Origin of the sequence: Cohnella silvisoli (genome assembly GCF_021190915.1) — a bacterium.
GTDB classification, from domain to species: domain Bacteria; phylum Bacillota; class Bacilli; order Paenibacillales; family Paenibacillaceae; genus Cohnella; species Cohnella silvisoli.
The window spans coordinates 1-57,671 of record NZ_JAIOAP010000027.1; the positions used below are offsets into that span (position 1 = coordinate 1).

The following is a 57,671-nucleotide window of genomic DNA, read 5'->3' on the forward strand; positions in this document are numbered from 1 at the left end:
CCCAATTCGTAAGACCCCTGGAAGAACACCAGGTTGATAGGCTCGGGGTGGAAGCGCGGTAACGTGTGCAGCTGACGAGTACTAATCGGTCGAGGGCTTATCCTAACGAATAGACACGTATGACAATTGATACTCACCTTCTTCCGAAGCAGACCCACACGTAAGTGCGGTGTCGACAAACGCTTTGTTTCGCATCCAGTTTTCAAGGCGCAAGCCCTTTTGCGCGTCTAAACGAAGTATTCTCTGATGAGAGTAGCTTCGTTTTTTTGCGTTCTTGGATTCTTTCGGAGAGAAGTCTCCAATCAACCTGCAAAATATACAGGCGTTTTATCGAAAAAACCGCTAACCGGGGCCCAAAGTGACAAACAAACTGTACATTTTACACTTTGGGTCCTCAAAAGTAACGAAACTGGCCAAAACAACTGTACTATACGCAGGTTAAGTGAAACGTGTGGAGCTGAGCCAGGCATACTATGTACAATTTGGTGTAACATCTAAGGTATAGTTAGAAAAGGTATATTGGATACCAAAAGCTTTTGCTGCCTTCGTGGAATTGATTAAAGTAAACAGACTGTAGTAAGTAATCAGGAGGTTGTTTGTATATACTTTATGTTGTAGTTAACTGAGGAGTTGTCAAAGACACTTTGCATTTTTTTAAAAGCTGCGTATAATAAGATTATAGTCAAAGAAAGTCAAAGTCAGATCCACCCCTTGGAATGCATCGATGAAAGGAGGTTGGACGTTGCCTAACATTACGGATCTTATCGAACATTATTTGAAGCAAATTTTGCAAAGCAGCTCGGAAGGCTCCGTTGAAATTCAGAGAAGCGACTTGGCCGACAAATTTTCCTGTGTCCCATCGCAAATCAATTATGTCATCAGTACGCGGTTTACATTGGAAAAAGGGTATTATGTCGAAAGCAAACGCGGCGGAGGCGGATACATTCGAATCCAGCGTGTCGATCTTCCTTCTCTGGCAACGATTCAGCAGTACATTCAGCAAACGGTCGGATATGAGATCGATCAGACGACCGCTGAAGGAATCATTTATCAATTAGAGGAAGCGCGTTTCATAACGAAACGGGAAGCTCATCTGTTGAGGACAGCCATCTCCCGTGAGTCATTGACTCTTCCGCTCCCGCTAAGAGATCAAATACGCGCAAAGCTGCTTAAAGCGACGCTAATCGCCTTATTGGTTAAATAAGTGGTGGATACTCTAAGGAAGGGGGACTTGTCCGATGCAATGTCAAGAGTGCGGCAAGCGGCCGGCTACGTTGCATTTTACGAAGATCGTCAATAATGAGAAGGCCGAGCTGCACATTTGCGAAACATGCGCTCGAGAGAAGGGAGAGCTCATTCCTGGAACCCCAAGCGGATTTTCCATACACAATCTGCTGTCGGGGCTTCTTGATTTCGATCCTCCCAATGCAAATTCGATGGCAAAGCCGCCCGCCGTCAAATGCGATACCTGCGGAATGACCTATACTCAATTCAGCAAAATCGGTCGTTTCGGCTGCAGCCATTGTTATAAGCAATTCGCGGAGCGGCTTGATCCGCTTCTAAAACGGGTACATGGTAATACGGTCCATGTTGGCAAAGTACCGAAGCGAGCGGGCGGAAGGCTCAAGACGAAACGGGAAATCGACCGGCTCAAGAAGGAAATGCAAGGCCGAATCGAACGCGAGGATTTCGAGACGGCTGCCGAGTTGCGTGACCGTATTCGCGAGCTTGAGAAAGAAATGAGCGGTTGAAGGGTAGGGAGAGAGGCAATGGTCAAACGGAAATTTGTCAAACAAGCGCTAAGTCAATGGATGAACGGCGAAGGTGCGGACTCTGACGTTGTGCTCAGCAGCCGCGTGCGCATTGCCCGCAATGTTCGCAACCTGCCTTTCCCGATGATGGCCGACCCGACACAATCCCTGACGATCATGGAACAATTGCTCGGGGTAGCCGAGAGCGGCAGGTTAAACGGTTTAGGCAAGATTGAGTTGATCCGCTTGTCGGATTTGACCGAGCTTGAGAAGCTCGTGCTGGTGGAGAAGCACCTCATTAGCCCTAGCCTTGCGAACGAATCGCGCAACGGTGCGCTCATTCTTAGCCCGAACGAAGATATCAGCATCATGATTAACGAAGAAGATCATCTGCGTATTCAATGTTTATGCTCAGGTTTCCAGGTTCGCGAAGCATGGGATTTAGCAAGCAAAATCGACGATATTTTCGAAGAACAGGTCGATTACGCTTTTGATGAGAAACATGGTTTTCTAACGAGCTGTCCAACGAACGTTGGAACGGGAATCCGGGCTTCCGTCATGATGCATTTGCCGGCGCTTGTGATGACCGGTCAAATTAACCGGATTTTGTCCGCCGTAACCCAAGTTGGGTTGGCAGTGCGGGGTTTATACGGGGAAGGAAGCGAAGCGACGGGAAACCTGTTTCAAGTGTCCAATCAAATTACGCTGGGACAATCCGAACAAGAGATTATCGAAAATTTATTTCAAGTCGCGCGCCAAATGATCGAACATGAGAAGTCTGCCCGGAGTAAGCTGATAACCGAATCAAGGCCTCGCGTCGAAGATCGGATTCGCAGATCCTACGGTATTCTCACGCAAGCGATCATCATGGACACGAAGGAAGCATCCCAGCGATTATCGGATATACGGTTAGGTGCCCATTTAGGGCTGCTGCCAGAGTTGAACGATCAAATCTTGAATGAATTGCTCGTATCTACGCAACCCGGGTTTCTGCAACAAACTTTCGGGGAAGCGTTAAGCCCGGAGCAGCGGGATATGACAAGAGCGGAATTAATTCGCTCCCGACTGGCAACTACTTCTTAAATGTTTTATTCTTAACCTTATACGGGAGGTGCGTCTCATGATGTTTGGAAGATTTACGGAACGTGCGCAGAAAGTATTGGCTTTGGCTCAGGAAGAAGCTGTACGTTTGGGACACAACAATATCGGTACGGAGCATATTTTGCTCGGATTGATTCGGGAAGGCGAGAGCATCGCCGCCAAAGCCCTTATTGCCCTGGGGCTTGGTTTGGAGAAAATCCAAGACGAAGTGGAATCGCTAATCGGCCGCGGGCAAGAACAGCCTACGAATATTGCGTATACTCCGCGCGCAAAAAAAGTTATTGAACTATCGATGGATGAAGCGCGTAAGCTTGGCCATACCTATGTAGGCACGGAGCACATTCTGCTTGGTCTTATTCGCGAAGGCGAAGGAGTAGCCGCCCGTGTTCTCAACAATCTTGGAATTAGCCTGAATAAAGCGCGCCAGCAAGTGCTTCAGCTGCTCGGCAGCAACGAGAGCGTATCGACGAACCACGGTCCTTCCGCTAACGTAAGCACGCCGACACTGGACGGCCTGGCTCGTGATTTAACGGCTAGCGCGCGGGATGGCAATATCGATCCCGTCATCGGCCGCTCGAAGGAAATCGAACGAGTCATTCAAGTGCTTTCCCGTCGGACGAAGAACAATCCCGTGCTGATCGGGGAACCCGGAGTTGGGAAAACGGCGATTGCCGAAGGACTTGCCCAGAAGATCGTCAACAACGAGATTCCCGAAACTCTTCGCGACAAACGCGTAATGACCTTGGATATGGGGTCCGTGGTCGCCGGCACGAAATACCGCGGTGAATTCGAGGATCGCCTGAAAAAAATCATGGACGAAATTCGCCAAGCGGGCAATGTTATCCTGTTCATCGATGAGCTTCATACGCTAATTGGTGCAGGCGGTGCGGAAGGTGCGATCGACGCTTCCAACATTCTGAAGCCGGCGCTGGCTCGCGGCGAGCTCCAATGCATCGGGGCTACGACGCTTGACGAATATCGCAAATATATCGAGAAGGACGCTGCCTTGGAGCGCCGGTTTCAGCCGATTACGGTTGATCAGCCAACGCCTGAAGAAGCCATTCAAATCTTGCATGGCTTGCGTGATCGTTACGAAGCGCATCACCGGGTGAAAATAACCGATGAAGCGATCGAAGCGGCCGTGAAGTTATCCGACCGTTATATTCCGGACCGTTTCCTGCCGGACAAAGCGATCGATCTTATCGATGAAGCCGGCTCCAAAGTCCGGTTAAACTCCTACACGGTTCCGCCGAATTTGAAGCAGTTGGAAACGCGTCTGGAAGACATTCGCAAAGAGAAGGACGCAGCCGTTCAAAGCCAAGAATTCGAGAAAGCGGCAGCGCTTCGCGATACGGAACAGAAAATCCGCGAAGAGCTTGACCACACTAAAAACCTGTGGAAAGAAAAGCAAGGCCGCACCGACTCCGAGGTTACGCCGGAAGATATCGCCCAGGTTGTCGCTAGCTGGACCGGCATTCCGGTCAGCAAGCTGGCAGAGGAAGAGACGGAGCGTTTGCTCAAGATGGAGAGTATCCTCCACAATCGCGTTATCGGCCAGGAAGAGGCTGTCAGGTCCGTTTCCAGAGCCATTCGCCGCGCTCGCGCAGGATTGAAGGATCCTAAGCGCCCGATGGGTTCCTTTATCTTCCTTGGACCTACAGGCGTCGGTAAGACAGAGCTCGCCCGCGCGATTGCCGAAGCGATGTTCGGCGACGAGAATGCGGTAATCCGGATCGATATGTCGGAGTATATGGAGAAACATTCGACTTCTCGACTTGTCGGTGCGCCTCCGGGATACGTCGGCTACGAAGAGGGCGGCCAGCTGACTGAGAAGGTCCGCCGCAAGCCGTACTCGGTCGTGCTGCTCGATGAAATCGAGAAAGCCCATCCCGAAGTATTTAACGTCTTGCTGCAAGTGCTTGAAGACGGCCGTCTAACCGATTCCAAAGGCCGTTCCGTCGATTTCCGCAATACGCTGATCATCATGACTTCGAACGTCGGAGCGGAGCAAATTAAGAAAAATTCGACGCTCGGCTTCACGGCAGCTCAAGACGCGGGTCGCGATTATCAGAACATGAAGGAAAAAGTGCTTGCCGAGCTCAAGAAATCATTCCGTCCGGAATTCTTGAATCGGATCGATGAGTCGATCGTGTTCCATCCGCTTAATGAGGAGCACATTGCGCAAATCGTAACGCTTATGGCCGATGATTTGCGGAAACGTCTAATCGAGCATAACGTAACCTTCGAACTGACGGATTCGGCGAAGGCATTCCTTGCCAAAGAAGGCTATGACCCGCAATACGGTGCGCGTCCGCTTCGCAGAGCTATTCAGAAGCATATCGAGGACCGTTTGTCCGAAGATCTGCTGATGGGCAAAATTTCCAAAGGCCACAAGCTCCTCATCGATGAGAATGAAGGCGGCCTTGTGGTAACACAGAAGGATGAACTCGAAGAAGTCGAAGTCACTACGAAAGCATAATCCCTTGCGTCACCTCCAGACACTGCTAGCCATACTTTATAGCAGCGTCTTACGGCAAGAAAGACTCTCCGTGCCGCCATTTCGGCGTCAGATGCGGAGAGTCTTTTCTTGTTTATCCAGCAACTTGGGGTGGGATAGGGATGTTTGGAAGAAGAGGCAGGCACGGGTGGAAGGAGCTTTTAACCAATTTGGTGATAGGTATCGGAATTGTTATTTTGCTCATTATATTTTTCAAATTACTGCTTGTTTTGCTGTGGATGTCAGGCGGATTAATCTTGTTTGTTATCATCATTTGGCTAATTTGGAGGTGGCTGAACTAACCATTCCTAACGATATCGAATGGACGAATTCAGATATCGATTTCTCTCAAACCCGAGATCATGGTAAAATTCTAAGCAAGGATCATTTTGATTTTAGAAGGAGCCGTTATCTGGCATGGCCAAGGTAAAAAGTAAATTCGTTTGTACGGAATGCGGCACGGAATCTCCGAAATGGATGGGGAAATGTCCAGGCTGTCAGGAATGGAACACAATGGTCGAAGAAATCGAGACGGAAATTAAAGCGCCCGTTGGCCTTAGCGAATTAACCCGGACGAAAGAAAAAGCGCGCGCCATCATAGATATAGAAAGCGGGCGCGAACCGAGAATTTCGACCGGCCTTTCGGAGCTGAATCGCGTATTAGGAGGGGGACTTGTCCCGGGATCATTGCTGCTGGTCGGCGGCGATCCGGGAATCGGAAAATCGACCTTGCTGCTTCAAGCATCGTATTCCTTGTCTACGCAAGGATTAAAAGTTCTATATGTTTCCGGGGAAGAATCCGTCCGCCAAACGAAGCTTCGAGCGGACCGGCTTGGCGCACTGAACGATAAATTGTACGTTCTGTGCGAAACCAACCTGGAAGTCATTGAAGAAGCGATAACCGAAGTGCAACCTGATTTTCTTGTCATCGACTCGATTCAAACCGTCTATCGTCCCGAGGTGGCATCGGCTCCGGGAAGCGTGGCCCAAGTCAGGGAGTGCACTGCCCATTTTATGAGAATATCCAAAATTAACGGAGTGGCGACCGTACTTGTCGGGCACGTTACCAAAGAAGGGGCTATTGCCGGACCTAGGTTGCTTGAGCATATGGTCGATTGCGTACTGTATTTCGAAGGGGAACGCCATCATACTTACCGAATATTACGGGCAGTGAAAAATCGCTTTGGGTCTACGAATGAAATCGGGATTTTCGATATGACGGAGGATGGGCTGCGGGAAGTGACTAACCCTTCAGAACTGTTCTTATCGGAAAGGCCTCTAGGTGTTTCCGGCTCTACCGTTGTCGCGAGCATGGAAGGGACGAGGCCGGTGCTCGTGGAGTTGCAAGCGCTCGTTTCTCCGACGCATTTCCCGGCGCCGCGCAGGATGGCATCGGGTTTCGACCATCATCGAATGTCGCTCGTTATCGCGGTGCTTGAGAAACGAATGGGAATGTTCCTGCAAAATCAAGATGCATATCTTAACGTGGCGGGCGGCGTCAAGCTTGACGAACCGGCAGCGGATTTGGCTGCAGCCGTTAGCCTTGCTTCCAGCTTTAAGGATTTATCGACGCGGCCCTTCGATGTCATCTTCGGAGAAGTCGGGTTAACGGGTGAAGTCCGCGCTGTTTCCCGGGCCGAGCAACGGGTGAAGGAAGCGCACAAGCTCGGCTTCAAACGCGTGATTATGCCTGAGCAAAGCATGAAAGGCTGGCAGCCTCCGAAAGATATCCAGCTCATTGGCGTGAAGTCGGTCGCAGAAGCTCTAAAAGCCGCATTGGAATAGGGGGTATCGATAACATAATGAAAGAACATAAAGAAAAAGATCATAAGGAAAAAGAACATAAAGAAAAAGAATCTAAGGAAAAAGAGCATAAGGAAAAAGAGCATAAGGAAAAGGAATACACGCAGCAGGAAAAAACGATGAATTTGCTGCTTCAAATGGTGGCCCCCGGTACCCCGTTCCGGGATGGGCTGGAAAATGTGCTGCGTGCCAAAACCGGGGCGCTTATCGTCGTCGGATACAGTCCCGAAGTGATGGAAGTCGTTGACGGCGGATTTTCCATCAATTGCGATTTCAGCCCGAATTATTTGTACGAATTAGCCAAAATGGATGGCGCGATCATTCTGAACGAGGATGTAAAGCGCATATTATATGCGAATACGCAGCTTATTCCCGATTCCTCGATATCTTCGTCGGAAACCGGAATTCGTCATAGAACGGCTGAACGGGTAGCCAAACAGACGGGAAAGCTTGTCGTGTCCATTTCTCAGCGTCGCAATGTCATAACGTTGTATCAAGGGCAACTGCGATACGCGCTTAAAGAAATGGGAGTTATCCTCACGAAGGCGAATCAGGCCATTCAGACGTTGGAAAAATACCGGGCGGTGTTTACTCAGGCGCTTACTAATTTGTCGGCATTGGAATACGAAGAGTTGGTTACGATGCACGAGGTAGCTTACGTTATTCAACGCGCGGAAATGGTGCTGCGTATTAAGAACGAAATCAATCGATACGTGCTTGAACTGGGTAACGAAGGAAGACTCATCAGCATGCAGAAGGAAGAATTAGTCGGCACGGCAGAGGAAGAGGCATGGCTGCTGCTCAGGGATTATGCCAAAGAAGAAGGGGAAAATAAAGTTCGCGAAATTCAATCCGCTATTCGCAAGTTGTCCTCCGAGGAGTTGCTGGATTCCGCTTCGTTGATTCGCCTGCTCGGGTACCCATCCTTAAGCACCGTAGTCGAAGAAGGCTTGCTGCCGCGAGGTTATCGGATGTTAAGTAAAATTCCTCGTCTGCCAAGCGTCATTATTCATAACCTGGTCGACCGGTTTAGCGCTTTGCCACATATTGTAATGGCTTCCATCGAAGAATTAGACGAGGTGGACGGAATCGGAGAGGTCCGGGCGCGAGCGATCAAAGAAGGTTTGAAGCGCATTCAGGAGCAGGTGTTTATTGACAGACAGATATAAGGGGACTACAATTGGAAATGTTCTTCAAATCGTAATCGCTTAGAATTCAGATCGGATCTAGAATGAACGCGCGCGCAGGCGACGCTTAACATTCGGATTAACAGGGTATAGTAAAGTCGAGGTGGCAAACATGATTGCAAAATCCATACCGAATCTTTTTACCATTGGCAACCTTTCCTTGGGCGTGATCTCCATCATTTTGGCGTTCAATGATCAAGCGAACAGCGCGGCGCTCTTGGTTATTATCGCGATGCTTCTCGATGGTTTAGACGGACGAGTAGCGCGAGCCTTGAACGTGCAAAGCGAATTCGGTAAAGAATTAGATTCCCTATCCGACGTCATCTCCTTTGGGGTTGCACCGGCTTTTATTATGTATCAAGCCGCTTTCCAAACGATCAACCCGGCAATGGCTTGGATCGTAACGGCGATTTTCCCGATCTGCGGGGCGCTAAGGCTTGCCCGGTTTAACGTTATTGACGGCATTCCCGGTTATTTTATAGGTTTGCCGATTCCGGCAGCGGGCGGGGTATTGGCCACATTGGCATTATTCCATCACGAATTGCATTATTCGTTATTGCTTATAAGCACAGTGGCATTGTCATTTCTAATGATTAGCAACATGAAGTATCCGAATTTCAAGAAGCTTGGATTGCCGAGGGCGGCGATATGGGCCATTCCGGTTGTCGTCGTGGCAGCCGCCATTCTCGCTTATATGTTCCAAGAAGCCATTCCTAAGGTCATACTGGCGTTACTTCTTATCTATGCGTTATGGGGCCTAAAAAAAAACGTTAAACGACTGTTGCCAAAAAGCGGACGCGCTAAGCGAAGGCAGGCTGCAGAAGAGAAAGAGCAAACCAAACATAGCGCTTAAGATTCGAATGGATATCCGAAAGCATCGGCTGTCTCTCTAATTACCAGAGAGCTTTCGGTGCTTTTTTTGCATATAAATGGTAGAATTTTGTCATATAAAATGAACGGAGGGATTCGCATGTCCGAGGAAAAGCCTAACGACAAGAAGAAGCAGCCGGAAATTATTCGAGAATCGTATGTTACGTATGACGACTACGCAAACATGCCTGACGATGGGAATCGCTATGAGATTGCAGACGGCCGATTGGAGCTGATGTCGGGACCGGGCGGTCTCCACCAGGTCATTAGCAAAACATTGAGTGATACGATTACACAAACATGCTCACAAGACTATATTATTCTCACGGCACCGTTCGACGTTATTTTGTCGCAGATTGAAGTTCGCCAACCGGATCTCATTATCGTGCATAGAAGCCGAAAATCGATAATAACAAGAAGAGGAATCGAGGGTTCTCCGGACGTTGTCGTGGAGATTCTGTCCCCGTCCACCCGCAGGCGGGACAAGCTGGATAAGATTAAATCCTATGCCAAGTACGAGGTTCCCGAATATTGGATCGTCGACCCGGATTCCTATTCGTTGGAATTATATCTGCTGCGGGAGAACGGGGTATACGAGCTGGCTGATCTCTTTAATGCGGACGAACCGGTTATTTCTCCTAGACTTACTTGTCTGTCTTTTACTATGAACGATATTATAGCGGTAGTTAAGGATACTTTGGACTGGGCATGATCTAGACGATAAACAAAAAAGCAGTCTCCCAGTAGATGGGGGACTGCTTTTTTTCGTGAATGATGCCTTGTAAGCCTATTAAGTTAAGTTAAACCAGCCCAACGTGGAGCATTTGTCAGCTTCTTTCGAGACGACGTTCTCAAGGCTGATATCCAGCAGGTTGCACATGGCTGACATGTAAAACAGATTTTTGCCCATCTCGCTAGCGATGATTTCGCGGCAGGGCTCGCACAAGCTGCCTTCCATGTGGGATTTCGATTGTCGATTCGCTTGATCCAGCGGCATCTCCTCAGAAAACCCTTGGTGTCTGGCGGTTAACTCGATACAGCCGCACTCGGTGATCGATTTGGATACGGCCCGATTTACGGATGCGCCAGCTTGACTGAACTTCGTGACAACATCGAGCAGACTGCGATGACGGAGCAACAATTCCGACACCTGACTCTGGAATTCCTGGAGCGTAGGTGCGCTCATCCGTTCCACCTCGGTTACCTTCAATTTAGGACGGCAAAGCCGTTCTCCTTACTATTCCTTTTTATTATAGAGCAAGACTTTCCAGATTTCAAAAGAAGTTGCTTTTTTTGAATAAACTTTAATAAGCTTGCGGACGGAAGATTAGCATTTCGAAAATTGGAACATACTAGTAACGATATTTCTGACTTTGTAAAAGCAAGGGAGTGATTATTTATGATGATGAAAAGAGTAATTCAGACCGTCGGCCTTCTTCTAGGAGCGTTGTTAGGTCAAGAAATGTCTACATGGCAGATGTCGTCCAATGCCTCGTGGATGGGCTCGTTGTTAGGGACATCAACCGGTACGGGAGGGTCATTTACCGCGGTAGTGGGGGCTTGCGCCGGGTTTTTACTGGCGACTGCAATCGCAACCCCGCTTTCTCGTTCCGTGCAGTTCGGAATCGATAGGCTGTCCGGATTTCCTATGTCGGATTTATTGTCCGGCTTAGTCGGTCTGACCTTTGGTCTTGCACTTTCTTCTTTCCTGTATCCTTTTGTGACGGACATTCCGTATGTAGGACAAGTATTGGCAGCCGTTACGGCGCTAACGCTCGGTTATGCGGGACTTAGGATCGGCATGCGCAAGAAGGACGAGATAGGAGATTGGCTGAGGACGCGCAGAACGGTTGAAATTCCGAAAAGCGATGGGCCTCGGTACGAGGAACACAAAATTTTGGACACAAGCGTTATTATTGACGGCCGGATCGCGGACATTTGCAAGACGGGTTTTATCGAAGGAACGCTGGTCATACCCGAATTCGTATTGGAAGAGCTTCAGCACATCGCCGATTCATCGGATTTGCTTAAGCGCAACAGGGGGCGGAGGGGACTGGATATCCTTAATAAAATCCAGAAGGAACTGGACGTTAGGGTACTTATTTACGAGGATGCGAACGAGGAGCCTGGAGAAGTGGACAGCAAGCTCGTCAAGCTCGCTAAGGCTATGCAGGGCAAAGTGGTCACGAACGATTTTAACTTAAACAAAGTGTGCGAGCTGCAGGGGGTTTCCGTGCTTAATATTAACGATTTGGCCAACGCGGTCAAACCTGTGGTGCTTCCGGGCGAAGAAATCGTCGTACAGGTCATCAAGGACGGCAAGGAGCATGGACAAGGCGTCGCCTATTTGGATGACGGCACGATGATCGTGGTGGAAGGCGGCAGGGACTTCATCGGGACGACGATGGAGGTTCTTGTTACTAGCGTATTGCAGACATCCGCAGGCCGAATGATCTTCGCTAAACCGAAGCTATTGGAAAAAGCGCTCTGACAAGGTATGATAATAGAAATACGGGCGGGACGCGCTCTAGTGTCCCGTCTTTCTTTTGTTTTTATACGAAAGCAGATGCTGTATGCCAGAGGGGATCATGTCATGAATTGGGGAGCTGTCGTGGTCGCGGCCGGGCGGGGCACCCGGATGGGAGCCGGGGAGAACAAGCCTTACTTAATGCTTGCTGGGCGAACGGTGCTCGCGCATACGCTTGAGGCTTTCGAGAGATGCGCTGCCGTTACTTCGATCATCCTGGTGGTAACGCCCGGCGAACAGAAGAAAGCAGCTGAGATAATCGGTCATGAAGGATTCGGCAAAGTATCCTTAATTATTCCAGGCGGTGCCGAACGTCAGGATAGCGTCTATGCAGGATTGGCTGCTTTAGACACCGAAGGCGCGCTTGTCCACGATGCGGCGCGGCCGTTAGTAACCTCTAAGCAGATAACGGCTTGTTGCCGGGCTGCCGAAGAGCATGGCGCTTCCGCGCTGGCCGTTCCCGTTAAAGATACGATCAAAGTTTCGGACGGCAACGGGTTCATCGTTGCGACTCCGGAACGCAGGACGCTGTGGAGCGTGCAAACTCCGCAGGCTTTTTTGCGTCTAGAGCTTATGCAGGCGCATCGGCAAGCGCAGGAAGAGGGCGCGTCCGCAACGGACGATGCCATGCTTCTGGAGCGACTGGGACGTAAAGTCGCCATTGTCGAAGGAGACTACGCTAATCTGAAAATAACGACGCCGGAAGATTTGCCGATCGCTGAACTGCTATTGGCACGGCGACTAGGGGAGGAACAGCCGAAATGATCCGGGTTGGACAAGGATTCGACGTACATCAGCTGGTAGAGGGTCGCCCATGCATAATAGGCGGGGTCAACATCCCTTACGAGAAAGGCTTGCTGGGCCACTCCGATGCGGACGTGCTTTTGCATACGATCAGCGACGCAATTCTCGGCGCTCTCGCCTTAGGAGATATCGGCAAACACTTTCCCGATACGGATCCAAGATTTAAGGATGCCGACAGCGTGAAATTGCTGGAGCACGTTTGGGGCTTAGCCAAGGAACGCGGCTACAAGCTAGGCAATGCGGATGCGACCATTATCGCCCAAGCGCCTAAAATGGCACCTTACATCCCGGCGATGGTCGCCGTCATCGCCCGTGCGCTTGAATGCGAGGAATCCCAAGTCAACGTGAAAGCGACAACGACCGAACGCTTAGGATTCCCGGGCCGCGGCGAAGGCATTGCCTCCCAGGCGGTCGTGCTGTTGGTTAAAATTTAGGAGGAGGAACAATAATGTCTACGAAAGTCCGAGTACGTTACGCGCCAAGCCCAACCGGCCATCTCCATATCGGTAACGCGCGCACAGCCATTTTCAACTACTTATTCGCTCGCCACCACGGCGGTGACTTTATCATTCGCATCGAAGATACGGACGTCAAGCGCAACGTAGCCGGCGGCGAAGAAAGCCAACTCACCTACCTCAAATGGTTAGGCGTCGATTGGGACGAAAGCGTTGACCGCCAAGGCGAATACGGTCCTTACCGTCAGACTGAGCGCCTTGATATTTATCGTACCCACACGCGGCAATTGCTCGATAACAAGCTGGCTTACCGTTGTTACTGCAACGAGGAGGAGCTGGAGCGGGAGCGCGAAGAGCAGTCCGAACGCGGGGAAACGCCGAAGTACTCAGGCAAGTGCCGTAACCTTAACGCAGAGGAACAAGCTAAGCTTGAAGCCGAAGGCCGTATTCCAAGCGTTCGTTTTACCGTCCCTCAAGACCGGGTTTATACGTTCCATGATACCGTCAAGGGTGATATTTCCTTTAGCTCCGACGATTTCGGCGATTTCGTTATCGTCAAGAAAGACGGCATTCCGACGTATAACTACGCGGTCGCCGTTGACGATCACCTGATGGTGATTACCCATGTGCTGCGCGGAGAAGACCATATCACGAACACCCCCCGCCAACTTATGATTTATGAAGCTTTCGGCTGGGCGCCGCCTGAGTTCGGACATATGACGCTGATCGTAAACGACCAACGCAAGAAGCTTTCCAAGCGCGACGAGTCCATCGTTCAATTCATTGCGCAATATGATGATCTCGGCTACTTGCCCGAAGCGTTATTTAACTTCATCACCTTGCTCGGCTGGTCGCCTGAAGGGGAAGAGGAGATTTTCACTCGCGAGCAGCTTATCGAGATTTTCAACGCTCACCGCCTATCGAAAAGCCCTGCCGTATTCGATACGGCCAAGTTAAGCTGGCTCAATCAGCATTACATGAAGCAGGCGCCGCTTGAGCGGGTAATCGCGTTATGTATTCCTCATCTGAAGTCGGCGGGTCGACTGCCTGAGCAGCCGAACGAGAATGAGATTGAATGGGCGACCGCATTGGTGACCTTATTCCGCGATCATCTCCGGTTTGGCGCGGAGATCGTGACGTTATCGGATCTTTTCTTCCAAGAGGTGCCGGTACTGAACGACGAGGTCTCGATCGTAATGGCGGAAGAGACGGTGCCAACCGTCCTTAGCGCTTTCCGCAGCCAGATTGAAGCTGCTCCAGAGCAAGAATTCACGATCGACAATATTAAAGGCTGGATTAAAGCGGTGCAAGTCGCGACTGGCATTAAAGGCAAAGGCTTGTTCATGCCGATACGCGTTGCGCTTACCGGACAAACTCACGGACCGGATCTGAACGGTACGATTTGGCTCCTCGGCCGCGAGCGGGTATTGAAGCGGCTTAAGCAGTAATGCAGTAACTTGTTACAAACCGGGCTCGGCGAGCCATCGTCGCCACGCGCCGCTATTTCGCCCAACTATCCTGTGTCTCTTGTCACCCGCTTAGGGTTGGGATATACTTGTGCTATATCGAAAATGTGCGACGAACAGGAAAGTACGTTTCGCTTAAAGAATGTTCAGAGAAGGCGGTCTAGGCTGTGAGCCGCCACATTCCAGCGAAACCGAATTGCGCCTGGGAGCTGCGCCGCCGATTGGACAACCAAAGGTGCCTTGATATTCGTATTGCGAATGAGGCAGGTTGGATCAGGTAGGCAGTGCCGGGAGGACCCCGTTAACAGTCCTAATGAGGAGTTTGCGTCTTACGGGATGCGAGCTCAAGCAGAGTGGGACCACGTCATGACGTCTCTGCAGCGAAAGCTGCAGGGGCTTTTTTATTTTTTCCAGATAATTGTTGCTTAGAAGGTAAGCGTTTGAATTGCAGGGAGTTGCTCGAAATAATCGACTAATTCCTCTGGAAATGGCCCAATTGCAGGGAGTTACTCGAAATAATCGATTAATTCCTCTGGAAAAGGCCCAACTGCAGGAAGTTACTCGAAATAATCGATTAATTTCTCTGGGAAAGACCAAATTGCAGGGAGTTGCTCGAAATAATCGATTAATTCCTCTGCCATACCCACCTAAGCAATAATTGCACGGAACACAGCCTATTTTTATTTATAACATTTTGGGAATAAGAGTTCCTTTTCAGCAACGAAGATCGCCGAAGTATCTAATAAACTATAGTCGGAAAAAGCGACTATGAGCAAGGAAGATGGCCGAAGCACCTCACTATAGTCGGGAAAAGCGACTATGAGCAAGGAAGATGGTCGAACACCTCACTATGATCGGAAAAAGCGACCATGAGCAAGGAAGATGGTCGAAGTACCCCACTATAGTCGGAAAAAGCGACTATGAGCAGCAAAGACGGCGAAGACGATTTACTTGTCATTTTAATTTATAAGTTTCAGTCATTCATATAGACAGACGCAAGGGGGGAACGGGAAATGGGAATGTGGCGAACGGTCAAATCCGATATCGATGCGGTGTTCGAGAACGACCCTGCAGCCCGAAGTTGGTTTGAGGTTGTTTTTACGTATGCCGGCTTACATGCCATCTGGTCTCATCGCATCGCTCATTTCTTTTACCGCCATCGATTGTTTTCCATCGCTCGCCTTATTTCCCAAATTAGCCGGTTTTTCACGGGAATAGAAATTCACCCCGGTGCCCGGATTGGGAGTAAGCTTTTTATAGACCATGGCATGGGAGTCGTCATAGGCGAGACGTGCGAAATCGGCGACGAAGTCGTTATCTATCAAGGGGTAACGCTTGGCGGAACCGGCAAGGAAAAGGGCAAACGCCATCCCACGATCGGCAATCGGGTCGTTATCGCTTCCGGCGCTAAAGTGCTTGGATCGTTCACGGTTGGGGATAACTCTAATATCGGGGCGAATTCCGTCGTGCTTCGCGAGATTCCTCCTTATAGCACCGTAGTCGGCATTCCCGGCCGTGTCGTGAAGCGCAATGGCAAGAAAATCGGCGACCGCCTTGATCACACGAATTTGCCGGATCCGCTCATCGAAACCTTTCGTTTCATGCAGAAGGAAATCAATGAATTAAAAGCGGAAATCGAAAATCTCAAAAAGGAGCTAACGACGCGTGAAACTTAAGATTTACGATAGTATGGCCAGGGAGCCGAAGCTGTTCGTGCCGCGTGAACCGGGAAAAGTGAATATGTACGTGTGCGGACCTACCGTATATGACTACATCCATATCGGCAATGCTCGTCCGGTCATCTTCTTCGACGTAGTCCGTCGGTATTTGGAAGCCGTCGGGCTGCAGGTCAACTACATCGTCAACTATACGGATGTAGATGACAAAATGATCCGCAAAGCCGCGGAGCTGGACATTACGGTGCCGGAGCTGGCCGAGCGTTTCATCGCCGCATTCAAGGAAGATCGGGAGGCGCTTGGTGCGCATGCTCCTTCGATTTCGCCGAGGGTGACGGAAAACATAACGGAAATCGTGGAGTTCATCCAAGGTTTGGTTGATCAAGGCTCTGCTTATGAAAGCGGCGGGGACGTTTATTTCCTTACGGGTTCGTTTCCGGAATACGGTAAATTGTCTCACAAGAACCTGGATGAACTGCAATACGGCATACGGATAGACGTCGATGAGCGCAAACGGAATCCGCAGGATTTCGTGCTGTGGAAGTCCGCGAAGCCGGGAGAAATCCATTGGCCAAGTCCTTGGGGGAATGGCCGTCCGGGCTGGCATATCGAATGCTCCGCGATGGTGCGCAAGTATGCCGGAGACACTTTAGACATTCATGGGGGCGGCCACGATTTGCAATTTCCCCATCACGAGTGCGAGGTTGCCCAGTCCGAATCGTTGACGGGTCAGCCTCTGTCCCGTTATTGGATGCACAACGGGTTCGTGAACATTAACAATGAGAAAATGTCGAAGTCCCTCGGCAACGGCATTAACGTTCGTCAACTGCTCAAGAACACGAGCAAGCACGCCATTCGTTATTTAATGCTGGCTACCCATTACCGCAGTCCGCTTAATTTCAGCGACGAAACGATTCGCCAAGCGTTGAACAGCGTCGAACGGCTGACGATTTGCCGCGACAACGTGAAGCATCGGCTTTCATCGGTGGCAACAGGTTCGCTCGCTCTCGCCGGCGATGAAGCGCTAAAGGAAAGGCTAGAGGAACTCCGCGCGGAATTTCATTCGCGCATGGAGGATGACTTCAGTACTCCGGACGCGATCACGGCATGGTTCGGCCTTGTGTCCGAAGTGAACACCTACTTGCAGAAAGAAGCGGTCAGCGAATCTGATTTATTGTTGATCCTTGCTCAAATCGAGGAAATGGATGCGATTATGGGACTGCTTCCGCAACCGGTCGAAGCGGATTTGTTAGATGAAGAAGTAGACGCGCTGATCGCAGAGCGGACGGAAGCTCGCGCTGGCCGCAACTTTGCCCGGGCGGATGAAATTCGCGATTTATTGGCCGAGCTGGGAATTCTATTGGAAGACACGCCGCAAGGCATTCGTTGGAGGCGTAAATGACGGAAAGGGTAAGCAAGTTTATGGACCCCGTTATTTCTCCCGTCGTACCTTTGGATGTGCCTGTGAACCAATTGTCACCGGTCGTTCTGGCTTATATTGGGGATGCCGTATTCGAAATTTACGTAAGGCAAAGGCTCGTTGCCGGGAATAGCCGCAAGCCCCATGAGCTGCATCGTGCGGCGACAAGTTATGTTTGCGCCGCGGCGCAAGCCAAGCTGCTGCAGAGCTGGATGCCGCTGCTGACGGATGAAGAAGCCGATATCGTGCGCCGCGGACGAAATACCAAATCCGGTCAGCCTCCGAAAAACGCGGATCCCGCCGACTACCGCCATGCGACCGCTTTGGAATGTTTGGTTGGTTACTTGTATTACCACGGACAGAAGGAGCGGTTGGAGCAATTGGTGGAGATCGCTTTCGCCGAGTGATTCAGAAAGCCTAAGTTAGGTTATCCTTATTTGAATCGCCTGATCGCATTAAATGACAAAGGAAGATGGATATGAGCAACCGCACTTCTAAACCGCCGGGCAGCCGTCCCGTGATGCAAAGGCAAACCGCTGCGGGAGACAACAAGTTATGGGAAGAAGAAAGCTCGCTCAAGGGCGAGGAAGAGTACTTAGCGGGTAAACATCCCGTCCTGGAAGCTATGAAGGCAGGGCGTTCGATCAATAAAATATTTATGTCCAATCAGGCTCAGCGCCACCTTGTTCAGCCGATCATGGAGGAAGCCAAAGCCCGCGGCATCGTCGTCCAACAAGTGGACAAGAGCAAGCTGGATCGGCTTGTTCCCGACATCCAGCATCAGGGCGTAGTCGCCCAGGCAGCCGCTGTTGCTTATGCGGAAGTGGACGATTTGCTCGCCCGCGCCGCCGAACGAGGCGAAGCTCCGCTTATTGTCCTCCTCGACGAATTGGAGGATCCGCACAATCTCGGCTCCGTTCTTCGTACCGCTGATTGCACCGGAGTGCACGGCGTTATCGTTCCAAAGCGCAGAAGCGCGGGACTGACCGCCATCGTCGCCAAAACTTCCGCGGGGGCCGTGGAATACGTTCCCGTGGCGCGCGTGGCTAACTTGGTGCAGACGATGGAGAAGCTTAAAGCGGCCGGCTTATGGATTGCCGGTGCTGACGCGGGGGCCAAGGAAGGCTTTTACGATACGAATCTCACCGGTCCGCTTGCGATCGTCATTGGCAACGAAGGCCAGGGGCTATCGAGGCTGGTGCGCGAAAGATGCGATTTCATCCTCTCGCTGCCGATGGCCGGTCAAATCAATTCCTTGAACGCTTCCGTAGCGGCAGGGGTAATCTTGTACGAGGTCGTGCGTCAACGACAGCAAGCTCTAAAGAAAAGCGGTACGTCTAAGGCAGTCCCGATTTCGGCGGATCATGCGGGAGACGTAAATGTTTCAACGTGAAGACGTCTTGTTAGTGGACGGCTACAATATGATCGGGGCTTGGCCGGAGCTCGCTCTTCTTAAGCAAGAGAAACTTGAAAATGCGCGCGATCGTCTATTGGACATGCTCTCCGATTATCAGAGTTACGCGGGCTTGACCGTTATTGTCGTATTCGATGCTTTTCGCGTGCCGGGAGCGGGAGCGGAATATCGGCACCAACGCCTGCAAGTCGTATACACGCGCGAGCGGGAGACTGCCGATGAGTGCATCGAGCGCTTAGTCGGAGATTGGATTTCGGTGCGTCGGAATATTTATGTCGCAACGTCGGACCAGGTCGAGCAGCATGTAGCTTTCGGACGCGGCGCGTTGCGTGTTACGGCGCGTGAACTGAGGCTGGAAGTGCGGCAGAGCCGCACCGATATTCAGAAGGCGATTAGGAAGGACGTTCCTTTAAAAAAGAACCCGCTCGACGGAGTTCTAACGGATGAAGTACACCGCCGATTGGAACAAATGAGAAGAGGGCGCGGAGAGAAATGAACGAATTGTGGTTTTTATTTACAATTTTACCACGGGGGATGAGTGGCTAATAACGGTAAATACATTGACGCTATGGGCTAGATCAAGTATATTGGTTATAGTTTGGTAGACTAAGAGATTCCAGTATACCATGCAGACCGGAGGGATGTTCGTGAGCGTCGACTTGGAGAGGCTGGCAACACGTGAGTACGACTTCAAGGCCGACGAGGACATCGTGGAATTCGTTCGATTGGGCGATAGCGAAGCGTTGGAGTACCTCATTCATAAGTATCGCAATTTCGTGCGGGCGAAAGCACGCTCTTACTTTTTGATAGGTGCAGAACGAGAAGATATCGTGCAAGAAGGAATGATCGGCTTATATAAGGCGATTCGCGACTTCAAGGGCGACAAGTTGGCCTCGTTTAAGGCATTTGCTGAATTGTGCATTACCCGTCAGATCATCACCGCGATTAAGACCGCCACCCGCCAGAAGCATATTCCCCTTAATTCTTATGTCTCGTTGGACAAGCCCATATACGATGAAGATTCAGATCGAACGTTGCTAGATGTCATTTGCGGTTCGAGAGTATGCGATCCCGAGGAAATGATTATTAACCAAGAGGAATTTTACGGCCTCGAGGATAAGATGTCGGAAATCCTTAGTGATTTGGAGCGCAAGGTGCTTATGCTCTATTTGGACGGACGCTCTTATCAGGAAATTGCCGTTGACCTTGATAGGCACGTGAAATCTATCGACAACGCCTTGCAGCGAGTCAAGCGCAAGCTGGAGAGATACCTCGAAGTTCGCGATCTTGGCAATTTGTGAGTTTAGCTATAATAACCATTATGCGAATATATGTTCTATTTTATAACATAGAGAGCAACTTTTCAAGCAAAAGTAAGGAGGGAAGGCGCATTCCTCTCCGTCTGTAGAGATCGGAGTCTCCTGCGCCAACTATGATGAAACAACCCTCGGACGTTATCGTCCGAGGGTTGTTCTGTTTTAAAGCGTCCTCCTTCATCATTGTTCATCTATCTTTATTTTTATTTCAGATGTTGTCGCTATAATTCTACAAAGATGATGGATTTACAATCAATTTGGAGAAAAGGTGAGTGGGCGAAAAAATGAGGATTAGACGATGTATTTCGATTTTTACGATATTGTTTTTGTTGGCGGGAATTATCCCATCTTACACGTTTGCCGGATCTCTCGACCAGTGGCAGATGCGCAGTCCATATCCTACAAGCAGCAATCTTAATAGCATTGCTTATGGCAATGACACCTTCGTTGCCGTTGGAGACAATGGTACGATACTGACTTCGGCGGACGGAGCGTCATGGACCGACCGGACCTCCGGAACCGATAAACGGATCAGCGGTGTAATTTACGCCAACAACATCTTTGTGGCGGTTGGACAAACCGGTACGATTCTCACCTCGCCGGATGGCGTGATGTGGACCCTTCGGACCTCCGGCACCGGAAATTCTCTTAATGCAGTGAGATATGGCAACAACACCTTTATTTCGGTAGGGGACGGCGGAACTGTATTGACCTCACCGGACAGCGAGACGTGGACGGTTCAAGGCTCCGTCACGAGTGTGACGACGAATAGCCTCCATTCAGTAAGTTACGGAAACGGCACTTTTGTAGCCGTGGGATTTTTAGGTGTTTTAATTACCTCGACTGACGGCGTGAATTGGACCCAAAGAACTTCCAATACAGTTTATCAACTCTTCGGAGTCATATATAGCAACGGCACCTTTGTGGCGGTCGGGGATTTTAGCACCATTTTGACCTCAGGTAACGGTACGGATTGGACTGTGCGAAACTCCGGAGGCAATTATTTCACTGAAGTGAACTATATTAACAACAATTTTGTAGCGGTAAACGGGTCCGGTGACATAGTGACCTCGATAGACGGCTCGTTCTGGACCGGCCAAAATACCGGCACTGATAAAACACTTTACGGAATCAGCTATGGAAACGGCACTTATGTGGCGGTGGGAATTAGCGGTGTGATATTGACCTCGACGAACGGTGCGGCTTGGAGCATACGCTCTTCCGGCACTGATAATTCCCTTGCTGGAGTCGGATATGGCAACGATACCTTCGTTGCTGTGGGTTTGAAAGACGTCCTAACATCCGCAGACGGTATGACGTGGAAAAACCTAATACCATCGTTAGAAACAGTGGATGGTCTCAGTAAAGTAAGCTATGTTAACAACTTGTTTATAGCGACTGGCGGTTATGGAGCTTTGCTGACCTCGGCGGACGGAACGAACTGGACAGTTCGAGACACCGGCACCAATAAAAGCCTTCAGGGGGTAAGCTACGGCGAAAGCGTCTTTGTTGTGGTAGGTGAAGAGGGCACCGTATTGACCTCGACTAATGGAGAAACATGGACCGTACAAAGCTCCGTCGCAAATGTAACGACGGACTATCTCGCAGGGGTAAGCTACGGCAACGGCATCTTTGTGGCGGTGGGAGATTTCGGCACCGTGCTTTCTTCGGTTGACGGCGAAACATGGACCGCACAGGAAAGCGGCACCGACCAAATGCTCACCGATGTGAGTTACGCCAACAATACGTTCGTGGCGGTGGGAGGAGCGGGTACGATATTGACCTCTGCGGACGGGGCAACCTGGACCAACCGGAATTCCGGCACCGGAAATTGGCTTAATGGAGTCAGTTATGGCAGCAACACGTTTGTGGCGGTGGGAGAAGCGGGTACAGTAGTCTCCTCCGTTGACGGTACGAAGTGGAGCAGCCGCTCTTATATCACTGAGAATTCACTTTACGGAGTTGTTTATGGCAAAGGCCTCTTCGTGATTGCGGAAGAGAGCGGGAAAATCATAACCGCGAAGGCGGAGCCGACGGTTTCCTCCTATTCGCCAGTTGATGAAGCTTCAGGTATCGCGACAGGAGCCAATCTCCAGCTTATTTTCCGTGAGAACATCTTAGCCGCAGCGGGTAAAAGCATCGTCATCAAGAAAGCGTCGGATGATAGTGTCGTGGAGACGATTGCTGCAGCCGACACAACGAAAGTCATCGTGGAAGGCCTGAAGGTCACGATCAACCCTGCTGCGGATTTGGCCTACAGCACCGCCTACTATGTGCAAATCGACGATGGTGCGTTTAAGGGCGCAGCGAACAATGAGTGGCTGGGGATAACCGACAAGGAAACGTGGAGCTTTACGACAGCGGCAGCACCAGAACCGACGCCATCGCCAGAGCCGACACCTGCGCCGTCACCGTCCGGCACGACGCCGAGCGGAAACACGCAGACCGGCACGGATACGCAAACCGGCTTCCCGGTCATCGTCAATGGCCGATCCCAAGACGGAATCGTCACAGCGAATGTTACGACAAGCGGCGGACAAACGGTGGTCACCGCGAAAGTGAATGCCGGAAAACTGGAGGCTCTTCTTGCCCAAGAAGGGGAGCAGCCGATCATCGTCATTCCTGTGACGCAAAATGCGGATCAAGTATCGGTGGTGCTGACAAGAGACGCAATGAAGGCGATGGAGAACAAGCGGGCCGTGCTTGAAATCCAGACGGCGCTCGGAAGCTACAAGCTGCCGGCTGCGGAAATCATGATTGATCGGCTATTAGCTCAGTTCGGACAATCCTTGGCGCTAGCGGATATTGAAGTACGCATAACTATAGCGAGAGGATCGGCGGAGAAAGCGACTGTGCTGGAGAATGAAGCGAACAAAGGTCAATTCTCTATCGTTGTTCCCCCGGTCGACTTTGAGGTTACGATCTCGGATAAAGGAAAAACGGTGACGGTCGACAAATTCACCACGTATGTGGAACGGGAAATCGCCATACCGGATGGCGTCGATCCGAGCACCATTACAACGGCAGTTGTATTGGATGAAGACGGAACGCTCCGTCATGTCCCGACCTACACGAAGGTACGCGACGGCAAGCACTTTGCTGTAGTCAACAGTTTGACCAACAGTACGTATTCCTTAATCGGGAATCCGAAGAAGCTGGAGGACGTCCAAGGCCATTGGGCCCGAGAAGCGGTGAACGATATGGCGTCGCGTTTGATTGTCCGGGGTGACGACCGCAATCGCTTCCAACCAGACGCCCAGATCAACCGCGCTGAATTTGCGGCGATTGTCGTACGTGCGCTCGGACTGGCCGGGAACGGGAACACCGCCGCTGCGGCCTTTGCCGATGTTAAATCCGGCGATTGGTATGCAGGAGCGGTTGGCCAAGCGAAGGAATACGGGCTCATCGAGGGATACGGAGACGGAACATTCCGTCCGTTCCAGAGCTTAATGCGGCAGGAGGCAATCGTGATTGTGTCCAAAGCGATGAAGCTCGCAGGAATGGGGGATGGGCCAGTCGCGGAAGAGGCGCTGGCCGTGCTGCAGCCGTTTGCCGACAGCGGCGACGTTGCGCCTTGGGCAAAACAAGCTTTCGCGATGGCTATCGCGAAACGCGTGCTGCTCGGCGCAGGCACGAAGCTGAAGCCGCTCAGCGCCGTAACCCGCGCCGAAACGGCGGTCCTCGTACAGCGGTTGCTGTCGCATGCCGGCTTGATTAAAAGCGGCGGCACCGGAGGAGCATGAAGATGCAGCGGCTTATGAAACTGCGATGGGCATTAGCAGTTGTTTGGGTCGTTCTATTCGTTGCAGCTGTTGCATTTAAGCCCGATATGGACGCTTTGATCAGAGAAAAAGGACAACCGAAAATCCCGCAAGAGTATTCCTCCATCCAATCGGTTTCTTTATTGAAACAATTGAATCAAACGCCTTCGGACGTCAAGCCGATGGATATCGTTGTCGTATTTCATGAAGATGAACAACTGTCGTCCGACCAGATGACGCATATTCAACAGCAAATCGCTGACTTGGGGAAGAAATCCAGTGAACTGGGGATTGTCAAATTCACGGACCCGTTTGCGAATGCCCAAGTCAAGTCCCAGCTTATTGCCAAAGACGGGACGACTGTGATGCTTCCGCTTACCCTTAATAAAAATAATAAAACGGTAACGGAATTAACGGAAGGGCTTCAGCAGCAATTGCACGACAGCAAGGTGCAAACCTATGTCACCGGGAACGATCGAATTACCGAAGACCAAATTTTGACGAGTCAAGCCGGAGTCAAGAAAACAGAGATGATCACCGTCATCTTTATTATTGCTATTTTGATCCTGGTGTTTCGCTCTCCAGTCACGCCGATTCTGTCTCTGCTTATCGTGGGCATAACCTATGTGATCTCGCTAAGCGCAGTAACCAGCTTAGTCGATACGCTGGGTTTCCCTTTTGCCACAACGACGCAGACGTTTCTCCTCCTTGTCTTGTTCGGCATCGGAACCGATTATAATATTTTATTGCTAAGCCGGTTCAAAGAGGAGCTGCGCGAGGGGCATGGGGTCTTGGAAGCGATCGCGGCAACTTATCGCACAGCGGGGAAAACCGTATTGTACAGCGGGATTGCCGTGCTGATCGGGTTCAGTATTTTAGGACTGGCCAAGTTCTCGATTTACCAATCCGCCGTAGCGGTAGCCGTTGGCGTTGCCCTATTAATGCTTGTTTTATTTACGCTGCTGCCCGTGTGCATGTTATGGACGGGGAACATTTTATTCTGGCCGGCGAAACGACAAACCGGTCATGGCGATAATAAGCTGTGGAAGCTAACGGGGACTTTCTCTATATCCAGACCGATTGTGTCGCTTGTAATTGTCGGGTTGCTGACGATTCCTTTCCTATTGTCATATAAGGGAGAGCTATCCTTTAACAGTACGAAAGAAGTAGCGGATTCTTATGAATCGATCCAGGGGCTAAACCTTCTATCCGATAAATTTACACCCGGAAAAGCAATGCCTTCTACAGTCGTAATTTCAACAGACGAGCGGATGGATTCCAAGGATCGATTGGCTGTAATCGACCGGGTATCCGAAGCTATCTCCATTATACAAGGTGTGGAAAAGGTTTATGGTCCGACGAGGTCGAAAGGCGATAAAATGAACGGATTTCCCGATTTGAAAGGGAAGGAGTTCCAGGCCGTGCTTAATGCCTACATGTCGGAAGATCGACGGAGCTTCAAGCTGACTGTCGAGCTGGCTGTAGACCCCTACTCTGCGGAAGCCATGGATGTTATCGGACAGATTCAAGCCGAGGCTGAAAAACAATTGCGAACAAGCGGGATCGAATCATTTTCAGCGGGGATTGGCGGAGTATCGTCTACGAATAAAGATTTGCGCCAAATTTCGAATGAGGATTTCCAGCGCTCGGTTTATCTCATGCTTATCGGGATTTTTGCGATTCTCCTATATATCTTAAGATCCTTCTGGATTCCCCTCTACATCATTTTATCGCTTGTTTTGTCTTATTTTACGGCTTTATCCGTTACGGAAACCGTCGCTGTAAATGTGTTCGGCGCCGACGGGCTAAGCTGGACGGCCCCTTTCTTCTCTTTTATCATGATTATGGCCTTGGGAGTCGATTACAGCATATTCTTGATGATGCGGTATAAAGAGTATTCCGCTATGTCACCCGTGGAAGCTGTGCTGCAGGCATTAAAGCGAATAGGAGGCGTGGTCATTTCCGCAGCCGTAATCCTATCCGGAACGTTTGCGGCAATGTATCCGGCAGGCGTCCCTTCATTGATTCAGATTGCAACCATCGTCATTGTCGGCCTTGCATTATTGACTTTCCTGATGCTGCCCCTGTTCATTCCGGCGCTTATGTCTTTACAGGCCAAGTTGATGCGGTCTGGCGATAGGGAGATGACGATACGATGAGAAGCGGCTGGAGAAGAGGAATCGTTGTTTATTTGACAGTAGCGCTGCTGCTTGCGCAACCGGCGGTGTTTCCCCCGGCGGCACAGGCTGCAACGTTCGCCGGAGGCAGCGGAACGGCGGGCGATCCGTATGTCATCGTGACGGTGGACCAACTGCAAGCGATGAATGAAGATTTGAGCGCGCATTACGTGCTAGGCGCGGATATTGACGCCAGCGTCACAAGCACATGGAATAGCGGCGCGGGCTTTGTGCCCATCGGTTCGTTATCGACTAACTTTACGGGCGTGTTCGACGGCGGCGGCAACAGTATTAGCAATCTGTTCATCCATCAGGCCAATGGTTCGGGCGGTGGCGGTCTGTTTGGCGTCAGTAAGGGCACGTTGCGCAATGTCGATCTGCTTGGAGGCAGCGTCTCGACCACGAATGGCTACAGCATCGGTAGCCTTGCCGGTATGATAACGGGCGGGACGGTCGAGAGCGTCAGTTCCAGTATGACAGTGAGCGGAAAAATCTATGTCGGCGGCCTATTCGGTACGGTAGAAGATGCGACCATTTCCAATGCCCACGCTTCCGGCACAGTCACAGCAACAAACAATGCGGGCGGCCTAGCAGGCGAAGTCTACACCAGCACCTTCGACACGGTCTCGGCGCAGGGCAGCGTAACGGCCGGCGCCCAATATGCCGGCGGCTTGATCGGGTATGCCGGGAATGTCAGCATCGATAATGGCTGGGCCGGCGGCGACGTTACGGCTTCCGCACATGTCGGCGGCCTGATTGGCTATATCGAGAACAACGGCGATAATGAGATCACCCATGCTTATGCGACGGGTGATGTGATCGGCAGAGCTTATGTCGGCGGATTGATCGGCGATAACACCGCCACCTCGCTGGATCAAGTTCATGCCACCGGGGCGATCAGCACCCAGACAAACGGCAGTGTGGATCGCACCTATATCGGAGGATTGGTCGGGCGCAATCTCGACGCCGACATCTCCAATAGCTACGCAACGTCTTCGATTACGCTCGATTCACCGGCCAATGTCAGCAATGTTGGCGGTCTCGTGGGGTATAATTACGCCAGTGCCATCTCCGACTCTTATGCCACCGGTGCGGTGAGCATCCATTCGGCCCCCGGAATGACGGTTCTCTACGTCGGCGGACTGGTCGGCTATGCCGATGTCCATACATCTTCGGGCGTGGCAACGACATTGACTCGCGTGCAAGCCGGCGGCGCGATCATGGTGACTTCTGGAGATGATGCCCAATACATCGGCGGACTGGTCGGCTACGCTAACACCGGCACGATGTCCGATGCCCATGCCACTGGAGCCATCACGGTCAGTTCGCCCACAGATGCCGGATATTTGACGCAATATATCGGCGGCCTGATTGGCTACAGCGCAAGCGAGACGGTCTCGAATATTTCAGCCACCGGCACTGTTTCGGTCACAGGCAACCGCGTCACCTCCGCCCCGACCGGGAATATCCGCTATGCTGGCGGCTTGATCGGATACAGCACGGGTGACACGATATCGAACGCGAGGGCCAGCGGCGACGTGACCAGCAATGGTGCCTTTGTTGGTGGGCTCATCGGTTATTTCGATGCAGGCAATCTGACCGACGTCAGCGCATCCGGAACGGTTGCCAGCACTGGTACGACGTTCAGCACAGGTGGCCATGTCGGTGGGCTGTTGGGATACGTTTATTCCAGTGCCACCATCACCAATGCGCAAGCCACGGGCGTGTCCGTCAGCGGCTATTCCCGTGTTGGCGGTTTGATCGGCACCTGGGAAACGAACGGCACGCTGGCCTCCGCCGAGGCCTGGGGCGCTGTCACTGCCAGCAACAGCTATGCTGGCGGCTTGATCGGAGCGTGGGGAGGCACTAGCATCACCAATGCTGCTGCTCACGGTGATGTGAGTGGCGCTGGCGCTGCTGGCAAGATCGGTGGGCTAGTCGGGTGGGCCTTTGGCCCAAACATCGACAATGTCTATGCCGATGGTAATGTCAGTTCGACCAGCGGTGACGATACCGGCGGCCTGATCGGCAGAAATGAAACCAACGTCAGCAATGCCTATGCCATGGGCACTGTGCAGGGTACGGGCAACAATGTCGGCGGGCTGGTCGGCAGCAATTGGGGTGACCTGACCAATGTCTATGCCACCGGCGCCGTCACCGGCAGCAGCAGCGCTACGACCGGGGGGCTGCTGGGATACAACAATGCTGGCGTGGTAAACACCAGCTTCTGGAATACGGATACCACCGGGCTGGCCGCAGGATATGGCTCAGGTTCCGGCACATTCAGTGCTACTGGCCTGACCACGGCTCAGATGATTAATCCCTTCAATTTCATCGATGAGGGCTGGGATTTCATCGGTATCTGGGGCATTCATGCTGGCATCAACAACGGCTATCCCCATTTCATACCACCTTACTCCGTGATATACAGCGGCAATGGAAGCACGGGGGGAACTGCGCCGGTGGACAATCAGGTATATCAGGCTAGCGACACGGCAACCGGGGCGGGCAGCGGGGATTTGGAGAAGACGGGTTATTCGTTTACCGGATGGAATACGAAGGCGGACGGCACCGGGATTTATAGCTATTTCGCAGGCGCGACGATTCCGCTGGGCGCAGCCAATGTGATCTTGTATGCGCAGTGGACGGACACGGCCGCGCCGACGGAAAGCGTCAACGGCGGAGCGATCACGCCTTCGGGGCTGAGCGCCACGGGTGTTAAGCTGAACTGGACGAAGGCAACGGATAACGTTAGCACGCAGAGCGCGTTGCAGTATTTGGTGTATCGCTCCAGCAGCAACAACATAGACACGGTGAGCAATATCGAAGCGAACGGAACGGCGATCGGCAGCTATGCGGCGGATATCGCGACGTTGAACGTGACGGGTTTGACGTCGGGCACGACGTACTACTTCAACGTCATCGTGAAGGATGAGGCGGGCAATAAGAGCGCCTATGCGATGGTATCGGTGACGACCATGGCAGCGCCGGACACGACCGCGCCGACGGAAAGCGTCAACGGCGGTGCGATTACGACATCGGGACTGAGCGCCACGAGCGTTACGCTGAACTGGACGAAAGCGACGGACAATGTCAGCGCGCAGAGCGCTTTGCAGTATCTGGTTTACCAGTCTTCGAGCAACAACATCGACACCGTGAGCAATATCGAAGCGAACGGAACGGCGATCGGCGGCTATGCGGCGGATATCGCGACGTTGAACGTGACGGGTTTGACGTCGGGCACGACGTACTACTTCAACGTTATTGTGAAGGACGGGGCGGGGAACAAGAGCGCCTACACTATGAAATCCGTAACAACCGTGACCGCGCTGGACACGACTGCGCCGACGGAGAGTGTGAACAGTGGAGCGATTACGACATCGGGACTGAACGCCACGGGCGTTACGTTGAACTGGACGAAAGCGACGGACAATGTCAGCGCGCAGAGCGCGTTGCAGTATCGGGTTTACCGGTCTTCGAGCAACAACATCGACACCGTGAGCAATATCGAAGCAAACGGAACGGCGATCGGTAGCTATGCAGCGGATATCGCGACGTTGAACGTGACGGGTTTGACGCCGGGCACAACATACTACTTCAACGTTATCGTGAAGGACGAGGCGGGGAACAAGAGCGCCTACTCGGTGGCATCGGTGACGACCATGGCCGCGCCGGACACGACTGCGCCGACGGAAAGCGTGACCGGCGGAGCGATCACGCCTTCGGGTCTGAGCGACACGGGTGTTACGCTGAACTGGACGAAGGCGACGGATAACGCGAGCGCGCAGAGCGCGTTGCAATATTTGGTGTATCGTGCCAGCAGCAACAACATCGACACCGTGAGCAACATAGAAGCGAACGGCACAGCGATCGGCAGCTTTTCGGCGGACATCGCGACGCTGAATGTGATGGGCCTGACAGCAAGCACGACGTACTACTTCAACGTCATCGTGAAGGACGAGGCGGGGAACAAGAGCGCCTACTCGGTGGCATCGGTGACGACCATGGCCGCGCTGGACACGACTGCGCCGACGGAAAGCGTGAACAGCGGAGCGATTACGACATCGGGACTGAGCGCCACGGGTGTTAAGCTGAACTGGACGAAGGCAACGGATAACGTTAGCGCGCAGAGCGCTTTGCAGTATCTGGTTTACCGGTCTTCGAGCAGCAACATCGACACGGTGAGCAATATCGAAGCGAACGGAACGGCGATCGGCAGCTATGCAGCGGATATCGCGACGTTGAACGTGACGGGTTTGACGTCGGGCACGACATACTACTTCAACGTCATCGTGAAGGATGAGGCGGGCAACAAGAGCGCCTATGCGAAGGTATCGGTGACGACCATGGCCGCGCCGGACACGACTGCGCCGACGGAAAGCGTAAACAGCGGAGCGATTACGACATCGGGACTGAGCGACACGGGCGTTACGCTGAACTGGACGAAAGCGACGGACAATGTCAGCGCGCAGAGCGCTTTGCAGTATCTGGTTTACCGGTCTTCGAGCAACAACATCGACACGGTGAGCAACATCGAAGCGAACGGCACGGCGGTCGGCAGCTTTTCGGCGGACATCGCGACGCTGAATGTGACGGGCCTGACAGCAAGCACGACATACTATTTCAACGTCATCGTGAAGGATGAGGCGGGGAACGAGAGCGCCTATGCGATGGTATCGGTGACGACCATGGCCGCGCTGGACACGACTGCGCCGACGGAAAGCGTCAACGGCGGAGCGATCACGCCTTCGGGTCTGAGCGCCACTGGCGTTACGTTGAACTGGATGAAAGCGACGGACAATGTCAGCGCGCAGAGCGCTTTGCAGTATCGGGTTTACCGGTCTTCGAGCAACAACATCGACACCGTGAGCAATATCGAAGCAAACGGCACGGCGATCGGCAGCTATGCGGCGGATATCGCGACGCTGAACGGGACGGGTTTGACGTCGGGCACAACGTACTACTTCAACGTCATCGTGAAGGACGAGGCGGGCAATAAGAGTGCCTACACGATGAAATCCGTAACGACTAACGCGCCGCCGGTCATAGCCGCGCCGACTCATCTGACAGCAACGGCGGGCAACGCGCAAGTTTCCTTAAACTGGAACAGTGTGACGGGTGCAATGTACTACAACATTTATCGGGGAACAGCGGTCGGTTCTTACGGAACGACTCCGGTTGCGACGCTAAACGGCGCGACCTACACGCACACCGCAACTGGCTTGACAAACGGCACTACCTATTATTTCGCAGTCAAGGCGGGCAACGCAGACGCAGTCAGCGTTTACTCGAATGAAGCGAGCGCAACCCCGTACGCATTGTCCGGCAATGCGAATTTAAGCGGCTTAACTTTATCGCAAGGAACGCTGAGCCCGACATTTGACCCCAACACGTTAAACTACACGGCAACTGTGGACAATAGCGTGAGTGGCGTGAAAGTAACGCCGACGGCGTCAAGCGTGAGCGCTACGGTGAAGGTAAACGGGACCGTAGTCGCGAGCGGATCGGCATCCGGCGACATCGGCTTGAACGTTGACAGCAACACGATCGGCGTGGAAGTAACGGCGCAGGACGGCGTGACGAAGAAGAAGTACACGGTAACGGTGACGCGCCGGAGCGGTTCGACCGGGACAGTCGGTTCGACCGGGACGGGCGATACGGGCAGCGACGGACCCGGCCAGCCGCAGGACGTTCGCTTGATCGTCAACGGCAAAGCGTTCCCGCAAATCGTCGAAATTGCGGCAACGGCAGAAAACGGTGAATCCGTGCTGACGGTGAAGATGGATGCCGGCAAGTTCATGTCGCTGGTCAATCAAGAGCCGGACAAGGCGCTCATTACGATATCGGTCACTTCACATGCCGGAAAAGTGACGGTCGTACTGACCGGCGACATGGCGAAAGCGATGGCGGACAAACAGAACGTGTTGGAAGTGAAGACGCCGAGCGGCATCTACAGGCTGCCAGCGTCGGAAGTCGCGATGGACAAATGGAAAGAGCAGTTCGGAGACGATATGAAATTGTCGGATATCACGATCCAGGTAGAGATCAAGCCAAGCGGCGCCGACAAAGTGCAATTGACCGAAAACGCGGCGAAACAAAAGGGCTTCGTTCTCGTCTCGCCCCCGGTCGCATTCGCGGTGACGGCGACATACAAAGGCCGGACGGTCAGCATCGACAAGTTCCGCTCGTACGTGGAGCGGGAAATTCCGCTGCCGGACGGTGTCGGGCCGGGCGAGGTGACAACCGCCGTCATCGTTGAGGATGACGGAAGCGTCAGGTATGTGCCGACGCGGATCATGGAACGCGGCGGGAAATATTACGCGGTGGCCAGCAGTATGACGAACAGCGATTACGCGCTGATCCGGAAGCCGGCGTCGTTCGCGGATGCGGCCGGGCATTGGGCGGAGAAGGCGGTGAACGAATTGGCGTCGCGGATGGTGATCGGCGGCGTCGACGGGACGCATTTCCGCCCGAACCAACCGATCACGCGGGCAGAGTTTGCGGCGATCGTCGTACGGGCCCTGGGGCTTGACGACAACGGAACAAGCGCCTCCTTCGAAGATGTGGCGTCCGAAGCATGGTATGCGGGAGGGGTGGCGAAAGCGCAGGAGTATGGCATCGTGAGCGGATATCCGGACGGAACGTTTCATCCGGAGAGGACGATCACGCGGGAGGAAGCAATCGCGATGATCGTTCGGATGATGAAGCTGACGGGAATGAACACAAGTGTAAGCGAGCCGGAAGCGGAAGTTACGCTGACCCTGTTTGCCGACGGGAAATCGGTTGACGGCTGGGCGAAGGAGGCGGTCGCGGCCGCCGTGAAGAGCGGACTGGTGCAGGGCTTCGCAGCGGGGCTGCGACCGAAGAGCGACATCACAAGAGCTGAAACGGCTGCGATCGTCCTGCGGCTGCTGGAGAAAGCCGAGCTCATTGGGTAGGACGAGCGGATCGCGCAAAAAACACCCGAGTTCCTCAACAAAACAGTTGGATCGCCCGGGCGGAGTCATCGCCGCGGGCGACTCCTGCTTGCCGGGATGCGGTGCTTTGAGCGTATCAACTCGTTAATAGTCACTGCAGACCGCTGAGTTGCTAAGTGCATACGGAGATGCGAATAAGGTTCCACAAAATAGTGGGCCATTTTCTTATGGATATGATATTTTGGGAAGAGAAAGCGAGCAGCGGGGGGCATCGTTCCAATGAAACATACCATACTAATCGCAGATGACGACCGGGATATTGTAAGGATGATTGAAAAGGAACTGAAGCGCGAAAACTTTGGCGTACTGTGCGCCTACGACGGAAAACAAGCGCTTGAAATGATGGAGAGCGAACCCGTCGATTTTCTTATTCTCGACGTCATGATGCCGGTAATGGATGGACTTGAAGTATGTCGGCGGTTAGGGAGAGAACGAAATATCCCGGTGCTCATTCTGAGCGCCCGCGACCGCGAGATCGACCGAATTGTCGGACTTGAAATCGGAGCCGACGACTACATGACGAAACCGTTCAGCTTAAATGAACTTATCGCCCGGATAAAAGCGCATTTTCGAAAAATGAGCCGTTTAGAAGAACAATTGCTGCATAAACTGCATGCCGCAACTGCCATAAATGAAGTCATTACTTTGAACGAACAGACTTATGAAGCATTTTTAAGAGGGCAGAAACTGGATATTTCATTTAAGGAATTCCAGCTGCTTTCCTATTTTCAGAGAAACCCCAACCGCATCTTATCCCGGGAACAAATTTATTTTCAGGTGTGGGGAAACGAAGAAGGAGATATCAATACAGTTACCGTACATATTAAAAATTTGCGCAAGAAGTTCGGACAAGATCACGATTTCATCCGAACGGTTTGGGGAGTCGGATATCGATACACTCCTAAGGCGGATTCCCAATGAAACTGAGGTATAAAATCCCGCTGCTATTACTCGTTGTCATGTCCAGTATCGTCTTGGTCGCTTTCGTGTGTTTCAGATATTATTTTGTTCCTCATTTCTTTGAGAGCAATCGACATCTCGATCGGTTGGCGGTGCAGAAAGAACAGGACATCGTGAATAAGCTGAGGCAGTCCTATCCCGATGTTTCTCAAATGATCGCCCACTTGAAAAATGAACCCCGGAGCGGCAATATCTCTTTATCTTCCATTCAAGGAGACAAGCGTACCGAGATTTTCTCCTATGAAGCAGCCAAGAAGAATGAAGTTGCATTCCATTTTCATAAGTCGATTGTGATGAACGACCGTTCGGTATATGAGCTGGATATCGATTATCCTCTGTCCTGGCAGGATTTCAACGTGGACAACCTGAGGGGACAAGTGTATTTGGCGTTAATTCTCTTATTGATTGCAGCAGTTCTCTTGCTGGCGCTTTTTTTCCATCTGTTTATTGCTAAATCCCTATACGACTTGAACCGTTTGGTCGAGGGAATATCCATTCGAAGTCCTGCTCTATTACGCAGCCTCCCGCGGCGGCGCGATGAAATCGGCGAGCTGTACGTCGGCTTTTCCAGGATGGCTGTACGGTTGAGACAAGCTCACGAGGAACAGGTCGAGATGATAGCGGCCATTACCCATGATTTGAAAACACCGTTAACCGTTATTCGGGGTTGCAACGAACGGGTACGGACCCAATCTGAAGCAGACAGAGCCGAATCCGATCAGCTTATCCATCGTAAAATTATTGAAATGTCCAGTTTGTTGAACGACTTTTCCGCTTTTGGCAGCAATGAGCTTGAAATGCATACTTCGGAATTCGCACCCGTTCCTATTCGCCCCTTTTTCGAATCCGTAGCCCGTGAATATGAAAACGAACTGGACGGATTCGGCTATCGGCTTGTTTGGTCTCACAATCTCCCTGATATGAGGATATCGATGAATGAAAAAATGATCCGGCGCGTATTCGCAAATCTCATAAGCAACGCCGTGCGTTATCGTAAGGATGATAGTTTGAAAGTAACATTAGAGGCCGTTATCAAAAAAAAGGAAGTGGAGTTTGTTGTTGGCGATAATGGGGAAGGTTTGTCGAAAGAGGAGTGGACTGCTATCTTTAAGAGGTTTTACAGAGTGGAGAAATCCCGGCAGAGACAGCATGGAGGAACGGGGCTGGGATTAGCGATATGCCGCACGATCGTGGAACGGCATGGCGGAACGATCATCGCGAATCGATCCTCTTTGGGAGGGCTTGAGATTCGATTTACCATAGAAATGATTAAATAGGGCAGGAAATTGGAAGAATGGTACGAGGGTCCCTTCCGACTTTCCCTTTCGACTTTTCGTTGACATCGCCTACCCCCTGTGATAAATTATTTTAGTACACTCAACGTGGTTACTTATGCGCAGGTCTGAATCATCGGCGAAACACCAGGAATTGTTGTCTTGATGACCCGTTATCACGACACAGATCCAAGCTCAGCCTTGGTTCGCCAAGCTGGGGTTTCCGCTGAATGGTTGTATTTTTATGAAGTTATGATCCCGGGAGGTGGAAGGGATGCGGGTGATTATCACTCTAGCTTGTACGAACTGCAAGCATCGGAACTATACGTCGAGCAAGAACAAACGGACGCACGCCGATCGCATCGAGTTGAAGAAGTTCTGCAGATTTTGCAATGAACATACTCCTCATCGCGAAACGCGCTAACTCCTAGGAGGTATGAAAGTGACTTTCCTGGCCAAAATGAAACAAAACTTTGGGTCCTTTTTTTCGTTTTTCAGCGATAGTTGGAACGAATTAAAGAAAGTCCGCTGGCCCAGCCGGAAAGAGCTCGTCAGCTACACGATCATCGTTATCGTGACTGTGCTGCTGGTAACGATCTACTTCTGGGGTCTGGACATCGGTATTTCATCCCTCGTCGATCTAATCATCTGACGTAGGAACCAAAGGTGGCTTTTCCATGGAGAAAAGATGGTATGTAGTACACACGTACTCCGGATACGAGAACAAGGTTAAGGCGAACCTGGAGAAACGCGTAGAGTCTATGGGCATGCAAGACAAAATCTTCCGCGTGCTTGTTCCGATGGAAGAAGAAATCGTCAACAAGGACGGCAAGAAAAAGACGGTTATGCGCAAAGTATATCCCGGCTATGTCCTTGTAGAGATGGTACAGACGGACGATTCTTGGTACGTGGTCCGCAATACTCCGGGCGTAACCGGATTTGTTGGTTCCACTGGATCGGGATCGAAACCGACGGCGCTTCTCCCAGATGAAGTAGAAGGAATTCTAAAGCATATGGGGATGGAAGAGCCGAAGCCGGTTATCGATTTCGAACTCAAGGAAAACGTTCGTGTTAAAGTAGGTCCTTTTGCTAACTTCGTCGGTTCCGTAGAAGAGATTCTCGCCGACAAAAGCAAGCTGAAGGTGCACGTGAACATGTTTGGCAGGGAAACCCCGGTTGAGTTGGATTTCACTCAAGTGGAAAAGATATAAGCTAGCTTATTAAGTAGCTAGGGTTTCTTGAACGAGCGGGAGGGACGGAAGTTCCGCTAGACCGCATTATGGGGCAAGGAGGTGTGCATCATGGCAAAAAAAGTCATCAAATTGGTAAAGCTGCAAGTTAACGCGGGTAAAGCTAACCCTGCGCCGCCGATCGGTCCTGCACTTGGTCAAGCTGGCGTAAATATCATGGCATTCTGTAAAGAGTTCAATGCTCGCACGGCAGACCAAGTGGGATTAATTATTCCGGTCGTTATTTCCGTATTCGAGGATCGCTCCTTTACGTTCGAAACTAAGACGCCACCGGCAGCAGTATTGCTACGCGTCGCAGCGGGAATTCCTAAAGGATCCGGCGAACCGAACAAGAAGAAGGTTGCTACGGTTAAACGCGCGAAAGTACGCGATATCGCCGAGCAAAAAATGCAAGATCTTAACGCGGCTTCCGTAGAAGCGGCTATGCGTATGATCGAAGGTACTGCCCGCAGCATGGGCGTTGTCATCGAAGACTAATCGCTGCCAACGACAGTGGGAGGAGATCCCTGTCGCTCCCGACCGGGAGCGCGGATTGAAACCGTTAAAACCACAAAAGGAGGAGAACAACTTGGCTAAACACGGCAAGAAATATGCAGAGTCCGCTAAGCTGATCGATCGCGATGCAACCTACGAATCTTTGGAAGCCATCACGCTCGTGAAGAAAGCGGCAACGGCTAAATTCGACGAAACGGTCGAAGCGGCTGTCCGTCTCGGCGTCGATCCGAGAAAACAAGATCAAGCAGTTCGCGGCGTAGTCGTCCTGCCTCACGGCACCGGCAAAACGCAACGAGTTCTCGTATTCGCGAAGGGCGATAAGCTGAAAGAAGCTGAAGCTGCCGGTGCGGATTATGTAGGAGACGCAGATCTCATCGCTAAAATCCAACAAGGATGGTTCGAGTTTGACGTTTGCGTCGCGACTCCGGACATGATGAGCGAAGTCGGTAAACTGGGCCGTATTCTCGGGGGTAAAGGTTTGATGCCTAACCCTAAAGCGGGCACTGTAACGAACGACGTTGCAAAAGCCATTGCGGAGATCAAAGCCGGTAAAATCGAATACCGTCTGGACAAGCAAGGACAAATTCACGCTCCGATCGGCAAGGTTTCGTTCGATTCCGAGAAACTCGACGAAAACCTGAAAGCTTTGATCGATGCGCTGAGCCGCGCGAAACCCGCATCTTCCAAAGGGATCTACCTGAAGAACATCTCGATTTCTTCGACGATGGGACCAGGCGCCCGAGTTAATGCCTCCGTTTATCGCTAATCCGGCTGGCCTATTAGGTTCAGAGGACGGTAATAACTGTCTTTGACATCGGCTGACCCGAGTGTTAAGCTGATAAAGTTGAAAAATGAATATGGATACCGTAGACCGTAGGTGCCCAACGCAACCGTTACCCAGCAGCGATCGCTGCGAGTCGGTTGTCGGGAAGGCTTAATTTCCTACCGAGGTGTGTGAATAGAGCTTTTCTCTTTTGCAAAGTGCGACGCATTTTGATAATAAGAGCAAGATCACGTCATGCCTCCGCAGTGTCTGCGGGGGCATTTCTTATGCCTCCGTCGAACTCCGCGGGAGAATATACGGTTAAGCCAAGACTTAGGAGGTGTACACAATGGCAAATGCGAAAATCATTCAGGCAAAACAGCAAGAAGTCGAGGTTATTGCGACGAAGCTGCGTGAAAGCAACTGTACGGTTGTGGCTGACTATCGCGGTCTGAACGTGGCGCAAGTAACCCAACTACGCAAGCTGTTGCGTGAAGCTGGCGTTGAATTCCAAGTGTTGAAAAACTCTTTGGTAAGCCGTGCTGCCGCAAACGCAGAGTTGAGCGAGCTTGATGCCGTACTAACGGGTCCAACCGCTATCGCTTTCGGCAAAGACGTCGTTGCTCCAGCGAAAATTCTCAGCGATTTTGCTAAGAAGAACGATGCTTTGAAAGTTAAAGGCGGCGTTGTAGAAGGACGTTTCGTCGATTCTACGCAAATTAAAGCACTTGCGGAACTTCCTTCCCGCGAAGGTTTGCTCTCCATGTTGCTTAGCGTTCTGCAAGCGCCTGTTCGCAACTTCGCGCTCGCGGTCAAAGCGATCGCCGAGAAGAACGAAGCAAGCGCGTAAACCAAAAGATTGTCAAAAAAAGAAGATCATATGATCTCAAATAATGGAGGATATTCAAATGAGCAAAGAGCAAATCTTAGAAGCCATTAAAGTCATGACTGTTCTTGAACTGAACGATCTGGTTAAAGCAATCGAAGAAGAATTTGGTGTTACTGCAGCAGCTCCAGTAGCAGCAGGCGGCGCGGTTGCCGTTGCTGAAGTTGAAGAGCAATCCGAGTTCGATGTTGTACTTGTTGAAGCTGGCGCTTCCAAAATCAACGTTATCAAAGCCGTTCGCGAAATCACGGGTCTTGGCCTGAAAGAAGCGAAAGACCTTGTTGACAACGCACCAAAAGCTATCAAAGAAAAAGTAGCCAAAGAAGAAGCTGACGCTGTTAAAGCTAAGCTTGAAGAAGCTGGCGCTAAAGTCGAAGTTAAGTAAGAAGCGGATCGTCAAACCCCTTGAAGATTTTCTTCGAGGGGTTTGTTCATGTGTAAACTTGATTATGCTTAGAGTAGGCAGACTATGCCGTAACTGTGGAGGGTCCAAGCCGTGAATGATCATTACTATTCGAATAAGCCGCAGTCGGCTAGCGATCGGCAGGCGTTCGAGACGGTGCTTCGGGGTTTCAACTTTCGATTGACGTCGGATGCGGGCGTGTTTTCGCGGGACGGGGTGGACTATGGCAGTCGGGTGCTCATTGAGCATATGGAAATACCGCACGAGGCGCGAATATTAGACATTGGTTGCGGTTACGGTCCGATCGGATTGACTGCTGCCCGCCTTGCGCCGCAAGGACATGTTACGCTAATCGATATCAATGAAAGGGCGGTCGAACTCTCTAAACATAACGCGGCTGCGAATGCGATTCACAATGTTTCTTTTGCGCAAAGTGATCTTTATGCCGCGGTTGCCGGTGAGGTTTACGACGTTATTCTTTCCAATCCACCCATTCGCGCGGGTAAGGTTGTCGTACACAGCCTATTCGCGGAATCGTGGAAACACCTTATGCCCGGTGGGACGATATGGGTTGTCATTCAGAAAAAACAAGGAGCTCCTTCTGCCAAGGCCAAGCTTGAAGAAATATACGGCGAAGATGCAGTTGTCGAAGTCGGCAAGGATAAAGGATACCGGATATACCGTTGCACTAAAAATGGTGAATAATTTTAGTTTGACTTGACATTTCCGCTGTGGTATTATTAAAAAATGTCAGTATTAGGATGGGCTAATTGTCTTCAACACAATATACCTCTAAGCCTGTTCCTTTACCCGAGAATAAATCCACGTTTGTTGGCGTATAATTTGTTTGTTTTGGGGTAAAGGCAGGATGAGTTGCCATTGTGCCGCCAACCGGCGCATAAGGGCTTTTCTTTATTTTTGTGTTGAAGCAGACTTAAGGGGTGAGGTTAAGTTGGCAGGACATCTTGTTCAGTATGGCCGCCGTGCACGGCGCAGCTACGCCCGCATTAATGAAGTGTTGGAAGTTCCGAACCTGATCGAAATCCAACAACAATCGTATCAGAAGTTTTTGGACGAGGGTTTGCGGGAAATTTTTCAGGATATTTCGCCAATTTCGGATTTCACCGGCAATCTAGTGTTGGAGTTTATCGACTACAGCCTGGGTGAACCGAAATATTCGGTTGACGAAGCGAAAGAACGCGACGTTACCTATGCGGCCCCGCTACGCGTTAAAGTGCGGTTGCTTAACAAAGAAACCGGCGAAGTAAAGGAACAGGAAGTATTTATGGGCGATTTCCCGCTCATGACGGAAACGGGTACTTTCATTATCAATGGCGCGGAACGTGTTATCGTCAGCCAGTTGGTACGCTCCCCAAGTGTCTACTTCAGTACTAAGATAGATAAGAACGGCAAGAAGAACTATACGGCTACGGTCATTCCGAATCGCGGAGCATGGCTGGAGCTTGAGACGGATGCTAAAGACATCATTTACGTACGGATCGACCGCACTCGCAAAATCCCCGTAACGGTACTTCTTCGTTCTTTGGGATTTGGAACCGATGCGGAGATCTTGGATTTGCTCGGACAGGATGATTACATCCGTAATACGCTTGAAAAAGACAACACGGATTCTACCGAGAAAGCGCTGATCGAGATTTACGAGCGCCTTCGCCCGGGAGAGCCGCCAACATTGGAGAACGCACGCAGCTTGTTGATCGCGCGTTTCTTCGATCCGAAGCGTTACGATCTTGCGAATGTTGGACGTTACAAAGTTAATAAGAAGCTGCACATCAAAAACCGTCTGTTTAATCAAAGGCTGGCGGAAACCCTTGTGGATCCATCCACAGGCGAAATTATCGCGGAAGCCGGACAAATGATCGACCGTCGGCTGTTGGATCAAATTCTCCCTATGCTGGAGAAAAACGTTGGATTCAAAAACTATCGCGTAACTGGCGGCGTATATGAAGCTGAAGATATCCCGTTACAATCCGTTAGCATTTACTCTCCGATTGAAGACGGTAAAGTGGTAAAGGTCATTTCCAACGGCATCATCGACAAAACGGTGAAAAATATTACGCCTGCGGATATTATCTCCTCCATCAACTACTTCATGAATTTATTGCAAACGGTCGGGAACACGGACGATATCGATCATCTGGGTAACCGTCGTCTTCGCTCGGTTGGCGAATTGCTGCAAAATCAGTTCCGTATCGGCTTGTCCCGGATGGAAAGAGTCGTGCGGGAGAGAATGTCGATTCAAGATCAGAATGCGATCACGCCTCAGGCGCTGATCAACATTCGTCCTGTTATCGCTGCGATCAAAGAATTTTTCGGTTCATCCCAGCTGTCTCAGTTTATGGATCAGACGAACCCGCTTGCGGAACTTACGCATAAGCGTCGTCTGTCCGCACTTGGACCTGGAGGTTTGACTCGGGAACGCGCGGGCTTCGAAGTTCGTGACGTCCATCACTCCCACTATGGCCGGATGTGTCCGATCGAGACGCCGGAGGGACCGAACATCGGGTTGATCAACTCCTTGTCATCCTTCGCGCGGATTAACGAGTACGGTTTTATCGAAGCTCCTTACCGCAAAGTAGATCCTCATACGAATCGCGTGTCTAACGATATTGTTTACATGACCGCTGATGAAGAGGACAACTATATCATCGCGCAAGCGAACGCTCAATTGAACCCGGACGGTTCATTCAAGGAAGAAAATATTATCGTTCGCTATAACAAGCAGACGGATAATATTCTGACCATGCCAAGCGATCGCGTGGATTATATGGATGTATCCCCTAAGCAGGTTGTATCGGTCGCGACCGCGATGATTCCGTTCCTCGAGAACGATGACTCCAACCGCGCGCTCATGGGTTCCAACATGCAGCGTCAAGCCGTCCCATTGCTCATACCTGAAGCGCCATTCGTCGGCACAGGCATGGAGCATAAGTCTGCAAAAGACTCCGGGGTATGTATTGTGTCCAAATATGACGGATTCATCGAACGAGTTTCTGCCAATGAAATCCAATTGCGTCGCGTAGAGATGATCGAAGGCAAAGAAGTCAAAGGCGACATTGTTAAATACAAGCTGCAAAAATTCATGCGTTCCAACCAAGGAACGTGTATTAACCAAAGACCGCTCGTACGCCGCGGAGATATCATCAAGAAAGGCGATATCATGGCTGACGGACCTTCCACGGATACGGGGGAGCTGGCGCTTGGCCGCAACGTCGTCGTTGCTTTCATGACATGGGAAGGTTACAACTACGAGGATGCGATCTTGCTTTCCGAGAAATTGGTGCGGGAAGACGTCTATACTTCGATTCATATTGAAGAATACGAATCAGAAGCTCGCGATACGAAGCTGGGACCTGAAGAGATCACCCGCGATATTCCGAACGTTGGGGAAGACGCGCTTCGCAATCTTGATGAGCGCGGCATCATCCGCGTCGGTGCGGAAATTAGCGCAGGCGATATTCTCGTTGGTAAAGTTACGCCTAAGGGCGTTACAGAGCTTACGGCGGAAGAACGTTTGCTGCACGCGATCTTCGGTGAGAAAGCTCGTGAAGTCCGCGATACTTCCTTGCGCGTACCGCACGGTACGGACGGAATCGTCGTCGACGTTAAAGTGTTTACCCGCGAGAACGGCGATGAGCTGCCTCCTGGCGTAAACCAACTGGTTCGTGCCTATATCGCGCAAAAACGGAAAATTTCCGAAGGCGATAAAATGGCCGGACGCCATGGCAACAAAGGGGTTATCGCCCGTATTTTGCCGGAAGAAGACATGCCGTTCCTACCGGACGGTACTCCCGTGCAAGTCGTGCTTAACCCGCTCGGCGTACCTTCGCGGATGAACATCGGTCAAGTACTGGAAGTTCACTTAGGTATGGCTTGTAAGCTTCTCGGCATTCACTCCGCTACGCCGGTATTCGATGGAGCGCGTGAAACGGATGTCTTCGATGCTATGGAAGAAGCCGGCATGAAACGTAATGGCAAATGGCAGCTGCGTGACGGACGTTCGGGAGAATTGTTCGAACGTGAAGTTACAGTCGGCGTCATGTACATGATCAAACTAGCGCATATGGTCGACGACAAAATCCATGCCCGTTCTACGGGTCCTTACTCTCTCGTTACGCAACAGCCTCTGGGTGGTAAAGCTCAGTTCGGGGGCCAACGTTTCGGGGAGATGGAAGTTTGGGCACTCGAGGCTTATGGTGCTGCCTATACGCTGCAAGAAATCTTAACCGTCAAATCCGATGATGTCGTCGGGCGCGTCAAAACCTACGAATCGATTGTCAAGGGCGAGAATGTTCCTGAGCCTGGCGTTCCTGAGTCGTTCAAGGTATTGATCAAGGAACTCCAAAGTCTCGGAATGGATGTTAAGATCTTGTCCGGTGACGAGCAGGAAATCGAAATGAAGGAAATGGACGACGAAGACGATGCCGCTGGTGATAAGCTGAACCTTAATCTTGAGGGCTCAGAAGTCGGTGTTGAATAATGCGGTTGGAAGAGCGCAGCGCAAGCTGCGGTACTCGGGCGCATGACGCCGGGCCTTCGGGGCCGTCGTTAAGATCTGAAATCTTAGCAACGATGAAGGAGGGCTTGCTCCTTGTTAGACGTCAATAACTTTGAGTTCATGAAAATCGGGTTGGCTTCCCCGGATAAAATCCGGTCTTGGTCGCGAGGCGAAGTTAAAAAGCCGGAAACGATTAATTACCGTACGTTGAAGCCGGAAAAAGAAGGCTTGTTCTGCGAGAAAATTTTCGGTCCAACCAAAGACTGGGAATGTCATTGCGGCAAATACAAACGCGTTCGTTACAAAGGCGTCGTCTGCGATCGTTGCGGCGTTGAAGTTACACGCGCGAAAGTTCGCCGTGAACGGATGGGGCATATCGAATTGGCCGCTCCGGTTTCGCATATTTGGTACTTCAAAGGAATTCCAAGCCGTATGGGCCTTGCGCTCGATATGTCGCCCCGTTCCTTGGAAGAGATTATATATTTCGCTTCCTACGTAGTAACGGATCCAGGCGATACGCCTCTCGAGAAGAAACAATTGCTCTCCGAGAAAGAATACCGCAGCTATCGGGAGAAATACGGTTATGCGTTCCATGCTGGCATGGGCGCGGAAGCCGTCAAACGGTTGCTTCAGGATATTGACCTTGACCGTGAGCTAGAGACGCTTAAGGAAGATCTGCGCACCGCTCAAGGCCAACGCCGCAACCGCGCGATTAAACGTCTCGAGGTTGTAGAATCTTTCCGCAACTCCGGCAACTTGCCGGATTGGATGATTCTTGACGTACTGCCTGTCATTCCTCCGGAGCTTCGTCCGATGGTTCAACTGGATGGCGGCCGGTTTGCAACGAGCGACTTGAATGATTTGTACCGCCGCGTTATTAACCGGAACAATCGTTTGAAACGTTTGCTGGATCTTGGAGCCCCCGATATCATCGTGCAGAACGAGAAACGGATGCTTCAGGAAGCGGTAGATGCTTTGATCGACAACGGCCGCCGCGGTCGTCCGGTTACGGGACCTGGCAATCGTCCTTTGAAATCTTTGAGCCACATGCTCAAAGGTAAGCAAGGTCGTTTCCGTCAGAACTTGCTCGGTAAGCGCGTCGACTATTCCGGACGTTCGGTTATCGTTGTTGGACCAAGCTTGAAAATGTTCCAATGCGGACTTCCTAAAGAAATGGCTTTGGAACTATTCAAGCCATTCGTTATGAAGGAGCTTGTGTTGAAGGGCCTGGCCCACAACATTAAGAGCGCCAAACGCAAAGTCGAGCGTGTCAGCCCGGAAGTTTGGGACGTGCTTGAGGAAGTCATCAAGGAACATCCGGTGCTGCTCAACCGTGCGCCTACGCTTCACAGATTAGGTATCCAAGCGTTCGAACCGATCCTTGTCGAAGGGCGCGCCATCAAGCTTCACCCGCTCGTCTGTACGGCATATAATGCCGACTTTGACGGTGACCAAATGGCGGTTCACGTTCCGTTGTCCGCTGAAGCTCAAGCGGAAGCTCGTTTGCTCATGCTTGCTTCGGGCAACATCTTGAACCCTAAAGACGGTAAGCCGGTTGTTACTCCATCCCAGGATATGGTTCTAGGTTGCTTCTACCTGACAATGGATAACAATCAATCTTATGGTTCCGGTCTTCGCTTTGCGGACGTTAATGAAGCGATTTCTGCATACCAACGCGGAGTAACGGGCATTTCCTTGCATGCTCGCGTTGTCATCCCGGTTAAGGAGCTCAAGAAAAAGACTTTTACACCGGAACAGCAGGAAGCTCTAATCGTCACGACGATCGGCAAGATCATATTCAACGAGATTTTCCCGGATACGTTCCCGTATATCAATGAAGCGACTAAGCAGAACTTGGTTAAAGGAACGCCAGACAAATATTTTATCTACGAGAAGGGCGCGGATATCAGCAAGTTCATTAATGATCCTGCTATACCTGGCGCTGTAGGCAAAGAATATTTGGGGAATATCATCGGAGAATGTTTTAGAATCTACCACACGACCAAAACATCGGTCATTCTCGATAACATTAAGCAGCTAGGATTTACGTATTCGACTCGCGCAGGGATCACGATCGGCGTATCCGACGTTATCGTGCCTCAAGAGAAGGATCAAATCCTGCAAAAGTCCGAGGAGCGCGTTAATGTCGTATCTACGCAATATCGCCGCGGTTTGATTACGAACGAAGAGCGTCGCGACCGCGTTATCGAGATCTGGAGCAAAACGAAGGACGAAATCACGGATATTCTGATGAAATCGATGGATCGATACAACAACATCATGTTGATGGTCGACTCCAAAGCACGGGGTAACAAATCGCAAATCACCCAATTGGGCGGTATGCGCGGTCTAATGGCCAACCCGTCCGGTCGAATCATCGAATTGCCGATCAAATCGAACTTCCGCGAAGGTCTGACTGTTCTAGAGTACTTTATCTCCACTCACGGAGCGCGGAAAGGTCTAGCCGATACAGCGCTTCGTACGGCCGATTCCGGTTACTTGACTCGTCGTCTCGTTGACGTAGCTCAAGACGTAATCGTTCGCGAGGATGATTGCGGAACGGATAAAGGGATTTCCGTTTCCCGGATCGAAGACGGCAAAGAAGTCATCGAGGATCTGTTCGATCGCATCGAAGGCCGTTACGCGTTCGCGACGATTCGCAATCCGGAGGATGGCGAAATCATCGTAAACCGCAATGAGCTCATCGATACGCCTAAAGCGGAAGAAATCGTCCGTGTAGGCATCAAGCAAGTTCAGATTAGATCCGTGCTTAGCTGCCGTGCGCGTCATGGCGTCTGTAAGCTTTGTTATGGACGCAACCTGGCAACCGGCAAAAAAGTCGAAATCGGCGAAGCTGTCGGTATCATTGCCGCTCAGTCCATCGGGGAGCCTGGAACGCAGCTCACGATGCGTACGTTCCATACCGGGGGCGTTGCAGGGGATGATATCACTCAAGGTCTACCGCGGATTCAAGAGCTCTTCGAAGCCCGGAATCCGAAAGGCCAAGCGATTATTTCCGAGCTGGACGGCGTAGTTAAAGAAATTCGCGAAACGAAGGATCGCCGTGAAATCGAATTGCAGGGCGGAGCCGAGTCCAAGATTTATCCTGTAAGCTATGGCTCACGCATTCGCGTCACTCAAGGACAGCAGGTTGAAGCTGGAGATGAATTGACAGACGGTTCCATCGATCCTAAAGAAATGCTTCGCATTAAAGGTATTCGCGGTGTTCAGAACTACATCTTGCAAGAAGTTCAGCGCGTATACCGTAACCAAGGTGTTGAAATCAACGACAAACACATCGAAGTTATGATCAAGCAGATGCTTCGCAAAATCCGCATCGTTGATCCGGGCGACACGATTCTTCTTCCGGGTGCTTTCGTGGATCTTCACGAATATGAAGCAGCCAACCGCGAAGCGATTCTCGCAGATAAAGAACCGGCCGTTGCTCGTCCGGTATTGCTCGGGATTACGAAAGCTTCGCTTGAGACGGATTCGTTCCTCTCGGCGGCGTCTTTCCAAGAGACGACTCGCGTTCTGACCGATGCTGCCATCAAAGGCAAAGTCGACAGATTGCTTGGCCTCAAGGAGAACGTCATTATCGGGAAACTCATTCCGGCAGGTACGGGAATGGCTCGTTACCGCAATATTCGCGTCGTTTCGCCATTTGACGAACCGACAGACGAAGCGGCTGAACTCGAACCGGTAGGCGTAGAATAAGCTTAGTTAACTCTTCAGTTATGCGCAGGCGGGTACCGGCAACGGTACTCGCTTTTTTATACTCGCATATCAAAAACCACGTCGCAAAGTTCTTGACACACCTAAATCGAAGTGATAATATATCCTAGTGTGTGCCAGACGTGCGTCAAACTGACGTACATCGATACCATGCGTAACCTAAGCAAAGCGTGCGACATTGGAGTCGGAACGGCAATTGCCGTGACCGTTGAGGAATAAGATTGTTGGGTTTGATACGGTGTTTCAGCTGAGGAAATGTGATTTTCATGGTTGAGTTAGCCGGTCGGGCCCTTTCTCGTCTCTTAAAATGAACCACCTGGATCTGTGGGCTTCGCAGAAGCGTATCGGTTGAGTCGTTTACTAATTATTTCTTACGTTCATGGGAAGGGGGTGGCAGCATGCCAACAATTAACCAGTTAGTTCGTAAAGGCCGTCAATCGAAGGTCGTTAAATCGAAATCACCTGCACTTCAAAAAGGCTTCAATGCTCTTAAACGCGTTGAAACTGACTTGAGCGCTCCTCAAAAACGTGGAGTTTGCACCCGTGTAGGAACTATGACTCCGAAAAAACCGAACTCAGCACTTCGTAAATACGCGAGGGTCCGTTTGACCAACCGTGTTGAGGTGACCGCCTACATTGGGGGGATCGGCCATAATTTGCAGGAGCATAGCGTTGTGCTCGTGCGCGGAGGCCGGGTTAAAGATCTACCGGGGGTTCGTTACCATATCGTTCGCGGAGCTTTGGATACCGCAGGCGTTAACAACCGGAAGCAAGCTCGTTCCAAATACGGTACGAAAAGACCGAAAGTCAAAAAATCCTAATAAGCGATTTGGCGATTCTATCGCCTAACGCTGCACAACATGAATAAGAAAGGAGGAACTTCGATGCCACGTAAAGGACCAGTTCCGAAACGGGATGTACTCCCGGATCCGCTATACAATAGCAAACTTGTTACTCGTCTTGTAAACCGCATTATGGTTGACGGCAAAAGAGGCGTAGCCCAGCAACTTCTATACGATGCGTTCACCCTGATTCAAGAGCGCTCCGGTAAAGATGCTATGGAGGTCTTTGAAGCCGCAATTAAGAACATCATGCCGGTACTTGAAGTTAAAGCTCGCCGCGTAGGTGGAGCCAACTATCAAGTTCCGATTGAAGTTAAGCCTGAACGCCGCACGACATTAGGACTGCGCTGGCTCGTTAACTACTCCCGCAATCGCGGAGAGAAAACGATGGTAGAGCGTTTAGCAGCTGAAATTCTGGATGCTTCCAATAACACTGGAGCAGCCGTTAAGAAACGTGAGGACACTCACAAAATGGCGGATGCGAACAGAGCGTTTGCTCACTACCGTTGGTAGAATTCGCTTAAGTATGACAAATGAAGGGAGACTGTACCATGGCAAGAGAGTTCTCCTTGCAAAATACGCGTAATATCGGTATCATGGCGCATATTGATGCGGGTAAAACCACGACTACTGAACGGATTTTGTTCTACACCGGCCGTGTTCATAAGATCGGCGAAGTGCACGAAGGCGCCGCTACGATGGACTGGATGGAACAAGAGCAAGAGCGCGGTATCACGATTACGTCTGCCGCTACAACCGCTCAATGGGACGGGCATCGCATCAATATTATCGACACTCCGGGTCACGTTGACTTTACGGTAGAGGTCGAGCGCTCCTTGCGCGTATTGGACGGGGCTGTCGGCGTATTTAGCGCCAAAGAAGGCGTGGAACCGCAATCCGAAACGGTATGGCGTCAAGCTGACCGCTACGGCGTTCCTCGTATTGCTTACGTCAATAAAATGGATATCATCGGTGCAGACTTCCTGAATGTCGTAAGAGACATGAAGTTGCGTTTGAACGCTAATGCTGTAGCGATTCAACTGCCTATGGGCGCTGAAGATGTTTTCGTAGGAATGATCGACCTGATTGAACGGGTTGCTTATAAATACAAAGACGATCTTGGCAAAGACCCAGAGAAAGTTGCAATCCCTGCAGAATACGAAGCGCAAGTGGAAGAACTGCGGGCCATTTTGGTAGAGAAAGTTGCAGAACTGGACGAAGAATTGACGATGAAATTCCTGGAGGGTGAAGAAATCACCGTTCCGGAAATCAAAGCGGCTCTTCGCAAAGGCGTCTGTGAAGTGAAAATCTTCCCGGTCGTATGCGGCTCTTCCTATCGTAACAAAGGCGTTCAACCGATGTTGGATGCGGTAGTCGATTTCCTTCCATCGCCTCTTGATGTTCCGGCTATTAAAGGACTTCTTGATGATGGTACGGAAACGGTTCGCGAATCCTCCGATACTGCTCCGTTCTCAGCATTAGCATTCAAAATCATGACTGACCCTTATGTGGGTCGCTTGACTTTCTTCCGCGTTTACTCCGGCGTATTGAGCGCAGGCTCGTATGTTGTAAATGCGACTAAAGGCAAACGCGAACGCGTTGGTCGGATTTTGCAAATGCATGCGAACAGCCGTCAGGAAATCAGCGAAGTTCACGCCGGTGATATCGCTGCAGCCGTTGGTCTTAAAGATACAACGACGGGCGATACGCTGTGCGATGAGAAACATCCAGTAATTCTTGAATCGATGAACTTCCCAGAGCCGGTTATCCAACTTGCGGTTGAGCCTAAAACGAAAGCCGACCAAGATAAAATGGGTATCGCCCTGCAGAAGCTGTCCGAGGAAGATCCTACGTTCCGTGCACATACGGACGAAGAAACCGGACAAACCATCATCGCGGGTATGGGCGAGCTTCACTTGGAAATTCTCGTTGACCGTATGCTTCGCGAATTCAAAGTCGAGACGAATGTCGGTAAACCGCAAGTTGCTTACCGCGAAACATTCCGTGTCCCTGCGAAGGTCGAAGGTAAATTCGTTCGTCAATCCGGCGGACGCGGTCAATACGGACACTGTTGGATCGAGTTCGAACCGCGTGAACCGGGCGAAGGTTTCCTATTCGAGAACAAAGTCGTCGGTGGCGTAGTTCCTCGTGAATTCATCGCACCGGTTCAAGCGGGTATCGAAGAGTCAATGAAAAACGGCGTTCTCGCAGGCTTCCCGCTTGTGGATATTAAAGCCACTATCGTTGACGGATCGTACCATGATGTCGACTCCTCGGAGATGGCATTTAAGATCGCTGGATCGATGGCGCTTAAAGCAGCTAAGGACAAATGTAGCCCTTGCTTGCTCGAGCCTATCATGAAAGTAGAAGTAACCGTGCCTGAAGAGTACTTCGGCGATGTTATGGGGATGCTGAGCTCCCGCCGCGGACGCATCGAAGGATCGGATATGCGTTTCGGTGCACAAATCGTCCGTGCAAAAGTTCCGTTGGCAGAGATGTTCGGTTACTCCACGACTCTCCGTTCCGGTACGCAAGGTCGTGGCGTGTTCTCGATGGAACTCTCCCACTACGAAGAAGTGCCGAAATCGATCTCCGATGAGATCATTTCCAAGCACAAAGGCGCTTAAGTTACATTAGAAAGCGGACGGGAATGGGATACGCTATGTGCGCTCCCACCCGCCAACAAATATATCCTTTTAATCATTAAGGAGGAACAGAATCATGGCAAAAGCTAAGTTTGAACGTACCAAACCACACGTTAATATCGGAACAATCGGTCACGTCGACCACGGTAAAACAACATTGACGGCTGCTATCACGACCGTTCTTTCCAAACGTTATGGCGGAGCTGCAGTAGCTTTCGACCAAATCGACAAAGCACCAGAAGAGCGCGAGCGCGGAATCACGATCTCCACTGCTCACGTTGAGTACGAAACACCTAACCGTCACTATGCGCACGTTGACTGCCCTGGACATGCTGACTATGTTAAAAACATGATCACTGGTGCTGCTCAAATGGACGGCGCGATCCTGGTTGTATCCGCAGCTGACGGCCCTATGCCGCAAACGCGCGAGCACATCTTGCTTTCCAAGCAAGTAGGCGTACCTTACATCGTCGTATTCTTGAACAAATGCGACATGGTTGACGATGACGAATTGCTTGAACTCGTTGAGATGGAAGTTCGCGACCTTCTTAACGAATATGACTTCCCAGGCGACGACACTCCGATCATTCGCGGTGCAGCTCGTGAAGCTTTGTCAAATCCAGAAGGTCCATGGGCTGACAAAATCATCGAATTGTTCGAAGCGGTAGATAGCTACATCCCGCAACCTGAGCGCGCAACTGACAAGCCTTTCTTGATGCCGGTTGAGGATGTATTCACAATCACAGGTCGCGGTACTGTTGCTACTGGCCGCGTAGAGCGTGGAGTTATCAAAATCGGTGATGAAGTTGAAATCATCGGTCTCGTAGAAGACACTCGCAAATCCGTCGTAACCGGCGTTGAAATGTTCCGTAAATTGCTTGATTCCGCTCAAGCCGGCGACAACGTTGGCGCATTGCTTCGCGGTGTAGACCGTAAAGACATCGAGCGCGGTCAAGTCATCGCGAAACCGGGTTCCGTTAAGCCTCACACGGAATTCACTGCTCAAATCTACGTTCTGACATCTGCTGAGGGTGGCCGTCATAAGCCTTTCTTCACAGGCTACCGTCCGCAGTTCTACTTCCGGACAACAGACGTAACTGGCATCATCAACTTGCCAGAAGGTACTGAAATGGTTATGCCTGGCGATAACATCGAGGTAACTGTTTCCCTAATCGCTCCAATCGCTGTTGAAGACGGTACTCGCTTCGCTATTCGCGAAGGCGGCCGTACTGTAGGCGCTGGCGCAGTTGCTTCCATTCAAAAGTAAGCAATAAATTAAAAGGGTAGTTCTGGCATTGCGCCGGAACTGCCCTTTTTTTTGTTTTTTTGATAACGAACAATACTTTATTAGTAGGAAAAATACTTAATCGTACAAAGGCTCGTTGCTAAACCTCCCGCGGATATCGTAGCTACGGACAGGAAGAACGTATCTACGGAAAAGAGTATCCCGCCTAAAGTAATGACCATTGCATCCATCATCAAAATGATGACGCCGACATTAATTCGCAGCTTAGATGCCAATAGCATGGCAAGAAGATCAACGCCTCCTGTACTTGTATCAAAGCGAAGCAGTAATCCGAAGCCAATGCCGATGCAGACCCCGCCTGCGACTGAAGCAATAAAGGGGTACGAGTTGACTAATGAACCAAGCGGGTTATAGGGATCGAACAAATCAATGAAGTAGGACAGGAATATCATTCCGAATAAGCTGTGAAAGAAAATGGGGCGGTCCTTAAACCAAGTATAAATAAAAACCGGCAAGCTGCAGAAGATGAGAACAAGGCCTACCTTAGCGCCGAACAAATAATTGGTTATTAGCGCAATGCCTATGAAGCCGCCATCAAGCACTTTAATAGGCATGAGAAAGAAATCAATTCCGGAAGCAATCAATAGGCTGCCTATAATGATAACGATAACTTTATGGAGTGAAAGCAAACACAACCAGTCCTTTCATTGAATGCCTGTCTTATCTATATGGCAGAAAGAGGCAGGCCATGAATGGAACTGGAAAATGATTGAAGATGAGAAACGGCTTATCATCATAAGGATCTGGAGAAAAAGGCGGATGAATAAAAATATAAAAATTATGTTGCAATCGCTTGGGCAGGTCGCTATAATAGTGAATGTTGGTCTGTGACTGTGCGTTGATGTGAGAGGTTGCCGACACACCCGGCCCCTTTGCCATAGGGAAGCCAAAGCGGTGATTGTCGGGTTATTCTCGCGGAGTATGTCCGATTCCAAAATTGGGCGAATGAAGGAGGGAATTCTATGGCTAAGCAAAAAATCCGTATCCGTTTGAAAGCCTACGACCACCGTATCCTGGATCAATCCGCGGAGAAAATCGTAGAAACGGCAAAACGTACAGGTGCAGGTGTATCTGGACCGATTCCGTTGCCGACCGAAAAGCAGATCATTACGATCCTGCGTGCGGTGCACAAATACAAGGATTCGCGTGAGCAGTTTGAAATGCGTACGCACAAGCGTTTGATTGATATCGTCAATCCTACGCCGCAAACGGTTGATGCGCTTATGCGCCTTGATCTGCCGTCCGGCGTCGACATCGAAATCAAACTTTAATTGTAGCTTCAAGTAAATTAGATCCATGAAGGAAAAGAGGTGTCAACATGTCAGGAATCTTGGGACGTAAACTCGGAATGACTCAACTATTCGCAGCTGACGGTAGCGTTGTGCCGGTTACTGTAGTAGAAGCAACTCCGAACATCGTACTGCAAAAGAAAAGTGCGGATAACGATGGATACGAAGCAGTACAGCTAGGCTTCGCGGATAAACGCGAGAAGCTAGCAACCAAACCAGCCATTGGCCATGCCAAAAAAGCCAACACGGCACCCAAGCGCTTCATTCGCGAAGTTAGCGGGCTTGCTCCGGCTGACTTGGAAGTTGGTCAAGAACTTAAAGTTGACCAGTTCTCCGCAGGCGATTACGTTGACGTAACGGGTATTTCCAAAGGTAAAGGAACGACTGGCGCAATCAAACGTTGGGGCTTCCAACGCGGTAAGATGACGCACGGTTCCAAATACCACCGCGGTAACGGTTCACTTGCGACGATTCGCGATGCTAACCGCGTACCGAAAGGCAAGAAAATGCACGGCCGGATGGGTAGCGAGACAATCACGGTGCAAAACCTTGAGATCGTTAAAGTCGATCTTGAGCGTAACGTATTGTTGATCAAAGGCTCCGTACCGGGCGCGCGCAACAGTTATCTCAAAATCCGCACATCGGTGAAGAAATAATTCACAATGTATGAGGAAAGGAGGACCACTCATGCCGAAAGTGGCTGTTTATAACGTAGACGGCAATCAAGTTGGAGAACTTGATCTGGCAGAAGGAGTATTCGGTATCGAACCGAACGTTCACGTTCTGCATAGCGCCGTATTGCTGCAACAAGCTTCGCTTCGCTCCGGTACGCACGACACTAAAGGTCGTTCGGAAGTTCGCGGAGGCGGACGCAAGCCTTGGAAACAAAAAGGAACTGGCCGTGCTCGTCAAGGTAGTATCCGTTCGCCGCAATGGAAAGGCGGCGGTATCGTATTCGGACCAACACCGCGCAGCTATGGATTCAAATTACCTCGTAAAGTTCGCCGTTTGGCCATCAAATCAGCTTTGTCCAGCAAAGTTGTGGATAACCAAATTATCGTTCTCGATCAGCTGAGCTTGTCCCAGCCGAAAACGAAGGACATTTCGAAACTTTTGAACAACCTCAAAGTATCCCGCAAAGCGCTAGTCGTAACCGCGGACTTTGATAATAACGTGGCCCTGTCCGCTCGTAACATTCCTGGAGTCAAATTCGTCTCCGCCGAAGGAATTAACGTTCTAGATGTGATCAAGCATGACCAGTTGATCATCACGAAGGATGCAGTCGCTAAAGTTGAGGAGGTGTTCGCGTAATGAGAAACCCCCGCGATCTAATCAAACGGCCGGTTATTACCGAACGCACAAGCGACTTTATGGAACAGCGGAAATACGTGTTCGAAGTTGACTTGAAAGCGAACAAAACAGAAATCAAACAAGCCATCGAACAGATCTTCAAAGTGAAGGTCGTTGGCGTTAACACGCTCAGAATGCCGGCTAAGCCGAAACGCTACGGCAAACACAGCGGCTACACTTCCGAGTGGAAAAAAGCGATCGTGCAGCTTTCCGCGGATAGCAAACCGCTTGAGTATTTCGAATCCTCTGTATAATAAGTCTCTAAAGTAAGGAGGGAATCCAATTGCCAGTCAAAAAGTTTAATCCGACAACGGCAAGCCGTCGTCAAATGACGATTGCAACGTTTGAAGAGATTACGGCAACAGAGCCGGAAAAATCCTTGCTCGCGCCGCTATTCAAACGCGCTGGTCGTAACAACCAAGGTAAAATTACCGTTCGTCATCACGGCGGCGGTCATAAGCGTAAATACCGGATCATTGACTTCAAACGCACGAAGGACGGCATTCCCGGCCGCGTGGCTTCGATTGAATACGATCCGAACCGGACGTCTTACATCGCTCTGATCAACTATGCGGACGGCGAGAAAACTTACATCATCGCACCGAAAGGTCTTAAAGTCGACGATGTGATCACTTCTGGTCCTGACGCAGACATCAAAGTGGGCAATGCTCTTCCGTTGGAGAACATTCCAGTCGGTACAGTTATCCACAACATTGAGTTGAGACCAGGCAAAGGCGGCCAAATGGTTCGCGCAGCTGGTACTAGCGCTCAATTGCTAGGTAAAGAAGAAACCTATGTTACCATTCGTTTGACATCCGGCGAGATTCGCCGCATTCTCAAAACTTGCCGCGCAACAATCGGTACTGTCGGTAACCAGGATCACGAGTTGCTTAACATCGGTAAAGCTGGACGTAATCGTTGGTTAGGCAAACGCCCGACCGTCCGCGGTGTCGTCATGAACCCGAACGATCATCCACACGGTGGTGGCGAAGGCCGCGCGCCAATCGGACGCAAATCCCCGCTTTCTCCATGGGGCAAGCCAACGCTTGGTTACAAAACCCGCAAGAAGAAAAAAGCTTCGAGCAAATACATTGTTCGTCGTCGCAGCAAGTAATGAAATATCGTCTAGCGGCGTGAACGGCAAACTCTCAAGCCGCGTTGAAGGGAGGAGCATTCCATGGGTCGCAGTTTGAAAAAAGGACCTTTCGTGGATGGCTATCTACTGAAAAAAGTGGAAGAACTGTCCGGTACGAATAAGAAAGTAGTCATCAAAACGTGGTCTCGTCGTTCGACGATTTTCCCACAATTCGTGGGTCTGACGTTCGCAGTATATGACGGACGTAAGCATGTGCCGGTATACGTGTCGGAAGACATGGTCGGTCACAAGCTAGGTGAATTTGCGCCGACGCGCACGTTCAAAGGTCATTCCGACGATGATAAGAAAACGGGCAAGAGATAATTAACCCTACGAAGTGGGATCGACATAGTGCGCCTCCGGCGTCACGGATTGATCGTCACGAGACGTAACGTAAGGGAGGAGGTACACCGATGTCTCAGCAAGCCAAAGCTCATGTGAATAACATTCGCATTCCGGCTCGTAAAGTCCGCCTGGTCGTAGACCTGATTCGCGGTAAAAAAGTCGGCGATGCTGTTGCCATTTTGCGTCATACGCCGCGTTCGGCATCTCCGGTATTGGAGAAGCTATTGAACTCTGCTATTGCCAACGCTGAACACAACTACCAGCTCGACGTGAACAAATTGGTCGTGTCCGAAGCCTTCGTTAACGAAGGTCCAACGATGAAACGATTCCAACCTCGTTCACAGGGCCGTGCATTCAGTATTTTCAAGCGATCCAGCCATATTACACTGGTCGTATCCGAAAAATAAGGAGGGACAACGTGTGGGTCAAAAAGTAAATCCCGTCGGTCTTCGCATCGGCATTATCCGTGATTGGGAATCCAAATGGTATGCTGATAAAGATTTCGGCACCCTTCTTATCGAAGATGTCAAAATTCGCGAATTCCTCAAGAAAAAACTTAAAGACGCAGCGGTTTCCAAAGTCGAGATCGAACGTGCGGCGAACCGCGTTAACGTTACGATTCACACTGCCAAGCCGGGTATCGTAATCGGCAAAGGCGGAGCTGAAGTTGAAGTGCTTCGTGGTCAATTGACGAAGATTTCAAACGGCAAGAAAGTACACATTAATATCTCCGAGATCAAGAATCCGGAATTGGACGCTATCCTGGTTGCCGAGAGCATCGCGCAACAATTGGAACGCCGCGTATCCTTCCGTCGCGCGATGAAACAAGCTATGCAACGTACGCAACGCGCTGGCGCTAAGGGAGTCAAAACAGCCGTAAGCGGTCGTCTGGGCGGAGCGGAAATCGCTCGTCAAGAAGGCTACAGCGAAGGAACGGTGCCTTTGCACACACTCCGCGCTGATATCGATTACGGAACGGCAGAAGCTCATACGACATACGGCCGCATCGGCGTAAAAGTATGGATCTACCGTGGCGAAGTCCTTCCGACGAAGAAAAGAGCTGCTGAGGAAGGAGGCAACTGATCATGTTGGTCCCTAAACGCGTAAAACACCGCAAAGAACACCGCGGTAAAATGAAAGGCCGCGCTAAAGGCGGCGCTGAAGTTCATTTCGGTGAATTCGGTCTGCAAGCGATGGAGCCTTCTTGGGTGACGAATCGTCAAATCGAGGCTGCTCGGATTGCCATGACTCGTTATATCAAACGGGGCGGAAAAG

49 protein-coding genes, 1 rRNA gene and 1 other annotated feature (1 of these 51 running past the window's edge) are annotated in these 57,671 nt (G+C 51.0%); of the genes, 48 read left to right on the forward strand and 2 right to left on the reverse strand.

Features of this window, described 5'->3' with window-relative positions; genetic code table 11:
* The 10 genes from K7P76_RS31525 to K7P76_RS31570 form a co-directional block, all read left to right on the forward strand.
* Positions 1 to 105, forward strand: a 23S ribosomal RNA gene (locus K7P76_RS31525); the annotation flags it as partial.
* Positions 106 to 742: 637 nt separating this feature from the next.
* On the forward strand, positions 743 to 1,204 hold the full coding sequence (locus K7P76_RS31530) for a CtsR family transcriptional regulator (RefSeq protein ID WP_304518436.1): 462 nt from the start codon (positions 743 to 745) through the stop codon (positions 1,202 to 1,204).
* Between the two features lie 34 nt (positions 1,205 to 1,238).
* Positions 1,239 to 1,751 carry a protein-arginine kinase activator protein McsA gene (mcsA, locus tag K7P76_RS31535; protein ID WP_232190080.1) on the forward strand — a complete coding sequence of 171 codons (513 nt, stop codon included), beginning with the start codon at positions 1,239 to 1,241 and terminating at the stop codon, positions 1,749 to 1,751.
* An 18-nt stretch (positions 1,752 to 1,769) separates the two neighbouring features.
* Positions 1,770 to 2,834, forward strand: coding sequence for a protein arginine kinase (gene mcsB, locus K7P76_RS31540; RefSeq protein WP_232190081.1), 1,065 nt, complete (start codon positions 1,770 to 1,772; stop codon positions 2,832 to 2,834).
* A 37-nt stretch (positions 2,835 to 2,871) separates the two neighbouring features.
* Entirely contained in the window at positions 2,872 to 5,331 is a 2,460-nt protein-coding gene (locus tag K7P76_RS31545; RefSeq protein WP_232190082.1) for an ATP-dependent Clp protease ATP-binding subunit, read from the forward strand.
* 166 nt (positions 5,332 to 5,497) lie between these two features.
* A complete protein-coding gene (locus K7P76_RS31550) occupies positions 5,498 to 5,779 on the forward strand; it encodes a hypothetical protein (protein ID WP_232190083.1) in 282 nt (93 codons plus the stop codon).
* The gene (gene radA / locus K7P76_RS31555) at positions 5,767 to 7,134 is read left to right on the forward strand and encodes a DNA repair protein RadA (RefSeq protein WP_232190084.1); all 1,368 of its coding nucleotides are present in this window, start codon (positions 5,767 to 5,769) and stop codon (positions 7,132 to 7,134) included. Before K7P76_RS31550 ends, radA begins: the two co-directional genes overlap by 13 nt.
* 17 nt (positions 7,135 to 7,151) lie before the next feature.
* On the forward strand, positions 7,152 to 8,321 hold the full coding sequence (disA, locus tag K7P76_RS31560) for a DNA integrity scanning diadenylate cyclase DisA (RefSeq protein WP_255678968.1): 1,170 nt from the start codon (positions 7,152 to 7,154) through the stop codon (positions 8,319 to 8,321).
* 130 nt (positions 8,322 to 8,451) lie between these two features.
* A complete protein-coding gene (gene pssA, locus K7P76_RS31565; protein WP_232190085.1) occupies positions 8,452 to 9,192 on the forward strand; it encodes a CDP-diacylglycerol--serine O-phosphatidyltransferase in 741 nt (246 codons plus the stop codon).
* Between the two features lie 117 nt (positions 9,193 to 9,309).
* Complete coding sequence (locus K7P76_RS31570) at positions 9,310 to 9,921, forward strand: Uma2 family endonuclease (RefSeq protein ID WP_232190086.1); 612 nt, start codon at positions 9,310 to 9,312, stop codon at positions 9,919 to 9,921.
* Between the two features lie 78 nt (positions 9,922 to 9,999).
* Here the strand turns inward: K7P76_RS31570 and K7P76_RS31575 are convergent, their stop codons facing one another.
* Positions 10,000 to 10,395 carry a nucleoside triphosphate pyrophosphohydrolase family protein gene (locus K7P76_RS31575; protein WP_232190087.1) on the reverse strand — a complete coding sequence of 132 codons (396 nt, stop codon included), beginning with the start codon at positions 10,393 to 10,395 and terminating at the stop codon, positions 10,000 to 10,002.
* Between the two features lie 216 nt (positions 10,396 to 10,611).
* Between K7P76_RS31575 and K7P76_RS31580 the strand changes: the two genes are divergently transcribed.
* From K7P76_RS31580 to tuf, 29 genes are all read left to right on the forward strand, one after another.
* Positions 10,612 to 11,700 carry a PIN/TRAM domain-containing protein gene (locus tag K7P76_RS31580; RefSeq protein ID WP_373692549.1) on the forward strand — a complete coding sequence of 363 codons (1,089 nt, stop codon included), beginning with the start codon at positions 10,612 to 10,614 and terminating at the stop codon, positions 11,698 to 11,700.
* A gap of 102 nt (positions 11,701 to 11,802) precedes the next feature.
* Complete coding sequence (ispD, locus tag K7P76_RS31585; protein ID WP_232190089.1) at positions 11,803 to 12,501, forward strand: 2-C-methyl-D-erythritol 4-phosphate cytidylyltransferase; 699 nt, start codon at positions 11,803 to 11,805, stop codon at positions 12,499 to 12,501.
* A complete protein-coding gene (ispF, locus tag K7P76_RS31590) occupies positions 12,498 to 12,974 on the forward strand; it encodes a 2-C-methyl-D-erythritol 2,4-cyclodiphosphate synthase (RefSeq protein ID WP_232190090.1) in 477 nt (158 codons plus the stop codon). The genes ispD and ispF overlap by 4 nt, the downstream gene beginning before the upstream one ends.
* A gap of 14 nt (positions 12,975 to 12,988) precedes the next feature.
* A complete protein-coding gene (gene gltX, locus K7P76_RS31595; protein ID WP_232190091.1) occupies positions 12,989 to 14,443 on the forward strand; it encodes a glutamate--tRNA ligase in 1,455 nt (484 codons plus the stop codon).
* Between the two features lie 1,037 nt (positions 14,444 to 15,480).
* Positions 15,481 to 16,137 (forward strand): serine O-acetyltransferase, encoded by a 657-nt coding sequence (gene cysE / locus K7P76_RS31600; protein ID WP_232190144.1) that lies wholly within the window; start codon positions 15,481 to 15,483, stop codon positions 16,135 to 16,137.
* Positions 16,127 to 17,539 carry a cysteine--tRNA ligase gene (cysS, locus tag K7P76_RS31605; protein ID WP_232190092.1) on the forward strand — a complete coding sequence of 471 codons (1,413 nt, stop codon included), beginning with the start codon at positions 16,127 to 16,129 and terminating at the stop codon, positions 17,537 to 17,539. Before cysE ends, cysS begins: the two co-directional genes overlap by 11 nt.
* Complete coding sequence (locus K7P76_RS31610) at positions 17,536 to 17,964, forward strand: Mini-ribonuclease 3 (protein ID WP_304518437.1); 429 nt, start codon at positions 17,536 to 17,538, stop codon at positions 17,962 to 17,964. The genes cysS and K7P76_RS31610 overlap by 4 nt, the downstream gene beginning before the upstream one ends.
* A gap of 71 nt (positions 17,965 to 18,035) precedes the next feature.
* Positions 18,036 to 18,950 carry a 23S rRNA (guanosine(2251)-2'-O)-methyltransferase RlmB gene (gene rlmB / locus K7P76_RS31615; protein ID WP_255678969.1) on the forward strand — a complete coding sequence of 305 codons (915 nt, stop codon included), beginning with the start codon at positions 18,036 to 18,038 and terminating at the stop codon, positions 18,948 to 18,950.
* Positions 18,937 to 19,467, forward strand: coding sequence for an NYN domain-containing protein (locus tag K7P76_RS31620; RefSeq protein WP_232190093.1), 531 nt, complete (start codon positions 18,937 to 18,939; stop codon positions 19,465 to 19,467). The genes rlmB and K7P76_RS31620 overlap by 14 nt, the downstream gene beginning before the upstream one ends.
* Before the next feature lie 151 nt (positions 19,468 to 19,618).
* Positions 19,619 to 20,272 (forward strand): RNA polymerase sporulation sigma factor SigH, encoded by a 654-nt coding sequence (sigH, locus tag K7P76_RS31625; RefSeq protein WP_232190094.1) that lies wholly within the window; start codon positions 19,619 to 19,621, stop codon positions 20,270 to 20,272.
* Positions 20,273 to 20,559: 287 nt separating this feature from the next.
* Entirely contained in the window at positions 20,560 to 24,030 is a 3,471-nt protein-coding gene (locus K7P76_RS33565; RefSeq protein WP_232190095.1) for an S-layer homology domain-containing protein, read from the forward strand.
* Positions 24,031 to 24,032: 2 nt separating this feature from the next.
* On the forward strand, positions 24,033 to 26,207 hold the full coding sequence (locus K7P76_RS31635) for an MMPL family transporter (protein ID WP_232190096.1): 2,175 nt from the start codon (positions 24,033 to 24,035) through the stop codon (positions 26,205 to 26,207).
* Positions 26,204 to 33,163 (forward strand): GLUG motif-containing protein, encoded by a 6,960-nt coding sequence (locus K7P76_RS31640; RefSeq protein WP_232190097.1) that lies wholly within the window; start codon positions 26,204 to 26,206, stop codon positions 33,161 to 33,163. The genes K7P76_RS31635 and K7P76_RS31640 overlap by 4 nt, the downstream gene beginning before the upstream one ends.
* A gap of 258 nt (positions 33,164 to 33,421) precedes the next feature.
* Entirely contained in the window at positions 33,422 to 34,123 is a 702-nt protein-coding gene (locus tag K7P76_RS31645; RefSeq protein ID WP_232190098.1) for a response regulator transcription factor, read from the forward strand.
* Complete coding sequence (locus tag K7P76_RS31650; RefSeq protein WP_232190099.1) at positions 34,120 to 35,439, forward strand: sensor histidine kinase; 1,320 nt, start codon at positions 34,120 to 34,122, stop codon at positions 35,437 to 35,439. Before K7P76_RS31645 ends, K7P76_RS31650 begins: the two co-directional genes overlap by 4 nt.
* A 271-nt stretch (positions 35,440 to 35,710) precedes the next feature.
* Entirely contained in the window at positions 35,711 to 35,860 is a 150-nt protein-coding gene (gene rpmG / locus K7P76_RS31655; protein ID WP_120979940.1) for a 50S ribosomal protein L33, read from the forward strand.
* Between the two features lie 18 nt (positions 35,861 to 35,878).
* Positions 35,879 to 36,088: a preprotein translocase subunit SecE gene (secE, locus tag K7P76_RS31660; RefSeq protein ID WP_232190147.1), complete on the forward strand. Its 210-nt coding sequence runs from the start codon at positions 35,879 to 35,881 to the stop codon at positions 36,086 to 36,088.
* A 25-nt stretch (positions 36,089 to 36,113) separates the two neighbouring features.
* The gene (nusG, locus tag K7P76_RS31665) at positions 36,114 to 36,647 is read left to right on the forward strand and encodes a transcription termination/antitermination protein NusG (protein WP_232190100.1); all 534 of its coding nucleotides are present in this window, start codon (positions 36,114 to 36,116) and stop codon (positions 36,645 to 36,647) included.
* Positions 36,648 to 36,737: 90 nt separating this feature from the next.
* Positions 36,738 to 37,163, forward strand: a complete 426-nt coding sequence (gene rplK / locus K7P76_RS31670) for a 50S ribosomal protein L11 (protein WP_115995297.1) — start codon at positions 36,738 to 36,740, stop codon at positions 37,161 to 37,163.
* A 91-nt stretch (positions 37,164 to 37,254) separates the two neighbouring features.
* Positions 37,255 to 37,947 (forward strand): 50S ribosomal protein L1, encoded by a 693-nt coding sequence (gene rplA, locus K7P76_RS31675; RefSeq protein ID WP_232190101.1) that lies wholly within the window; start codon positions 37,255 to 37,257, stop codon positions 37,945 to 37,947.
* 80 nt (positions 37,948 to 38,027) lie between these two features.
* Positions 38,028 to 38,239, forward strand: a sequence feature (ribosomal protein L10 leader region).
* 54 nt (positions 38,240 to 38,293) lie between these two features.
* Positions 38,294 to 38,794: a 50S ribosomal protein L10 gene (gene rplJ, locus K7P76_RS31680; RefSeq protein ID WP_232190102.1), complete on the forward strand. Its 501-nt coding sequence runs from the start codon at positions 38,294 to 38,296 to the stop codon at positions 38,792 to 38,794.
* Positions 38,795 to 38,852: 58 nt separating this feature from the next.
* Positions 38,853 to 39,215 carry a 50S ribosomal protein L7/L12 gene (rplL, locus tag K7P76_RS31685; RefSeq protein ID WP_232190103.1) on the forward strand — a complete coding sequence of 121 codons (363 nt, stop codon included), beginning with the start codon at positions 38,853 to 38,855 and terminating at the stop codon, positions 39,213 to 39,215.
* Positions 39,216 to 39,326: 111 nt separating this feature from the next.
* The gene (locus K7P76_RS31690; protein ID WP_232190104.1) at positions 39,327 to 39,938 is read left to right on the forward strand and encodes a class I SAM-dependent methyltransferase; all 612 of its coding nucleotides are present in this window, start codon (positions 39,327 to 39,329) and stop codon (positions 39,936 to 39,938) included.
* Positions 39,939 to 40,185: 247 nt separating this feature from the next.
* Positions 40,186 to 43,731: a DNA-directed RNA polymerase subunit beta gene (gene rpoB, locus K7P76_RS31695; protein WP_232190105.1), complete on the forward strand. Its 3,546-nt coding sequence runs from the start codon at positions 40,186 to 40,188 to the stop codon at positions 43,729 to 43,731.
* Between the two features lie 111 nt (positions 43,732 to 43,842).
* A complete protein-coding gene (gene rpoC / locus K7P76_RS31700; protein WP_232190106.1) occupies positions 43,843 to 47,466 on the forward strand; it encodes a DNA-directed RNA polymerase subunit beta' in 3,624 nt (1,207 codons plus the stop codon).
* A gap of 416 nt (positions 47,467 to 47,882) precedes the next feature.
* Positions 47,883 to 48,305, forward strand: a complete 423-nt coding sequence (gene rpsL / locus K7P76_RS31705; RefSeq protein WP_115995304.1) for a 30S ribosomal protein S12 — start codon at positions 47,883 to 47,885, stop codon at positions 48,303 to 48,305.
* Positions 48,306 to 48,368: 63 nt separating this feature from the next.
* Positions 48,369 to 48,839 (forward strand): 30S ribosomal protein S7, encoded by a 471-nt coding sequence (gene rpsG, locus K7P76_RS31710; RefSeq protein ID WP_232190107.1) that lies wholly within the window; start codon positions 48,369 to 48,371, stop codon positions 48,837 to 48,839.
* A gap of 38 nt (positions 48,840 to 48,877) precedes the next feature.
* A complete protein-coding gene (gene fusA, locus K7P76_RS31715) occupies positions 48,878 to 50,953 on the forward strand; it encodes an elongation factor G (protein ID WP_232190108.1) in 2,076 nt (691 codons plus the stop codon).
* A 94-nt stretch (positions 50,954 to 51,047) separates the two neighbouring features.
* Positions 51,048 to 52,238, forward strand: coding sequence for an elongation factor Tu (gene tuf / locus K7P76_RS31720; protein ID WP_232190109.1), 1,191 nt, complete (start codon positions 51,048 to 51,050; stop codon positions 52,236 to 52,238).
* Between the two features lie 80 nt (positions 52,239 to 52,318).
* On the opposite strand, the gene K7P76_RS31725 is transcribed toward tuf, so the two are convergent.
* Entirely contained in the window at positions 52,319 to 52,906 is a 588-nt protein-coding gene (locus tag K7P76_RS31725) for a YitT family protein (RefSeq protein WP_232190110.1), read from the reverse strand.
* A 333-nt stretch (positions 52,907 to 53,239) separates the two neighbouring features.
* On the opposite strand from K7P76_RS31725, the gene rpsJ reads away from it, so the two are divergent.
* From rpsJ to rplP, 9 genes are all read left to right on the forward strand, one after another.
* Entirely contained in the window at positions 53,240 to 53,548 is a 309-nt protein-coding gene (gene rpsJ, locus K7P76_RS31730) for a 30S ribosomal protein S10 (protein ID WP_027087350.1), read from the forward strand.
* A gap of 47 nt (positions 53,549 to 53,595) precedes the next feature.
* On the forward strand, positions 53,596 to 54,222 hold the full coding sequence (rplC, locus tag K7P76_RS31735; protein WP_232190111.1) for a 50S ribosomal protein L3: 627 nt from the start codon (positions 53,596 to 53,598) through the stop codon (positions 54,220 to 54,222).
* A gap of 31 nt (positions 54,223 to 54,253) precedes the next feature.
* Positions 54,254 to 54,877, forward strand: a complete 624-nt coding sequence (gene rplD, locus K7P76_RS31740) for a 50S ribosomal protein L4 (protein WP_232190112.1) — start codon at positions 54,254 to 54,256, stop codon at positions 54,875 to 54,877.
* On the forward strand, positions 54,877 to 55,170 hold the full coding sequence (gene rplW, locus K7P76_RS31745; protein WP_135153597.1) for a 50S ribosomal protein L23: 294 nt from the start codon (positions 54,877 to 54,879) through the stop codon (positions 55,168 to 55,170). Before rplD ends, rplW begins: the two co-directional genes overlap by 1 nt.
* A gap of 29 nt (positions 55,171 to 55,199) precedes the next feature.
* Positions 55,200 to 56,030, forward strand: coding sequence for a 50S ribosomal protein L2 (gene rplB / locus K7P76_RS31750; protein WP_232190113.1), 831 nt, complete (start codon positions 55,200 to 55,202; stop codon positions 56,028 to 56,030).
* A gap of 63 nt (positions 56,031 to 56,093) precedes the next feature.
* Positions 56,094 to 56,375 (forward strand): 30S ribosomal protein S19, encoded by a 282-nt coding sequence (rpsS, locus tag K7P76_RS31755; protein ID WP_232190114.1) that lies wholly within the window; start codon positions 56,094 to 56,096, stop codon positions 56,373 to 56,375.
* An 89-nt stretch (positions 56,376 to 56,464) separates the two neighbouring features.
* Positions 56,465 to 56,803: a 50S ribosomal protein L22 gene (rplV, locus tag K7P76_RS31760; protein ID WP_120979963.1), complete on the forward strand. Its 339-nt coding sequence runs from the start codon at positions 56,465 to 56,467 to the stop codon at positions 56,801 to 56,803.
* Positions 56,804 to 56,816: 13 nt separating this feature from the next.
* Positions 56,817 to 57,479 (forward strand): 30S ribosomal protein S3, encoded by a 663-nt coding sequence (rpsC, locus tag K7P76_RS31765; RefSeq protein ID WP_232190115.1) that lies wholly within the window; start codon positions 56,817 to 56,819, stop codon positions 57,477 to 57,479.
* A gap of 2 nt (positions 57,480 to 57,481) precedes the next feature.
* Positions 57,482 to 57,671, forward strand: the start of a protein-coding gene (gene rplP, locus K7P76_RS31770) for a 50S ribosomal protein L16 (protein WP_135153601.1). Its footprint extends 248 nt past the window's final position; the window shows 190 of its 438 coding nt (coding positions 1–190); its start codon is at positions 57,482 to 57,484; its stop codon lies off the right edge, out of view.

Excerpts from the sequence above, each read along its gene's own strand:
- mcsA (WP_232190080.1), top strand. The coding sequence starts at position 1,239 with ATGCAATGTCAAGAGTGCGGCAAGCGGCCGGCTACGTTGCATTTTACG.
- mcsB (WP_232190081.1), top strand. The coding sequence starts at position 1,770 with ATGGTCAAACGGAAATTTGTCAAACAAGCGCTAAGTCAATGGATGAAC.
- K7P76_RS31545 (WP_232190082.1), top strand. The coding sequence starts at position 2,872 with ATGATGTTTGGAAGATTTACGGAACGTGCGCAGAAAGTATTGGCTTTG.
- radA (WP_232190084.1), top strand. The coding sequence starts at position 5,767 with ATGGCCAAGGTAAAAAGTAAATTCGTTTGTACGGAATGCGGCACGGAA.
- disA (WP_255678968.1), top strand. The coding sequence starts at position 7,152 with ATGAAAGAACATAAAGAAAAAGATCATAAGGAAAAAGAACATAAAGAA.
- pssA (WP_232190085.1), top strand. The coding sequence starts at position 8,452 with ATGATTGCAAAATCCATACCGAATCTTTTTACCATTGGCAACCTTTCC.
- K7P76_RS31570 (WP_232190086.1), top strand. The coding sequence starts at position 9,310 with ATGTCCGAGGAAAAGCCTAACGACAAGAAGAAGCAGCCGGAAATTATT.
- K7P76_RS31575 (WP_232190087.1), bottom strand. The coding sequence starts at position 10,395 with ATGAGCGCACCTACGCTCCAGGAATTCCAGAGTCAGGTGTCGGAATTG.
- K7P76_RS31580 (WP_373692549.1), top strand. The coding sequence starts at position 10,612 with ATGATGAAAAGAGTAATTCAGACCGTCGGCCTTCTTCTAGGAGCGTTG.
- ispD (WP_232190089.1), top strand. The coding sequence starts at position 11,803 with ATGAATTGGGGAGCTGTCGTGGTCGCGGCCGGGCGGGGCACCCGGATG.
- ispF (WP_232190090.1), top strand. The coding sequence starts at position 12,498 with ATGATCCGGGTTGGACAAGGATTCGACGTACATCAGCTGGTAGAGGGT.
- gltX (WP_232190091.1), top strand. The coding sequence starts at position 12,989 with ATGTCTACGAAAGTCCGAGTACGTTACGCGCCAAGCCCAACCGGCCAT.
- cysE (WP_232190144.1), top strand. The coding sequence starts at position 15,481 with ATGTGGCGAACGGTCAAATCCGATATCGATGCGGTGTTCGAGAACGAC.
- K7P76_RS31610 (WP_304518437.1), top strand. The coding sequence starts at position 17,536 with ATGACGGAAAGGGTAAGCAAGTTTATGGACCCCGTTATTTCTCCCGTC.
- rlmB (WP_255678969.1), top strand. The coding sequence starts at position 18,036 with ATGAGCAACCGCACTTCTAAACCGCCGGGCAGCCGTCCCGTGATGCAA.
- K7P76_RS31620 (WP_232190093.1), top strand. The coding sequence starts at position 18,937 with ATGTTTCAACGTGAAGACGTCTTGTTAGTGGACGGCTACAATATGATC.
- K7P76_RS31635 (WP_232190096.1), top strand. The coding sequence starts at position 24,033 with ATGCAGCGGCTTATGAAACTGCGATGGGCATTAGCAGTTGTTTGGGTC.
- K7P76_RS31640 (WP_232190097.1), top strand. The coding sequence starts at position 26,204 with ATGAGAAGCGGCTGGAGAAGAGGAATCGTTGTTTATTTGACAGTAGCG.
- K7P76_RS31645 (WP_232190098.1), top strand. The coding sequence starts at position 33,422 with ATGAAACATACCATACTAATCGCAGATGACGACCGGGATATTGTAAGG.
- K7P76_RS31650 (WP_232190099.1), top strand. The coding sequence starts at position 34,120 with ATGAAACTGAGGTATAAAATCCCGCTGCTATTACTCGTTGTCATGTCC.
- rpmG (WP_120979940.1), top strand. The coding sequence starts at position 35,711 with ATGCGGGTGATTATCACTCTAGCTTGTACGAACTGCAAGCATCGGAAC.
- nusG (WP_232190100.1), top strand. The coding sequence starts at position 36,114 with ATGGAGAAAAGATGGTATGTAGTACACACGTACTCCGGATACGAGAAC.
- rplK (WP_115995297.1), top strand. The coding sequence starts at position 36,738 with ATGGCAAAAAAAGTCATCAAATTGGTAAAGCTGCAAGTTAACGCGGGT.
- rplJ (WP_232190102.1), top strand. The coding sequence starts at position 38,294 with ATGGCAAATGCGAAAATCATTCAGGCAAAACAGCAAGAAGTCGAGGTT.
- rplL (WP_232190103.1), top strand. The coding sequence starts at position 38,853 with ATGAGCAAAGAGCAAATCTTAGAAGCCATTAAAGTCATGACTGTTCTT.
- rpsL (WP_115995304.1), top strand. The coding sequence starts at position 47,883 with ATGCCAACAATTAACCAGTTAGTTCGTAAAGGCCGTCAATCGAAGGTC.
- rpsG (WP_232190107.1), top strand. The coding sequence starts at position 48,369 with ATGCCACGTAAAGGACCAGTTCCGAAACGGGATGTACTCCCGGATCCG.
- fusA (WP_232190108.1), top strand. The coding sequence starts at position 48,878 with ATGGCAAGAGAGTTCTCCTTGCAAAATACGCGTAATATCGGTATCATG.
- tuf (WP_232190109.1), top strand. The coding sequence starts at position 51,048 with ATGGCAAAAGCTAAGTTTGAACGTACCAAACCACACGTTAATATCGGA.
- rpsJ (WP_027087350.1), top strand. The coding sequence starts at position 53,240 with ATGGCTAAGCAAAAAATCCGTATCCGTTTGAAAGCCTACGACCACCGT.
- rplC (WP_232190111.1), top strand. The coding sequence starts at position 53,596 with ATGTCAGGAATCTTGGGACGTAAACTCGGAATGACTCAACTATTCGCA.
- rplD (WP_232190112.1), top strand. The coding sequence starts at position 54,254 with ATGCCGAAAGTGGCTGTTTATAACGTAGACGGCAATCAAGTTGGAGAA.
- rplW (WP_135153597.1), top strand. The coding sequence starts at position 54,877 with ATGAGAAACCCCCGCGATCTAATCAAACGGCCGGTTATTACCGAACGC.
- rpsS (WP_232190114.1), top strand. The coding sequence starts at position 56,094 with ATGGGTCGCAGTTTGAAAAAAGGACCTTTCGTGGATGGCTATCTACTG.
- rplV (WP_120979963.1), top strand. The coding sequence starts at position 56,465 with ATGTCTCAGCAAGCCAAAGCTCATGTGAATAACATTCGCATTCCGGCT.